This window comes from Pseudomonas sp. TE3911 (assembly GCF_054062775.1).
The window spans coordinates 4,061,589-4,118,071 of sequence record NZ_JBSSFP010000001.1; the positions used below are offsets into that span (position 1 = coordinate 4,061,589).

The 56,483-nt window shown below is 60.7% G+C and carries 52 protein-coding genes and 1 pseudogene (2 of these 53 cut by a window edge); 23 read left to right on the forward strand and 30 right to left on the reverse strand.

The features are described 5' to 3' along the window. Window positions 1-1,472: the 3' portion of a [protein-PII] uridylyltransferase gene (locus ACVWXD_RS18425; protein ID WP_032891658.1), read on the forward strand. It extends 1,231 nt beyond the left edge of the window; 1,472 of the gene's 2,703 nt are visible here — the last part of the coding sequence; its start codon lies off the left edge, out of view; the stop codon is at window positions 1,470-1,472. 154 nt (window positions 1,473-1,626) lie between these two features. After that, the gene (gene dapC, locus ACVWXD_RS18430) at window positions 1,627-2,826 is read left to right on the forward strand and encodes a succinyldiaminopimelate transaminase (RefSeq protein ID WP_099601271.1); all 1,200 of its coding nucleotides are present in this window, start codon (window positions 1,627-1,629) and stop codon (window positions 2,824-2,826) included. A 9-nt stretch (window positions 2,827-2,835) separates the two neighbouring features. Here the strand turns inward: dapC and ACVWXD_RS18435 are convergent, their stop codons facing one another. Next, window positions 2,836-4,479 (reverse strand): Na+/H+ antiporter, encoded by a 1,644-nt coding sequence (locus ACVWXD_RS18435; RefSeq protein ID WP_457371241.1) that lies wholly within the window; start codon window positions 4,477-4,479, stop codon window positions 2,836-2,838. A 225-nt stretch (window positions 4,480-4,704) separates the two neighbouring features. On the opposite strand from ACVWXD_RS18435, the gene ACVWXD_RS18440 reads away from it, so the two are divergent. The 4 genes from ACVWXD_RS18440 (at window position 4,705) to ACVWXD_RS18455 (ending at window position 7,814) form a co-directional block, all read left to right on the forward strand. After that, a complete protein-coding gene (locus tag ACVWXD_RS18440) occupies window positions 4,705-5,067 on the forward strand; it encodes an ArsC family reductase (RefSeq protein ID WP_032891665.1) in 363 nt (120 codons plus the stop codon). Window positions 5,068-5,099: 32 nt separating this feature from the next. After that, window positions 5,100-6,134: a 2,3,4,5-tetrahydropyridine-2,6-dicarboxylate N-succinyltransferase gene (dapD, locus tag ACVWXD_RS18445; RefSeq protein WP_032891666.1), complete on the forward strand. Its 1,035-nt coding sequence runs from the start codon at window positions 5,100-5,102 to the stop codon at window positions 6,132-6,134. A 64-nt stretch (window positions 6,135-6,198) separates the two neighbouring features. After that, entirely contained in the window at window positions 6,199-7,404 is a 1,206-nt protein-coding gene (locus ACVWXD_RS18450) for an aminotransferase class V-fold PLP-dependent enzyme (RefSeq protein WP_457371242.1), read from the forward strand. After that, window positions 7,401-7,814: a SufE family protein gene (locus tag ACVWXD_RS18455; RefSeq protein ID WP_260366668.1), complete on the forward strand. Its 414-nt coding sequence runs from the start codon at window positions 7,401-7,403 to the stop codon at window positions 7,812-7,814. Before ACVWXD_RS18450 ends, ACVWXD_RS18455 begins: the two co-directional genes overlap by 4 nt. Window positions 7,815-7,930: 116 nt before the next feature. Here ACVWXD_RS18455 and tcdA read toward each other — a convergent pair whose 3' ends face one another. Continuing rightward, window positions 7,931-8,740 (reverse strand): tRNA cyclic N6-threonylcarbamoyladenosine(37) synthase TcdA, encoded by an 810-nt coding sequence (gene tcdA, locus ACVWXD_RS18460; RefSeq protein ID WP_065877359.1) that lies wholly within the window; start codon window positions 8,738-8,740, stop codon window positions 7,931-7,933. Window positions 8,741-8,957: 217 nt separating this feature from the next. Here tcdA and ACVWXD_RS18465 point away from each other — a divergent pair, with 217 nt between their 5' ends. The 4 genes from ACVWXD_RS18465 to ACVWXD_RS18480 all read left to right on the forward strand — a co-directional run bounded on the left by ACVWXD_RS18465 (window position 8,958) and on the right by ACVWXD_RS18480 (window position 14,052). Next, window positions 8,958-11,549, forward strand: coding sequence for a glycosyltransferase (locus ACVWXD_RS18465; protein WP_032891673.1), 2,592 nt, complete (start codon window positions 8,958-8,960; stop codon window positions 11,547-11,549). Between the two features lie 111 nt (window positions 11,550-11,660). Next, entirely contained in the window at window positions 11,661-12,812 is a 1,152-nt protein-coding gene (gene dapE / locus ACVWXD_RS18470) for a succinyl-diaminopimelate desuccinylase (protein WP_032891675.1), read from the forward strand. Next, the gene (locus ACVWXD_RS18475) at window positions 12,812-13,621 is read left to right on the forward strand and encodes a putative RNA methyltransferase (RefSeq protein WP_032891677.1); all 810 of its coding nucleotides are present in this window, start codon (window positions 12,812-12,814) and stop codon (window positions 13,619-13,621) included. Before dapE ends, ACVWXD_RS18475 begins: the two co-directional genes overlap by 1 nt. Before the next feature lie 53 nt (window positions 13,622-13,674). Next, window positions 13,675-14,052, forward strand: coding sequence for a hypothetical protein (locus tag ACVWXD_RS18480; protein WP_032891679.1), 378 nt, complete (start codon window positions 13,675-13,677; stop codon window positions 14,050-14,052). A 147-nt stretch (window positions 14,053-14,199) separates the two neighbouring features. Here the strand turns inward: ACVWXD_RS18480 and ACVWXD_RS18485 are convergent, their stop codons facing one another. Continuing rightward, a complete protein-coding gene (locus ACVWXD_RS18485) occupies window positions 14,200-14,409 on the reverse strand; it encodes a cold-shock protein (protein WP_032891681.1) in 210 nt (69 codons plus the stop codon). 184 nt (window positions 14,410-14,593) lie between these two features. On the opposite strand from ACVWXD_RS18485, the gene plsB reads away from it, so the two are divergent. The 3 genes from plsB to ACVWXD_RS18500 are packed head-to-tail and all read left to right on the forward strand — an operon-like array spanning window position 14,594 to window position 18,268. Further along, on the forward strand, window positions 14,594-17,098 hold the full coding sequence (plsB, locus tag ACVWXD_RS18490; RefSeq protein WP_032891682.1) for a glycerol-3-phosphate 1-O-acyltransferase PlsB: 2,505 nt from the start codon (window positions 14,594-14,596) through the stop codon (window positions 17,096-17,098). 51 nt (window positions 17,099-17,149) lie between these two features. Beyond that, window positions 17,150-17,551, forward strand: a complete 402-nt coding sequence (locus tag ACVWXD_RS18495; RefSeq protein ID WP_032891684.1) for a YbaY family lipoprotein — start codon at window positions 17,150-17,152, stop codon at window positions 17,549-17,551. A 27-nt stretch (window positions 17,552-17,578) separates the two neighbouring features. Then, window positions 17,579-18,268 carry a DUF4197 domain-containing protein gene (locus ACVWXD_RS18500; protein WP_032891686.1) on the forward strand — a complete coding sequence of 230 codons (690 nt, stop codon included), beginning with the start codon at window positions 17,579-17,581 and terminating at the stop codon, window positions 18,266-18,268. Window positions 18,269-18,305: 37 nt separating this feature from the next. Here ACVWXD_RS18500 and ACVWXD_RS18505 read toward each other — a convergent pair whose 3' ends face one another. The 3 genes from ACVWXD_RS18505 to ACVWXD_RS18515 are packed head-to-tail and all read right to left on the reverse strand — an operon-like array spanning window position 18,306 to window position 23,074. After that, window positions 18,306-18,899 carry a LysE family translocator gene (locus ACVWXD_RS18505; protein WP_099601265.1) on the reverse strand — a complete coding sequence of 198 codons (594 nt, stop codon included), beginning with the start codon at window positions 18,897-18,899 and terminating at the stop codon, window positions 18,306-18,308. Between the two features lie 2 nt (window positions 18,900-18,901). Next, entirely contained in the window at window positions 18,902-21,967 is a 3,066-nt protein-coding gene (locus ACVWXD_RS18510) for an efflux RND transporter permease subunit (RefSeq protein WP_122755686.1), read from the reverse strand. Between the two features lie 6 nt (window positions 21,968-21,973). After that, window positions 21,974-23,074 (reverse strand): efflux RND transporter periplasmic adaptor subunit, encoded by a 1,101-nt coding sequence (locus ACVWXD_RS18515; RefSeq protein WP_457371243.1) that lies wholly within the window; start codon window positions 23,072-23,074, stop codon window positions 21,974-21,976. Between the two features lie 93 nt (window positions 23,075-23,167). On the opposite strand from ACVWXD_RS18515, the gene ACVWXD_RS18520 reads away from it, so the two are divergent. After that, the gene (locus ACVWXD_RS18520) at window positions 23,168-23,803 is read left to right on the forward strand and encodes a TetR/AcrR family transcriptional regulator (RefSeq protein ID WP_032891696.1); all 636 of its coding nucleotides are present in this window, start codon (window positions 23,168-23,170) and stop codon (window positions 23,801-23,803) included. 3 nt (window positions 23,804-23,806) lie between these two features. Here ACVWXD_RS18520 and ACVWXD_RS18525 read toward each other — a convergent pair whose 3' ends face one another. Then, on the reverse strand, window positions 23,807-24,589 hold the full coding sequence (locus ACVWXD_RS18525) for a class I SAM-dependent methyltransferase (RefSeq protein WP_095183995.1): 783 nt from the start codon (window positions 24,587-24,589) through the stop codon (window positions 23,807-23,809). A gap of 96 nt (window positions 24,590-24,685) precedes the next feature. On the opposite strand from ACVWXD_RS18525, the gene ACVWXD_RS18530 reads away from it, so the two are divergent. Continuing rightward, on the forward strand, window positions 24,686-25,306 hold the full coding sequence (locus tag ACVWXD_RS18530; RefSeq protein ID WP_122680270.1) for an energy transducer TonB: 621 nt from the start codon (window positions 24,686-24,688) through the stop codon (window positions 25,304-25,306). A gap of 3 nt (window positions 25,307-25,309) precedes the next feature. On the opposite strand, the gene ACVWXD_RS18535 is transcribed toward ACVWXD_RS18530, so the two are convergent. The 7 genes from ACVWXD_RS18535 to ppc all read right to left on the reverse strand — a co-directional run bounded on the left by ACVWXD_RS18535 (window position 25,310) and on the right by ppc (window position 32,526). Next, window positions 25,310-26,008 (reverse strand): extensin-like domain-containing protein, encoded by a 699-nt coding sequence (locus ACVWXD_RS18535; RefSeq protein ID WP_181642738.1) that lies wholly within the window; start codon window positions 26,006-26,008, stop codon window positions 25,310-25,312. Between the two features lie 3 nt (window positions 26,009-26,011). Beyond that, entirely contained in the window at window positions 26,012-26,839 is an 828-nt protein-coding gene (locus ACVWXD_RS18540) for an isocitrate lyase/PEP mutase family protein (RefSeq protein ID WP_032891704.1), read from the reverse strand. A 27-nt stretch (window positions 26,840-26,866) separates the two neighbouring features. Then, entirely contained in the window at window positions 26,867-27,727 is an 861-nt protein-coding gene (locus ACVWXD_RS18545) for a DUF72 domain-containing protein (protein ID WP_095183992.1), read from the reverse strand. After that, window positions 27,727-28,017 (reverse strand): hypothetical protein, encoded by a 291-nt coding sequence (locus ACVWXD_RS18550; RefSeq protein WP_095183991.1) that lies wholly within the window; start codon window positions 28,015-28,017, stop codon window positions 27,727-27,729. Before ACVWXD_RS18550 ends, ACVWXD_RS18545 begins: the two co-directional genes overlap by 1 nt. A 160-nt stretch (window positions 28,018-28,177) precedes the next feature. Continuing rightward, window positions 28,178-28,864: a tRNA (adenosine(37)-N6)-threonylcarbamoyltransferase complex dimerization subunit type 1 TsaB gene (gene tsaB, locus ACVWXD_RS18555; RefSeq protein ID WP_032891708.1), complete on the reverse strand. Its 687-nt coding sequence runs from the start codon at window positions 28,862-28,864 to the stop codon at window positions 28,178-28,180. A 90-nt stretch (window positions 28,865-28,954) separates the two neighbouring features. Beyond that, entirely contained in the window at window positions 28,955-29,602 is a 648-nt protein-coding gene (adk, locus tag ACVWXD_RS18560) for an adenylate kinase (RefSeq protein ID WP_003172225.1), read from the reverse strand. Window positions 29,603-29,898: 296 nt separating this feature from the next. Next, the gene (gene ppc / locus ACVWXD_RS18565) at window positions 29,899-32,526 is read right to left on the reverse strand and encodes a phosphoenolpyruvate carboxylase (RefSeq protein WP_032891709.1); all 2,628 of its coding nucleotides are present in this window, start codon (window positions 32,524-32,526) and stop codon (window positions 29,899-29,901) included. A gap of 183 nt (window positions 32,527-32,709) precedes the next feature. Here ppc and ACVWXD_RS18570 point away from each other — a divergent pair, with 183 nt between their 5' ends. From ACVWXD_RS18570 to ACVWXD_RS18580, 3 genes are all read left to right on the forward strand, one after another. Then, on the forward strand, window positions 32,710-33,054 hold the full coding sequence (locus tag ACVWXD_RS18570) for a hypothetical protein (RefSeq protein WP_032891710.1): 345 nt from the start codon (window positions 32,710-32,712) through the stop codon (window positions 33,052-33,054). A gap of 273 nt (window positions 33,055-33,327) precedes the next feature. Continuing rightward, a complete protein-coding gene (locus tag ACVWXD_RS18575; protein ID WP_032891711.1) occupies window positions 33,328-33,753 on the forward strand; it encodes a DUF4398 domain-containing protein in 426 nt (141 codons plus the stop codon). Window positions 33,754-33,808: 55 nt separating this feature from the next. After that, complete coding sequence (locus ACVWXD_RS18580) at window positions 33,809-34,594, forward strand: OmpA family protein (RefSeq protein ID WP_032891712.1); 786 nt, start codon at window positions 33,809-33,811, stop codon at window positions 34,592-34,594. A 29-nt stretch (window positions 34,595-34,623) separates the two neighbouring features. Here ACVWXD_RS18580 and ACVWXD_RS18585 read toward each other — a convergent pair whose 3' ends face one another. The 16 genes and pseudogenes from ACVWXD_RS18585 to ACVWXD_RS18660 all read right to left on the reverse strand — a co-directional run bounded on the left by ACVWXD_RS18585 (window position 34,624) and on the right by ACVWXD_RS18660 (window position 51,154). Further along, on the reverse strand, window positions 34,624-34,830 hold the full coding sequence (locus tag ACVWXD_RS18585) for a hypothetical protein (RefSeq protein WP_032891713.1): 207 nt from the start codon (window positions 34,828-34,830) through the stop codon (window positions 34,624-34,626). Between the two features lie 142 nt (window positions 34,831-34,972). Beyond that, a complete protein-coding gene (locus ACVWXD_RS18590) occupies window positions 34,973-35,299 on the reverse strand; it encodes a hypothetical protein (RefSeq protein ID WP_003172217.1) in 327 nt (108 codons plus the stop codon). 14 nt (window positions 35,300-35,313) lie between these two features. Next, window positions 35,314-36,201 (reverse strand): alpha/beta hydrolase, encoded by an 888-nt coding sequence (locus tag ACVWXD_RS18595; RefSeq protein WP_095183989.1) that lies wholly within the window; start codon window positions 36,199-36,201, stop codon window positions 35,314-35,316. A 95-nt stretch (window positions 36,202-36,296) separates the two neighbouring features. Continuing rightward, on the reverse strand, window positions 36,297-37,574 hold the full coding sequence (locus ACVWXD_RS18600) for a flavohemoglobin expression-modulating QEGLA motif protein (RefSeq protein ID WP_032891715.1): 1,278 nt from the start codon (window positions 37,572-37,574) through the stop codon (window positions 36,297-36,299). Window positions 37,575-37,596: 22 nt separating this feature from the next. After that, the gene (locus ACVWXD_RS18605) at window positions 37,597-38,145 is read right to left on the reverse strand and encodes a hypothetical protein (protein WP_099601258.1); all 549 of its coding nucleotides are present in this window, start codon (window positions 38,143-38,145) and stop codon (window positions 37,597-37,599) included. A 16-nt stretch (window positions 38,146-38,161) separates the two neighbouring features. Next, a complete protein-coding gene (locus ACVWXD_RS18610; protein ID WP_032891717.1) occupies window positions 38,162-38,878 on the reverse strand; it encodes a TetR/AcrR family transcriptional regulator in 717 nt (238 codons plus the stop codon). Window positions 38,879-38,984: 106 nt separating this feature from the next. Continuing rightward, the gene (gene lysS, locus ACVWXD_RS18615; protein ID WP_032891718.1) at window positions 38,985-40,487 is read right to left on the reverse strand and encodes a lysine--tRNA ligase; all 1,503 of its coding nucleotides are present in this window, start codon (window positions 40,485-40,487) and stop codon (window positions 38,985-38,987) included. 79 nt (window positions 40,488-40,566) lie between these two features. After that, window positions 40,567-41,662, reverse strand: a protein-coding gene (gene prfB / locus ACVWXD_RS18620) for a peptide chain release factor 2 (protein WP_099601257.1) whose coding sequence is annotated in 2 segments (ribosomal slippage) — window positions 40,567-41,589 and window positions 41,591-41,662 — 1,095 coding nt in all. Because the reading frame shifts where the segments join, the coding sequence is not laid out codon by codon here. Between the two features lie 206 nt (window positions 41,663-41,868). Beyond that, window positions 41,869-42,870, reverse strand: a complete 1,002-nt coding sequence (locus tag ACVWXD_RS18625; protein ID WP_032891719.1) for a diguanylate cyclase — start codon at window positions 42,868-42,870, stop codon at window positions 41,869-41,871. Between the two features lie 51 nt (window positions 42,871-42,921). Next, window positions 42,922-43,932, reverse strand: coding sequence for a chemotaxis response regulator protein-glutamate methylesterase (gene cheB, locus ACVWXD_RS18630; RefSeq protein WP_181642742.1), 1,011 nt, complete (start codon window positions 43,930-43,932; stop codon window positions 42,922-42,924). Continuing rightward, window positions 43,929-46,211: a hybrid sensor histidine kinase/response regulator gene (locus ACVWXD_RS18635; protein ID WP_122680275.1), complete on the reverse strand. Its 2,283-nt coding sequence runs from the start codon at window positions 46,209-46,211 to the stop codon at window positions 43,929-43,931. Before ACVWXD_RS18635 ends, cheB begins: the two co-directional genes overlap by 4 nt. Next, window positions 46,208-46,910, reverse strand: a pseudogene (locus tag ACVWXD_RS18640) (chemotaxis protein CheW). Before ACVWXD_RS18640 ends, ACVWXD_RS18635 begins: the two are co-directional and overlap by 4 nt. Continuing rightward, a complete protein-coding gene (locus tag ACVWXD_RS18645; protein ID WP_032891723.1) occupies window positions 46,907-48,163 on the reverse strand; it encodes a CheR family methyltransferase in 1,257 nt (418 codons plus the stop codon). Before ACVWXD_RS18645 ends, ACVWXD_RS18640 begins: the two are co-directional and overlap by 4 nt. Next, complete coding sequence (locus tag ACVWXD_RS18650) at window positions 48,160-48,672, reverse strand: chemotaxis protein CheW (RefSeq protein WP_032891724.1); 513 nt, start codon at window positions 48,670-48,672, stop codon at window positions 48,160-48,162. Before ACVWXD_RS18650 ends, ACVWXD_RS18645 begins: the two co-directional genes overlap by 4 nt. Then, a complete protein-coding gene (locus ACVWXD_RS18655) occupies window positions 48,672-50,294 on the reverse strand; it encodes a methyl-accepting chemotaxis protein (RefSeq protein WP_032891725.1) in 1,623 nt (540 codons plus the stop codon). The genes ACVWXD_RS18650 and ACVWXD_RS18655 overlap by 1 nt, the downstream gene beginning before the upstream one ends. Window positions 50,295-50,443: 149 nt before the next feature. Next, window positions 50,444-51,154, reverse strand: a complete 711-nt coding sequence (locus ACVWXD_RS18660) for a DUF533 domain-containing protein (RefSeq protein WP_122680277.1) — start codon at window positions 51,152-51,154, stop codon at window positions 50,444-50,446. Between the two features lie 168 nt (window positions 51,155-51,322). Between ACVWXD_RS18660 and ACVWXD_RS18665 the strand changes: the two genes are divergently transcribed. From ACVWXD_RS18665 to ACVWXD_RS18685, 5 genes are all read left to right on the forward strand, one after another. Continuing rightward, window positions 51,323-52,234, forward strand: a complete 912-nt coding sequence (locus ACVWXD_RS18665) for a LysR family transcriptional regulator (protein ID WP_032891728.1) — start codon at window positions 51,323-51,325, stop codon at window positions 52,232-52,234. Between the two features lie 132 nt (window positions 52,235-52,366). Further along, a complete protein-coding gene (locus ACVWXD_RS18670) occupies window positions 52,367-53,824 on the forward strand; it encodes a gamma-aminobutyraldehyde dehydrogenase (RefSeq protein WP_339480972.1) in 1,458 nt (485 codons plus the stop codon). Window positions 53,825-53,895: 71 nt separating this feature from the next. Next, complete coding sequence (ydcS, locus tag ACVWXD_RS18675) at window positions 53,896-55,047, forward strand: putative ABC transporter substrate-binding protein YdcS (RefSeq protein ID WP_095183982.1); 1,152 nt, start codon at window positions 53,896-53,898, stop codon at window positions 55,045-55,047. A 200-nt stretch (window positions 55,048-55,247) separates the two neighbouring features. Continuing rightward, a complete protein-coding gene (locus ACVWXD_RS18680; RefSeq protein WP_095183981.1) occupies window positions 55,248-56,282 on the forward strand; it encodes an ABC transporter ATP-binding protein in 1,035 nt (344 codons plus the stop codon). Between the two features lies 1 nt (window position 56,283). Next, window positions 56,284-56,483, forward strand: partial view of an ABC transporter permease gene (locus ACVWXD_RS18685; RefSeq protein WP_032891733.1) — the start only. 730 nt of this gene lie beyond the right edge of the window; only the first 200 of its 930 coding nucleotides appear in the window; its start codon is at window positions 56,284-56,286; the stop codon falls past the right edge of the window.

A 56,483-nucleotide genomic window follows, 5' to 3' on the forward strand; every position in this document is an offset into this window, starting at 1 on the left:
CCAGCCTGTTTATCGAGCTGTTCAAGTGCAAGATCGGTATCCACCGCAACCTGCGCCGCATGAACCGCTACGGCATCCTGGGGCGCTACCTGCCGGAGTTCGGCTTTATCGTCGGGCAGATGCAGCACGACCTGTTCCACATTTATACAGTGGATGCGCACACCCTTAATCTGATCAAGCACCTGCGTAAGTTGCAGTACACCCAGGTGTCAGAGAAATTCCCGCTGGCCAGTAAGCTTATGGCCAAGCTGCCCAAGCCGGAGCTGATCTACCTGGCCGGCCTGTACCACGACATCGGCAAGGGCCGGCATGGCGACCACTCGGAAGTCGGCGCGGTCGACGCCGCAGCCTTCTGTCAGCGCCACCAGTTGCCGCAATGGGATAGCCGCCTGATCGTCTGGCTGGTGCAGAACCACCTCGTGATGTCGACCACCGCACAGCGCAAGGACTTGTCCGACCCGCAGGTGATCCACGATTTCGCGCAAGCTATCGGCGATGAAACCCGCCTCGACTACCTCTACGTGTTGACCGTTTCCGACATCAACGCCACCAACCCGACACTGTGGAACTCGTGGCGCGCCAGTCTGTTGCGCCAACTGTACACAGAGACCAAGCGCGCCCTGCGCCGAGGTCTGGAAAACCCGGTTGACCGCGAGGAGCAGATCCGCCGCACCCAAAGCGCGGCCCTGGATATCCTGGTGCGCGGCGGCAACGATCCGGATGACGTCGAGCAACTGTGGTCGCAACTGGGTGACGATTACTTCTTGCGCCACACCGCCGGCGATGTGGCCTGGCACACTGACGCGATCCTGCAGCAGCCCGCCGATGGCGGCCCGCTGGTGCTGATCAAGGAAACCACCCAGCGCGAATTCGAAGGCGGCACGCAGATCTTCATCTACGCGCCCGACCAGCACGACTTCTTTGCCGTGACGGTAGCGGCCATGGACCAGCTCAATCTGAACATCCACGATGCCCGGGTGATCACTTCCAGCAGCCAGTTCACCCTCGACACCTACATCGTGCTCGATACCGAAGGCGAGTCCATCGGCGACAACCCGACGCGGGTGAAAAAGATCCGCGAAGGCCTCACCGAAGCCCTGCGTAACCCGGACGACTATCCAACGATCATCCAGCGCCGGGTGCCGCGCCAACTGAAGCACTTTGCCTTTGCGCCCCAGGTGACCATCTCCAACGATGCGCAGCGCCCAGTGACGGTGCTGGAACTCAGCGCACCGGATCGCCCAGGCCTGCTGGCACGGATCGGCGGGATTTTCCTGGAGTTCGACCTGTCATTACAAAATGCCAAGATTGCGACCCTGGGCGAGCGCGTGGAAGACGTGTTCTTTATTACCGACGCCGACAACCAGCCGCTGTCCGACCCGGAACTGTGCCGCCGTTTGCAGGAGGCTATCGTCCAGCAGTTGAGCGTGACCCAAGAGCCCGGTGTAGAGCTGACGCGCCTGACGTTTTGAACGGGGCTTATATGGGAGAGGGCTTACCCCCAAAAGCAGCGGATCAGAAACCTATTAGCTGACTGACACACCTTAATCGGGAGCAAGCCCCCTCCCACAGTTGGACCTGCAGCGCCCGACAGACCGCATTACCAATGAATTGAACGAGAGTCTCATGAACAACGCCCTGAACCAGTTGCAGCCCTACCCGTTCGAGAAATTGCGCGCCCTGCTGGGCAGCGTCACACCCAACCCGGACAAGCGCCCGATTGCCCTGTCCATTGGTGAACCCAAGCACAAATCGCCCACGTTCGTGGCCGAGGCACTGAGCAGCAACCTTGATCAGATGGCGGTGTACCCCACCACCCTGGGCATCCCGGCACTGCGAGAGGCTATTGGCGCCTGGTGTGAACGTCGCTTCAACGTGCCCAAGGGATGGCTTGACCCAGCGCGCAATATCCTGCCGGTCAACGGCACCCGCGAAGCACTGTTCGCCTTCACTCAGACCGTAGTCAACCGTGGCGACGATGCACTGGTGGTCAGCCCGAACCCCTTCTACCAGATCTACGAAGGCGCCGCGTTCCTTGCCGGTGCCAAGCCGCACTACCTGCCATGCCTGGATGAGAACGGCTTCAACCCGGACTTCGACGCCGTGACACCAGACATCTGGAAACGCTGCCAGATCCTGTTCCTGTGCTCCCCCGGCAACCCGACCGGCGCACTGATCCCGGTTGAGACCCTGAAAAAACTGATCGCCCTGGCCGACGAACATGACTTCGTCATCGCCGCCGACGAGTGCTACAGCGAGCTGTACTTTGACGAACAAACCCCGCCGCCGGGTTTGTTGAGCGCCTGTGTTGAATTGGGTCGCCAGGATTTCAAGCGCTGCGTGGTATTCCACAGCTTGTCCAAACGCTCCAACTTGCCGGGTCTGCGCTCTGGTTTCGTGGCCGGTGATGCCGAGATCCTCAAGGCCTTCCTGCTGTACCGCACCTACCACGGCTGCGCGATGCCGGTGCAAACCCAACTGGCGAGCATTGCCGCCTGGCAGGACGAAGCGCACGTACTGGCCAACCGTGACCTGTATCGCGAGAAATTCGAAGCCGTGCTGACCATCCTCAAGCCGGTGCTGGATGTACAAAGTCCCGACGGTGGCTTCTACCTGTGGCCAAATGTGAATGGCGACGATGCCGCGTTCTGCCGCGACCTGTTCGTTGAAGAACACGTCACCGTGGTCCCAGGTTCGTACCTGTCGCGGGAAGTGGATGGCGTCAACCCTGGGGCTGGCCGCGTACGCCTGGCGCTGGTCGCACCGCTGGCCGAGTGCGTGGAAGCGGCTGAACGGATTCGGGATTTCATTCAGCGTCGTCGGTAAGCAATCGGGTCATTTCACCTGGCCCAGATTCGCCTCACTCATATCCAGCTCTCCCAACACCTCCCTCAAGACGTCATCACCAATCTGGTGATGACGGCTCAAGCTGTACAACTCCAAACGTTGCGCGCGCAGGGCCTTGAGCCGCAGTTTTCGCTCAAGCAGGTCCATGTGCCTCGCCAGCGCCTGGGCCTCGGCGGAGTCATTGAACACCTCCAACTGATGACGATATTCCGACATCAGCCGCGCCTTGAGCTCCGTAGCCAGCGCCGCCTGTGCGGCGTCGGAGGTTTCCGACTCTACGGGCTCCTCCGCCTCCAGTGCGTGAATCGCTGCCACGGCGGTCTTTTTCCACGCCTCCCGCACTTCCTTATGACGCTTCTCATCGGGGCTCTTTTCGATACCGCGCAGCAACAGTGGCAAGGCAATGCAGGCGGCGACCAGTGAAAGCAGGATCACCCCGGCCGCGATAAAGATCAGCAAATCACGCTCAGGAAAATCTTTGCCTGGCGCCAACAGCAAAGGCACCGACATCACACCCGCCAGGGTCACCGCACCGCGCACACCGCCGACCGTCAAGAGCCAACAGGATCGGGCGGTTGGCACCAACGTCAGATCACTTTTCCCTCGCAGGCGCCGCAATAACCCCGACAGCCTCCAGATGCTCTGCACCCAGATAAAACGCAGCACCACCAGCACCAGGAAAATCGCAATCACATCCAGGCAGCGGTAAAACAGGGTCGGCCATAGCGTGGCTTCATGGCTCACCACGGCTTTGATGATGTCCGGCAGTTGCAATCCCAGCAGCAGGAAAATCAAGCCATTGAAGGCAAACTCCAGCAACGACCAGACGCTGCGGTTAAGCAGCCTTGTGCTGGTCTGGCGTGGCAGCAGGTCCAGCCAGCTTTGCATCATGCCCGCCGCCACTGCCGACAAAATCCCTGAGGCGCCCAACCGTTCAGCCAATACATAAGCGGCAAACGGCAACAGCAACATAAACACCACATGAGTCGCCGGATCGTCCCAGCCCCGCGCAATCATCCATGCGCGCAGGCGGCCGACCAGCCAACTCAACGCCACACCGATCGCCAGGCCACCGACGGCCACCAACACGAAGGTCAAGCTCGCATCGGCCAGGGAGAACACGCCGGTCAGTGCCGCTGCCAAGGCAAACTTGAAGGTCACAAGGCCCGACGCATCATTCATCAAGGCTTCGCCCTGGAGCATATGCATCAATGGCGTGGGCAAACGATTCTGGGAAATGGCCGACACTGCCACCGCATCCGTCGGCGACAATACGGCCGCCAGGGCGAAGGCCACCGGTAACGGGATCGTAGGCAAAATCCAGTGAATGAAGTATCCGGCGCCGACTACCGTGAACAGCACAAGGCCCACGGCCAGCGTCAGAATCGGGCCCCGCAGACGCCACAATTCGCGTTTGGGCATGCGCCAACCGTCGGAAAACAACAAAGGTGGCAAGAACACGAACAGGAACAGTTCAGGGTCCAGCGCCACATGCAGACCCAGCGTTGGCCAGGCCAACAAGGCTCCGGCGGCAATCTGCACCAGCGGCAACGGCAGAGGAATGACACGTCCGACCAGACGCGAAACGCTGACCAGCATCAGCAGGATAAGAACGGTGTAGGCGGTTTGCATAACGCGGGTTTCCCGGACGATCGACTTGCAACGACACACATCAGGCAACAACTGGCAGTTGAAGTGCCATATTACCCAGCTATGTTACGCGGCTATGCCACGCACTGGCTTTTGCACATAAGTCGCACAAAGCCGTGGGTCCTGCTGACGAGCGGCACCCAAACCCGCTGGTCGTGGCATAATCCCGGACCTTTCGTTTTGAGCATCCTAAAAGGGGGCAATTCCTTGACCGCTTCAAGCAAAACGTTGCACCTTTTCGGCATCAAAGCCTGCGACACCATGAAAAAAGCGCGCACCTGGCTCGATGAGCATGCTGTGAGCTATGAGTTCCACGACTACAAAACGGTCGGTATCGACCGCGAACACTTGACCCAATGGTGCAACGAGCACGGTTGGCAGGTGGTTTTGAACCGTGCGGGCACCACCTTTCGCAAACTCGAAGACGAACGCAAAGCCGATCTCGATCAGTCGAAAGCCATTGAATTGATGCTCGCGCAACCTTCGATGATCAAGCGCCCGGTGCTTGATCTCGGTGACAGAACCCTGATTGGCTTCAAGCCAGAAAGTTATTCGGCGGCCCTCAAGTAGGCCAGCCCTTCCATTTTTGTAGAGGTAATAGCATGTCCCATTCCCTGTTCAGCCTGGGCTTCGGCGTCGGCACTCAGAACCGCCAAGGTGCTTGGCTGGAAGTTTTTTACGCACAACCGCTGCTCAACCCATCGGCTGAAATCGTCGCGGCCATCGCGCCGATCCTCGGTTACTCCGAGGGTAACCAGGCGATCACCTTCACCGTGACCCAGGCCCTGCAACTGGCCGACGCGCTCAAAGGCGTCGACGCCACACAAGCCGCCCTGCTGAGCCGCCTGGCAGAAAGCCACACGCCTCTGGTCGCCACCCTGCTGGCCGAAGACGCCGCGCTGACCTCCACGCCTGAGGCCTACCTCAAGCTGCACCTGCTGTCCCACCGCCTGGTCAAGCCTCACGGCCTGAGCCTGGCTGGCGTGTTCCCGCAACTGCCGAACGTGGCCTGGACCAGCCAGGGCGCGATCGACATCAGCGAACTGGCCGAACGCCAGCTGGAAGCACGCCTGCGTGGCGAGTTACTGGAAGTGTTCTCGGTAGACAAGTTCCCGAAAATGACCGACTACGTCGTCCCGGCCGGCGTGCGTATTGCTGACGCGGCACGTATCCGCCTGGGCGCCTACGTAGGCGAAGGCACAACGGTGATGCACGAAGGTTTCGTCAACTTCAACGCTGGCACTGAAGGCCCGGGCATGATCGAAGGTCGTGTATCGGCGGGCGTATTCGTTGGCAAGGGCTCGGACCTGGGCGGCGGCTGCTCCACCATGGGCACCCTGTCGGGCGGCGGCAACATCGTGATCAAGGTCGGCGAAGGCTGCCTGATCGGCGCCAATGCCGGTATCGGTATCCCGCTGGGCGACCGCAACACCGTGGAATCGGGTCTGTACGTCACCGCCGGGACCAAGGTTGCGCTGCTGGATGAGCAGAACCAACTGGTCAAAGTGGTCAAGGCGCGCGAGCTGGCCGGCCAACCGGACCTGCTGTTCCGCCGTAACTCCGAGACCGGTGCAGTGGAGTGCAAAACCCACAAATCGGCCATCGAACTGAACGAAGCGCTGCACGCTCACAACTAAGCAGCCACTCGATGCCACTAGCGGGCCCCGACCCTGGGGCTCGCTTATACGAGTTTTGAACACCATGCTAGTGCCCTCCCCCTGGCGCGCCGACTTTCCGGCCATCGCCGCCCTGCAACGGCAAGGCCAGACCTATCTGGACAACGCCGCCACTACACAAAAACCCCAAGCTCTGTTGGATGCCATCAGCCATTACTACGCCAATGGCGCAGCCAATGTGCACCGGGCCCAGCATTTGCCGGGGGCCCATGCGACACAGGCCTTCGAGGACAGTCGCAGCAAGGTGGCGCAGTGGTTGAATGCAGGTGACACCGGGCACATCGTGTTTACCCACGGCGCGACCTCTGCGCTGAACCTCCTGGCCTACGGCCTCGAACACTTATTCAATGCGGGCGATGAGCTTGTCATCAGCGCCCTGGAACACCACGCCAACCTGCTGCCCTGGCAGCAACTGGCCAAACGTCGCGCGCTCACACTGGTGGTATTGCCACTCGGTGATGACGGCGTGATCGACCTGCAAGCCGCCGCCGAGTTGATCGGTCCGCGCACGCGCCTGCTTGCGGTGAGTCAGCTGTCCAACGTGCTTGGTGCCTGGCAACCGCTGCAAGCCTTACTGGATTTGGCCAAGCCACACGGTGCCCTAACCGTGGTCGACGGCGCCCAGGGCATCGTCCACGGTCGTCAAGACGTGCAAGCGCTGGGATGCGACTTCTACGTTTTCTCCAGCCACAAGCTCTACGGCCCGGACGGTGTCGGCGTGCTCTTTGGCCGCAACGAGGCTCTGCATCACCTGCGCCACTGGCAGTTTGGCGGTGAGATGGTGCAACAGGCGGATTACCACAGCGCCAGCTTCCGTCCAGCACCACTGGGGTTCGAGGCAGGTACTCCGCCGATAGCCAGCGTGATTGGCTTGGGGGCAAGCCTGGATTATCTGAGCTCGCTGGATCAGCAAGCAGTAACCGCCCACGAGGCGGCCCTGCATGACTACCTGTTACGCGGCCTGAAGGCGCGCAATGGCGTGCGTGTGCTGGGTTCGCCGCAGGTGGCGCTGGTCAGCTTTGTGGTCGAGGGCGTGCATAACGCCGACGTTGCGCACCTGCTGACCGAGCAGGGCATTGCTGTACGCGCAGGCCATCATTGCGCGATGCCGCTGCTCAAGGCGATGCAGCTGTCGGGGGCGATCCGCGTTTCCCTGGCGCTGTATAACGACTCCGACGACCTCGAGCGCTTTTTTGAAGCGCTGGACCAGGCGCTGGATATGTTGCGATGAGCTTGCCGATGGATGCGGTGGCTGCGCTGGAAGCCTTCCAAGCCGTAGGAAGTTGGGAGCAACGTGCTCGCTTGCTGATGCAGTGGGGTGAGCGTGTGCCGCCTTTAGCGGATGATGAAAAGGTCGACGCCAACCTGGTACAGGGCTGCGAAAGCCTGGTGTGGTTGGTGGGGCACTTAGACCAAGGTCATTGGCAATTTGCCGCGAGCAGCGATGCGCGGATGATCCGTGGTTTGGTGGCATTGCTGCTGGCGCGGGTCAATGGGTTGTCGGCGGACGAGTTGCAGGCAGTCGACTTGCCTGACTGGTTCAATCAACTCGGGCTTTCCCGCCAACTGTCGCCGTCGCGCAGCAATGGCTTGAATGCAGTCCTGCAGCGTATGCGAACGCTAAGCCATACACAGGACTAAATGTGGGAGGGGGCTTGCCCCCGATAGCGGTGGATCAGTCAGCTTATTCAGTGGCTGACACTCTGCAACCGGGGGCAAGCCCCCTCCCACCTTTGAACTGTGTAAAGTTCTGAGATTCAGGCGGGTTTGACACGCTCGGAAGGCCTACGCACCCCTGCCACAATCTTGTCCACCGCCTTGGTCGCCGCCACCATGCCAAAGGTCGCCGTCACCATCATCACCGCGCCAAACCCGCCCGCGCAGTCCAGCTTCACCCCATCCCCCACAAAACTTTTTTGCAGACAAATGCTGCCGTCCGGCTTGGGATAACGCAGTTGCTCGGTGGAAAACACGCACGGCACGCTGTAATGACGGGTCACGGTGCGAGAGAAGCCGTAGTCACGACGCAAGGTGGAGCGCACCTTTGAGGCCAAGGGATCGTTGAAGGTGCGGTTAAGGTCGCACACCTGGATCAGCGTCGGATCAATCTGCCCACCGGCGCCGCCGGTGGTGATGATTTGGATCTTGCGGCGTTTGCACCACGCAATCAGCGCGGCCTTGGCGTTGACGGCGTCGATACAGTCGATCACGCAATCGATGTTCGGCGTTATGTATTCGGCCATGGTGTCGCGGGTCACGAAATCCGCCACCGCGTGCACAGTGCAATCCGGGTTGATACCGCGCAGGCGCTCGGCCATCACCTCGACCTTGGGCTTGCCCACAGTGCTGTCCAGGGCGTGCAACTGCCGGTTGCTGTTGCTGACGCAGACATCGTCCAGGTCAAACAGCGAAATCTCGCCGACCCCACAACGGGCCATGGCTTCCGCCGCCCAAGAGCCCACACCGCCGACGCCGACGATCGCCACATGGGCCGCCTTCAAGCGTTCCAGGCCTTCAATGCCATACAAGCGGGCGACGCCTGCAAACCGCGGATCTTCTGTACTCATGACCATTACCCCAAAAACCGGCGCGCATTATGGACTACCGAGCGACAAGTACGAAGCAACAAGCTACAAGTAAAGAACTTAGATGGCCTTTCGCTGACTAACGTCCGGCTTTTCTCTGTCTGCTGTACGCTCGGGGAAAGGCCGGTGTAGGATGCGCGCCGTTCGGTGCAGGCCGACACCTCTTTTCGTTCCACACCCTTTGGAACCCGACATAACCATGGCATCGCGTAAATTTGGACTCAACCTGGTGATCGTGCTGGCAATTGCAGCGCTATTCACCGGCTTCTGGGCGCTGGTCAACCGCCCGGTCACTGCTCCCAACTGGCCTGAGCAAATCTCCGGTTTTTCCTACTCGCCGTTCCAGCAAGGCCAGTTCCCGCAGAAAGACCAATACCCCACTGACGAACAGATGCGTCAGGACCTTGCGATCATGAGCAAGCTGACGGACAACATCCGCACCTACTCGGTCGACGGCACACTGGGGGATATCCCCAAGCTGGCGGAAGAGTTCGGCTTGCGCGTCACCCTGGGGATCTGGATCAGCCCAGACCTGGAGCGCAACGAACGCGAGATCCAGCGCGCCATTGAGATCGCCAACAGCTCGCGCAGTGTCGTGCGCGTGGTGGTCGGCAACGAAGCCTTGTTCCGCGAAGAAATCACCCCCGAGGCACTGATCGTGCTGCTGGACCGGGTGCGCGCCGCGGTGAAGGTACCGGTGACCACCTCCGAGCAATGGCACATCTGGGAAAAGAACCCGCAACTGGCCAAGCACGTCGACCTGATCGCCGCGCACATTTTGCCGTTCTGGGAATACATTCCGATGGACAAGGCCGGCCAATACGTACTCGATCGCGCCAGGGACCTGAAGAAATTGTTCCCGAAAAAGCCACTGCTGCTATCGGAAGTTGGCTGGCCGAGCAACGGCCGCATGCGCGGTGGCAACGAAACGTCCCCGGCAGACCAGGCGGTGTACTTGCGCACACTGGTGAACAAGCTCAATCGCCAGGGCTACAACTACTTTGTGATCGAGGCCTTCGACCAGCCGTGGAAAGTCAGCGATGAAGGCTCGGCCGGCGCCTACTGGGGCGTTTACAACGCCGCGCGCCAGCAAAAATTCAACTTTGAAGGTCCTATTGTCGCCATCCCGCAATGGCGCGTACTGGCCATCGGCTCGGTGGTGCTTGCCCTGCTGTCCCTGACGCTGCTGATGATCGACGGCTCGGCCCTGCGCCAGCGTGGCCGGACGTTCCTGACCTTTATCGCATTCCTTTGCGGCTCGGTACTGGTGTGGATCGGCTACGACTACAGCCAGCAATACAGCACTTGGTTCAGTGTCACCGTGGGTATCCTCCTGGCACTCGGCGCCCTCGGCGTATTTATTGTGTTGCTGACCGAGGCCCACGAACTGGCGGAAGCAGTCTGGACTCACAAGCGTCGCCGTGAATTCCTGCCGGTCGAAGGGGATTCGGACTACCGCCCGAAAGTGTCGATCCACGTGCCGTGCTACAACGAGCCGCCGGAGATGGTCAAACAGACCCTCGACGCCCTGGCCGCGCTGGATTACCCGGACTACGAAGTCCTGATTATCGACAACAACACCAAAGACCCGGCTGTTTGGGAACCGGTGCGCGACTACTGCGAAACCCTCGGCCCGCGCTTCAAGTTCTTCCACGTCGCGCCCCTGGCCGGTTTCAAGGGCGGCGCGCTGAACTACTTAATCCCGCACACTGCCAAGGATGCTGAAGTGATTGCGGTGATCGACTCGGACTACTGCGTGTCGCCGAACTGGCTCAAGCACATGGTGCCGCACTTCGCTGACCCGAAAATCGCTGTGGTGCAGTCGCCGCAGGACTACCGCGACCAGAACGAAAGTACCTTCAAGAAGCTCTGCTACGCAGAATACAAAGGCTTCTTCCACATCGGCATGGTTACCCGTAACGACCGCGACGCGATCATCCAGCACGGCACCATGACCATGACCCGTCGCTCGGTGCTCGAAGAACTCGGCTGGGCCGACTGGTGCATCTGCGAAGACGCTGAACTGGGCTTGCGGGTGTTCGAGAAAGGCCTATCGGCGGCGTATTACCACGACAGCTACGGCAAGGGCCTGATGCCCGATACCTTTATCGACTTCAAGAAACAGCGTTTCCGCTGGGCCTATGGCGCGATCCAGATCATCAAGCGTCATACCGCCAGCCTGCTGCGCGGCAAGGACACGGAGCTGACCCGTGGCCAGCGCTACCACTTCCTCGCGGGCTGGTTGCCGTGGGTGGCGGACGGTATGAACATCTTCTTCACCGTCGGCGCGTTGTTGTGGTCGGCGGCGATGATCATCGTGCCGACGCGGGTCGATCCGCCGCTGCTGATTTTCGCGATCCCGCCGTTGGCGTTGTTCGTGTTCAAGGTGGGCAAGATCATCTTCCTGTACCGCCGTGCCGTGGGCGTGAACCTCAAGGATGCGTTCTGCGCCGCGCTGGCTGGCCTGGCGCTGTCCCACACCATCGCCAAGGCGGTGCTGTATGGCTTCTTCACCACCAGTATTCCGTTCTTTCGTACGCCGAAAAACGCGGATAACCACGGCTTCTGGGTCGCGATTTCCGAAGCCCGCGAAGAAATGTTCATCATGCTGCTGCTGTGGGGTGCTGCGCTGGGGATCTACTTGGTGCAAGGCCTGCCAAGCAATGACATACGTTTCTGGGTGGTAATGCTGCTGGTGCAATCGCTGCCGTATGTGGCGGCGTTGATTATGGCGTTCCTGTCGTCGCTGCCAAAACCGGCAGCCGCGTCTGAGCCAGCGCCGGCCGCGTAAAAACTTGCGCAATGCACTAAACGGCGGCCTCTGGTCGCCGTTTTGCTATAAGATAACGGCCGTTTTGTCCGCCCGCCCTGCTCTTCCAAACATGCTTTCCGGAGTTTTCCCATGACGGCCCATGCCGACCTTTCGCCGACCCTTCAACTTGCCATCGACCTGATCCGTCGCCCCTCGGTCACACCGATCGACGCCGATTGCCAGAAGCTGATGATGCAGCGCCTGGGCGACGCTGGTTTTGCGCTGGAGCCGATGCGCATCGAAGACGTGGACAACTTTTGGGCTACCCACGGTAAGCACGAAGGTCCGGTGCTGTGCTTCGCCGGTCACACTGACGTAGTGCCGACCGGCCCGGTACAGGCCTGGCAGAACGACCCGTTTGACGCGCTGATCGACGAAAACGGCATGCTCTGCGGGCGTGGCGCAGCCGACATGAAAGGCAGCCTCGCCGCGATGCTGGTGGCTTCGGAACGTTTTGTAGCCGACTACCCGGACCATAAGGGCTCGGTTGCCTTCCTGATTACCAGCGATGAAGAAGGCCCGGCGCACCACGGCACCAAAGCCGTGATCGAGCGCCTGGCCGCGCGCAAAGAGCGCCTGGACTGGTGCATCGTCGGCGAACCGTCGAGCACCACCCTGGTAGGTGATGTGGTCAAGAACGGCCGTCGCGGCTCCCTCGGCGCTACGCTGACCGTACGCGGCGTACAGGGCCACGTGGCCTACCCGCACCTGGCGAAGAACCCGATCCACCTGGCCGCACCGGCCCTGGCGGAATTGGCCGCCGAGCATTGGGACAACGGCAACACCTTTTTCCCGCCGACCAGCTTCCAGATCTCCAACCTCAATTCCGGCACTGGCGCCACCAACGTGATCCCCGGTGACCTGACGGCGGTGTTCAACTTCCGTTTCTCCACCGAATCCACCGTCGAAGGCCTGCAGCAACGCGTAGCAGCCATCCTCGACAAACATGGCCTGGACTGGCATGTGGAATGGGCGCTGTCGGGCCTGCCGTTCCTCACCGAACCAGGCGCTTTGCTCGACGCCGTGTCTGCCAGCATCAAGGCGATCACTGGTCGCGAGACCCTGGCGTCCACCAGCGGCGGTACGTCGGATGGCCGCTTCATCGCCACCCTCGGCACCCAAGTGGTCGAGCTGGGCCCGGTCAACGCGACGATCCATCAGGTCAACGAGCGCATCCTCGCCAGCGACCTCGATGTACTGACCGAAATTTATTACCAGACCCTGATCAAGTTGCTCGCCTGATGCTCGCTTGTCCCATTTGCAGCGCCCCGCTCAACGCGGTCGAAAACGGCGTAGCCTGCCCGGCGGGGCACCGGTTCGACCGGGCTCGTCAGGGTTACCTGAACCTGTTGCCGGTGCAGCACAAGAACAGCCGCGATCCGGGCGACAACCTGGCCATGGTCGAAGCACGCCGTGACTTCCTCAACGCCGGGCATTACGCCCCGGTGGCCAAGCGCCTCGCCGAACTGGCGGCTGAACGCGCACCGCAGCGCTGGGTCGACATCGGCTGTGGTGAGGGTTACTACACCGCGCAGATCGCCGATGCCTTGCCCCACGCCGACGGCTATGCCCTGGATATTTCCAAGGAAGCGGTCAAGCGTGCGTGCAAGCGCAACCCGAAGCTGACCTGGTTGATCGCCAGCATGGCACGTGTGCCGTTGGCCGATGCCAGCTGCCAGTTCCTCGCCAGCGTGTTCAGCCCGTTGGACTGGCAGGAAGCCAAACGCCTGCTCAGCCCCGGCGGCGGCCTGATGAAAGTCGGTCCTACGAGTGGCCACCTGATGGAGCTGCGCGAGCGTCTGTACGATGAAGTGCGCGAGTACACCGACGACAAACACCTGGCTCTGGTGCCAGACGGCATGAGCCTGGCGCACAGTGAAACCCTGGAGTTCACCCTGAGCCTGGCCGACCCCAAAGACCGCGCCAACCTGCTGGCCATGACACCCCACGGCTGGCGCGCCAGCGCCGAGCGCCGTGCCGAAGTGATCGAGGCTGCCGAGCCGTTGCTGGTCACCGTGTCGATGCGTTACGACTATTTCGTGCTTCAATAACCGACTTTAAGTATCCGCGAATGGATTTTCGAATCCCGCAACGAGGAATATCCATGCGCCAACCCGATATCGAGATTTACCTGAAGGACGCCGACGTCGACTACAAGGCCATCGCCGCCTGGCTGGGCGCCGCCCTGGGCCCGTGCACCGACTGGGTCCAGCGTGGCCAGACCTACAAGTGCAAGGCCGGTGACGTGCCGGTCACCTGGCTGCCCAAGGCTGTAGGCAAATGGAACAGCCTGTACCTGGAAAGTGACCAAACCCCGTGGGACGACGACATCGCCTGCGCCCGCGCCGCGTTTGCTGCACTGAACGTTGAAGTGCGCTGCGCGCCGGGGACGTGGGTCGAGGAAGAAGGTGAGGAAAGTGCCGACACCTGGATTCGCATCAGCGCAGACGGTGAAGAGCAGATCACCTGGAAAACTGCCTGAGCCTGAGCGGTAAACCACAATCAACATGTGGGAGGGGGCTTGCCCCCGATAGCGGTGTATCAGCCAATGTGTTCAGTGACTGACACTCTGCAATCGGGGGCAAGCCCCCTCCCACATGGGTTCTGCGGTGTGTAACAAAAACCCGTATTACAAACCGACCACATCCTCCGCCTGCAAGCCCTTCTCGCCGGTCACCACGGCGTATTCCACCTGCTGGCCCTCGGCCAGGGAACGGTGGCCATCACCGCGAATAGCGCGGTAGTGCACGAACACATCCTTGCCATCTTCACGCTGAATAAAGCCATAGCCCTTTGCATCGTTGAACCACTTCACATTACCGGTTTCGCGCGTTGCCATCTGTCTTACTCCCACGTACGTTTTTTTATTGTTGAGTCAGTCGCGTTGAACTGCCGAGTATAAGACAGGCTCAAAAACGATCAACTCAAGTTTACATCGCTGCTTTTTTGCCGATTTTCGGCGAATACGGCACACTACGCGCCCGAGCGCCTGCTCGGTTTTTTCCACTTGAAGCAGCTCGCCTATGACCCGCTCCCCGTTCCGCCGTCTGGTGTTTGGCACCTTGCGCCGACTGTTGTACCTCTGGGTTCGCTCGGAAACGATCAACCAGTCGTCCCTTACCCTCAACCTGGACCGCAGCCGGCCGGTGTTCTACGTCCTGCAATCGCCCTCCCTCACCGAATTGGCGGTGGTCGATGCCGAGTGCACCAAGGCCGGCCTGCCGCGCCCGGTGCTGCCAGTATCGGTTGGCCCGTTGATGGAGCCGGCGGCGTTCTTCTACCTCACGCCTGAACCGGACTGGCTCGGCCGTCAGGACAAGCGCGGCGCGCCGCCCACCCTGACTCGCCTGGTCAACACCCTGAGCGAACACGCCGAAGAGAATGCACAAATCATTCCGGTCAGTGTGTTCTGGGGCCAAACCCCGGCGAGCGAGTCCAGCCCGTGGAAACTGCTGTTTGCCGACAGTTGGGCCGTCACCGGCCGTCTACGCCGTCTGTTGAGCATCCTGATTCTTGGTCGCAAGACCCGTGTGCAATTCTCCGCGCCCATCAACCTGCGTGAATTGATCGAGCACAATAAAGGGCACGAACGCACTGTGCGCATGGCCCAGCGCATCCTGCGTGTGCACTTTCGTAACCTGAAGACAGCCGTAATCGGCCCCGACCTGTCTCACCGCCGCAACCTGGTCAAAGGCCTGGTGAATATGCCGCTGGTGCGTCAGGCGATCCTGGATGAAGCCGAACGGGAAAAAATCAGCCCCGAAAAAGCCAAGGCCCAGGCCCTGCGCTATGGCAACGAAATCGCCTCGGACTACACCTACACCGCGATCCGCTTCCTCGAAGTGGTGCTGAGTTGGTTCTGGAACAAAATCTACGACGGCATCAAGGTCAATAACATCGAGGGCGTGCAAAAGGTTGCCCAAGGCTACGAGGTGATTTACGTGCCTTGCCACCGCAGCCATATCGACTACCTGCTGCTGTCCTACCTGCTGTTCAAGAATGGCCTGACCCCGCCGCATATCGCCGCGGGCATCAACCTGAACATGCCGGTGATCGGCAGTTTGCTGCGCCGTGGCGGGGCGTTTTTCATGCGCCGCACCTTCAAGGGCAACCCGCTGTACACCTCGGTGTTCAACGAATACCTGCACACCCTGTTCACCAAGGGTTTCCCGGTTGAGTACTTCGTCGAAGGCGGACGCTCGCGTACCGGGCGCATGCTGCAACCGAAGACCGGGATGCTGGCGATCACGCTGCGAAGTTTCCTGCGCTCCTCGCGTATGCCAATTGTGTTTGTGCCGGTGTATATCGGCTATGAACGCGTGCTGGAAGGCCGGACCTACCTCGGAGAACTACGCGGCGCGAGCAAGAAGAAGGAGTCGATTTTCGACATTTTCAAAGTGGTCGGCGCGCTCAAGCAGCGCTTTGGCCAGGTCGCGGTCAACTTCGGCGAGCCGATCAAGCTGGCGGAATTCCTCGACAGCGAACAACCCGACTGGCGCACACAGGAACTGTCCCCGAACTACAAGCCGGCGTGGCTCAACGAAACCACCAACCGCCTCAGCGAGCGGGTGGCCCGCCACTTGAACGAAGCGGCGGCGGTGAACCCGGTGAACCTAGTGGCCCTGGCGCTGCTGTCCACCACACGCCTGGCGTTGGACGAACAGGCCATGGCCCGCCAATTGGACCTGTACCTCGCGCTGCTGCGCCGCGTGCCTTACTCACCCCACACCACTCTGCCCGAGGGGGATGGCCTGGCGCTGATCAAGCACGTCAAGGACATGGACCTGCTGTCAGAACAGAGCGACGCCCTCGGCAAGATTGTCTACCTGGACGAGCAGCACGCCGTCCTGATGACCTACTACCGCAACAACGTGCTGCACATCTTTGCCCTGCCGGCGCTGCTGGCGAGTTTTTTCCAGAGCAGTTCGCGGATGAGCCGCGAACAAATTCTGCGCTACACCCACGCGCTGTACCCATACCTGCAATCGGAGCTGTTTATCCGCTGGTCGCTGGAGGAGTTGGACACTGTCGTCGACCAGTGGCTGGAAGCCTTTGTCGAACAAGGTCTGCTGCGCTTCGAAAACAACGTGTACTTGCGCCCGGCGCCAAGCTCGCGGCAATTCGTACTGCTGACGCTGCTGTCCAAGAGCATCGCCCAGACCCTGCAACGCTTCTACATGGCAATCTCGCTGCTGCTCAACAGCGGCCAGAACACCATCAGCGCCGAAGAGCTGGAGGACCTGTGCACGATCATGGCCCAGCGCCTGTCGATCCTGCACGGCCTCAATGCCCCGGAGTTCTTCGACAAGAGCCTTTTCCGACACTTCATCCAGACACTGCTGGAACAAGATGTGCTGCGTCGCGATGAGGCCGGCAAACTGAGTTATCACGATCTGCTCGGCGAACTGGCAGAAGGCGCGGCCAAACGGGTGTTGCCGGCTGAGATTCGCCTGTCGATTCGCCAGGTGGCCCTGCATCGTGTTGATGGCGCAGCCGAACAACCGGATGAGCCTGAAGAAACCCGCTAGATTGAATAAGGCGCCAGCGGGAAGCTGGCGTCGCTGACAAGGAGCCGCACCATGAAAAAGATCATCCTCCTGAGCCTGACCGCCCTGCTGGGAGCTTGCCAATCCATGACCCCTGCCCCCAAGGCCAGCCTCGATGGCGAAGTGTTTTACCTGCAACGCATCGCCCTGCCGCCAACAGCAACCTTGAGTGTCAGCCTGCAGGACGTGTCCCTTATGGACGCCCCGGCCGTGATCCTTGCGGAACAGAAAGGCCCGATCAAAGGCCAGGTACCGCTGCCGTTTCACCTGAATTACGACCCGGCACAGATTAAACCGGGCCACAGTTATTCGGTGAGTGCTCGCATCGAACAGGATGGCAAGCTACTGTTTATCACTACCGAACGTCACGCCGTGCAGCTCAACGGCCAGGATCCGCAGCCGCTGCGCCTGCGGGTTGATGCGGTCGCACACTGATATTTTCCAGATCATAAGGAAGCGCAAATGCTCCGTAACTCCCTTCGCCTCACTGCTCTGTGTGCCGGCCTGCTGCTCGGCGCCAACGCCATGGCCCTGGACCTGAGTAGCCTGTCCCAAGGCGACGCCAGCGGCGGCCTTAAGGATGCCCTGACCCAAGGCGCACAGATCGCAGTGAAACAACTGGGCAAACCCGGCGGTTTCAGCGACAACCCTGAAGTGAAGATCGGCCTGCCGGGCAAACTGGGCAAAGTTGCCGAGAAGTTGAAAATGTTCGGCATGGGCGACCAGGTTACGCAACTGGAAACCAGCATGAACAAAGCGGCTGAAACCGCTGTGACCCAGGCACAGCCGATCCTGGTCAACGCCGTGAAAAACATGAGCGTGACCGACGCTAAAGGCATTCTCAGCGGCGGCCAGGATTCGGCCACCCAATACCTGAACAAAAGCTCGCGCGATGCAATCCGCGCCAAGTTCCTGCCGATCGTCAAGGCCGCTACGGATAAGGTCGGCGTGGCCCAGCAGTACAACGCCCTGGCGGGCAAAGCGGCAGCCTTTGGTGCGGTGGATGCCAAGAGCGCCAACGTCGAAAACTACGTGACCGAACAGGCGCTGGATGGTTTGTTCAAGATGATTGCGCAGCAGGAAGAGACGATTCGCAAGAACCCGGCCGCTGCAGCGACGAGTTTGGCGAAGAAGGTGTTTGGAGCACTATAAGCTGCGCGAGGATCGCTCCCTGCAACGGGGAGCGATTCTAGTGAAAAACTGAATCGGCCAGTCGGCCCATCATCAAGGTTGCGAAGCAGCCAATGGCAATCGACGTGATTCGATTGATCTTCAAGGGCGTGAGCCAACTCTTCTGCATCCCTTCGAAGCGACTCCCCAACAACACCCAAGCGGCCCCTACCGGCACAACCACCAACGCCAATAACCCCATGAACTCGGCATAACCTTGCGCGGCGGTGAACGTATTGGACGGAGCGATAAAGGAAACGATCAGCAAGCCCTTGGGATTCATGACCGTCAACAAAAAGAAGTACAACCCGGTGAAGCGATCTTTGCCAGGGCTGATCTCGCTGTTCTTGCGCTGCCACAATTTGCACGACACATACAGCAGGTAGCACGCCGCCGCCAGTTGCGTCGCCTTCAACGCCCACGGTGAAAACGCCGCGAGATAGAGAAGCGCCACACCCCATGCCGACACTTGCAGCAAATACGCCAGGCACTCGATTAGCACGAGCTTGCAGGATGCCCGAAACCCGAACAACACACCTGCGCGAAACAGCAGGGTGTTGGTAGGGCCAGGGGCAAGCAGTAGCAATATCAGGGCTGAAACAGTGGCCAACATGGTTACGCGACGTCCTTCCTCACTTTGAACCACGCAGCATACAGTGCCGGCAGGAACAATAGCGTCAACGCCGTCGCCACAATCAGCCCGCCCATGATCGCCACCGCCATCGGTCCGAAGAACACACTGCGAGACAGCGGGATCATCGCCAATACCGCCGCGAGTGCCGTCAGCACAATCGGGCGGAAGCGTCGGACGGTGGCTTCGATAATCGCCTGCCACGGCGCCAGGCCAGCCTTGATGTCTTGCTCGATCTGGTCCACCAAGATCACCGAGTTGCGCATGATCATGCCCGACAAGGCGATGGTCCCTAACATGGCTACGAAGCCAAAGGGCTGACGAAACACCAGCAGGAACAGCGTGACGCCGATCAAACCCAGCGGCGCCGTGAGAAACACCATTGCCGTGCGTGAGAAGCTGCGCAGTTGCAGCATCAGCAAGGTCAGCACCACCACAATAAACAGCGGCACGCCGGCCTTCACCGAGTTCTGCCCGCGGGCGGAGTCCTCGACGGTACCGCCGACGTCCAGCAGGTAGCCATCCGGCAGTTCGGCCCGCACGCCTTCGAGGGTCGGCAGGATCTGCTGCACCAGCGTCGCCGGTTGTTCCTTGCCATAGATGTCGGCGCGCACGGTGACCGTCGGCAGGCGATTACGGTGCCAGATGATGCCTTCCTCGAATCCGTATTCGAGGGTGGCGATCTGCGACAGGGCCACGCTTTTGCCGTTGTCGGTCGGCACCGCCAGGCTAGGCAGCAGCGACAGTTCGGTGCGTTCGTGGACCGTGCCGCGCAGGAGGATCTCGATCAATTCGTTGTCCTCCCGGTATTGGCTGACGCTTGAGCCGGTGAGTGAACTCTGCAGGAATTTCGACAGGTTGGCAGTGCTCACACCAAGGGCGCGGGCGCGGTCCTGGTCGATGTTCAGGTAGACAATTTTGCTCGGCTCTTCCCAGTCCAAGTGAACGTTGACCACGTGGGTATTTTCGCGAACCTTGGCGGCAACTTTCCGTGCAAGGGCGCGAACTTCCTCGATGTGTTCGCCGGTCACGCGAAACTGCACCGGATAACCCACGGGTGGGCCGTTTTCCAGGCGGGTGACGCGCGAACGCAGGTCGGGAAATTGTTCGTTGAGGGTTGCGATCAGCCAGGTGCGCAAGCTTTCGCGCTCTTCGATGGTTTTGGCCAGCACCACAAATTGCGCAAAGCTCGCGGCGGGCAGTTGCTGGTCCAACGGCAAGTAGAAACGCGGCGAACCGGTGCCGACGTAAGCCACGTAGTTCTCGATGCCGGCATGGTCCTTGAGCAAGGCTTCCAGGCGTTTGACCTGATCGGCAGTGTTGCTCAGGGACGCGCCTTCGGCCAGTTTCAGGTCGACCATCAGCTCCTGGCGCCCCGAGGCCGGAAAGAACTGCTGCGGCACAAAGCGAAATAGCGCCACTGAGCCGATAAACAGCAGCAGTGTCAGTACGATCACGGTTTTACGTCGAGTGACGCACCACTCCACCAAACGCCTTACGCGCTGGTAGAACGGCGTTCCGTAGGGATCCGGGCCCTCAGCGCCATGTTTAGCTGCGTGAATCTTCGCCAGGTCCGGCAGGAGCTTTTCCCCCAGGTATGGCACGAACACCACCGCGGCGACCCACGAGGCCAGCAACGCGATGGTCACCACCTGGAAAATCGAACGGGTGTATTCGCCGGTGCTCGATTGCGCAGTGGCAATCGGCAGGAAACCTGCCGCCGTAATCAGCGTGCCGGTGAGCATCGGGAAGGCGGTGCTGGTCCAGGCGAAACTGGCGGCCTTGAGCCGGTCGTAGCCCTGCTCCATTTTGATTGCCATCATTTCCACGGCGATGATCGCGTCATCCACCAGCAAACCGAGGGCGAGTACCAGTGCGCCGAGGGAAATCTTGTGCAGGCCAATGCCGAGGTAATACATGGTGGCGAAGGTCATCGCCAGCACCAACGGAATCGCCAGGGCCACCACCATGCCGGTGCGTACGCCGAGGGAGAAGAAGCTCACCAGCAATACGATCGCCAATGCCTCGGCCAATACCTGCACGAATTCCCCGACACTGGTTTTCACCGCTGCCGGTTGATCCGACACCTTGCGCAACTCCATGCCTGCCGGAAGGTTCTTCTGCAAACGTGCGAATTCGTCTTCTAGCGCCTTGCCCAATATCAGGATATCGCCGCCGTCGCGCATGGCCACGGCCAGGCCGATTGCATCGGCGCCCATGTAACGCATGCGCGGTGCCGGCGGATCGTTGAAGCCACGGTGAATGTCAGCTACATCGCCGATACGAAAGGTCCGGTCGCCCACTCGAATCGGAAAGTCACGGATCTCCTCCACTGTCTTGAAGTTGCCCGACACACGCAGTTGCACGCGCTCGCTCGGGGTTTCAAAGAAGCCGGCCGTGGACACCGCGTTCTGTTCCTGCAACGCCTGCTGCACCGCTGCCAATGGCAGGCCGAGGGTGGCGAGCTTGAGGTTGGACAGCTCGATCCAGATTTTCTCATCCTGTAGGCCGAGCAACTCCACCTTGCCCACATCCGCTACCCGTTGCAGCTGAATCTGGATGCGGTCGGCGTAATCCTTGAGCACGGCATAGTCGAAACCGTTGCCGGTCAGCGCATAGATATTGCCGAAGGTGGTGCCGAATTCGTCATTGAAAAACGGGCCCTGGATATCCGGCGGCAAGGTCTGGCGGATGTCGCTAATCTTCTTGCGCACCTGGTACCACAGCTCAGGAATCTGCGCCGAGTGCATGGAGTCGCGGGCAATAAAGGTAACCGTGGACTCGCCAGGGCGCGAGAACGAGACAATGCGCTCGTACTCGCCGGTTTCCATCAGTTTCTTCTCGATGCGCTCGGTGACTTGACGCGAGACTTCCTGGGCCGTAGCACCGGGCCAGTTGGTCTTGATCACCATGGCTTTGAAGGTGAATGGCGGGTCTTCACTTTGTCCCAGCTTGGTGTAGGACAAGGTGCCAACCACGGCCAGTAGGATCATCAGGAACAGTACGATCTGGCGATTACGCAACGCCCATTCGGAAAGATTGAAACCCATCGGGGACTACTCCTTGGCCGCCAGATTCACGACACGGTTGGAGCGATCCACCGGGCGCACTTGCTGGCCCTCGTGGAGCACATGCACGCCCGCGGCGACCACCCAATCGGTGGGCTTCAAGCCTTCCAGCACCGGAACGGTTTTTTCGCCGAAGGCGCCAATGCGCACCGGTACGCGCTTGAGGGTATTGTCCGTTTCCACACGCCAGACGTAAGACGCGCCATTCTCCGCGCTGAGGGCAGACAGCGGCACCGACAGCGGAACGACACCCTCGGTCTGTATGAATACGCGAGCGCTTTGGCCCAATTCCGCCGGGACTTTACCGCCGGTAAACGCCACTCGGGCGGCAAAGGTGCGCGATTTTGGATCGGCTGCGGGAGACAGTTCACGGATGCGTCCCGTAAAACGCTGGTCCGGCTGGCTCCACAACTCCACGGCTACCGGCTGACCGATCTTGAAGCGACCAAAGCCTTGTTCGGGCAGGCTAATGAGCACTTCGCGCTCGCCATCGGTGGCCAGGGTGAACACGGTTTGGCCAGCCGACACCACTTGGCCGACCTCCACGGCGCGCTTAGCGACGACTCCATCCTGCGGGGCACGGAGCACGGCGTAACCGGCTTGGTTGCTGGCCACGTCGAATTCGGCCTTGATCTGCTTGAGGCGCGCTTCGCCGGATCGGTAGAGGTTTTCGGAATTGTCGTACTGAGAACGGCTGACCATCTGACGGTCCATCAGGGTCTTATAGCGATCGCGTTCGGCGCGGACCAGGCTCAGGTTAGCTTGGGCAGCGGCGACTTGGGCGCGGGTAGCCTCCAATTGCAGGCGCACGTCCTGGGGGTCGAGTTCCGCCAACGGTTGGTTGGCCTTGACGCGCTCACCCTCTTCAACCAGGCGTTTGCTGACTTTGCCACCGATGCGAAAGGCCAGGTCCGGCTCATAGCGAGCCCGCACTTCTCCGGGGTAGCTGTCCATCGACTGTGCCGACGGTTGCGGTTGCACCACCATGGCAGGGCGGACGTTAATCTGGGCCGGTTCTTCATGGCCGCAGGCGGCCAACATTAAGACCAGGCTGACAGGCAACGCAAAGGGCAGGAAAGTGCTGCGCATGCTGAAGGACCTTTCGCAAATGAAGCTAGGAATAATTATACTGGCCAGTATGTTATTAATACCAAACTCACCAGTCCAGTATTAAAGGTGAAAATGTCCGACAATCGCGTTAACACCAATAGCCCCGGGCGTCCCAAGGACATGGCAAAACGCCAGGCAATTCTTCAGGCAGCGAAAACTCTGTTTTTGGGGAATGGTTATGCCAGCACCAGCATGGATGCCGTAGCCCTTGAGGCAGGCGTGTCGAAACTGACCGTCTACAGCCACTTCACCGACAAAGAGACCTTGTTCACCGCCGCCGTGGTGGCGACGTGCGAAGAGCAGCTACCGGTGATGTACTTCGAGCTGCCTGAGGGCATGCCAGTCGAGACGGTGTTGCTGAATATCGCGCGCGGTTTTCATCGGCTGATCAACAGCGAGGAGTCGGTGAACCTGCATCGTTTGATGATGACCACCGGCAATCAGGACGTGAAACTCTCACAGATCTTTTTCGAAGCCGGGCCCATGCGCATGCTCCAGGGCATGGAGCGCCTGCTCAGCAAGATCGACCAGAGCGGTGCCCTGAGCATCGACAAACCTTTCACGGCGGCCGAGCACTTCTTCTGCCTGCTCAAGGGCACGGCAAATTTCTGCCTGCTGTATGGCTGCGGCGGGCATCTGAGTGAACACGCCGCCGAAGCCCATGTGCAGGAGGTAGTAGGGTTGTTTATGCGGGCGTACAGGCCTTGAACATCAGGCTTTGAGCGCTTTTTTGGGATAGATGTCATACCGGCTGGACTTGCCGTCCAGCGCATGGCTCGGCTTTGGTCCCTCGATGCACGGCGCCTTGCGGGGGCGCTTGACCACCACGCGATGGCTGGCCAGGGCCAGGGCGGCGGCCAACAAGGCTGGCGCATCCGGATCATCACCCACCAGCGGCCGAAACAGGCGCATTTCCTTCTTCACCAAGGCGGTTTTCTCACGGTGAGGGAACATTGGGTCGAGGTAGATCACCTGGGGCGGCTCGCCTTCCCAGTTCAGCATCACGTCGATGGAGTTGCCCTTGAGCAGCTTCATGCGCGCCACGATTGGCGCCACTTCAAAGTCATCTGCACCACGCGCCAGGCCGTCTTCGAGCAAAGCGCCGATCAACGGCTGGCGCTCGATCAGGCTCATCTCACAGCCCAGGCTGGCCAGCACAAACGCGTCCTTGCCCAGGCCTGCCGTGGCGTCCAGCACCCGAGGGCGCACGCCTTGGGCGATGCCTACGGCTTTAGCGATCATCTGCCCGCTGCCGCCACCATAGAGTCGACGATGAGCTGCACCTCCCTCAACAAAGTCCACCCGCACCGGGCCCGGCGCGTCAGGACCTAGCTGTTGCAGCTGTAGGCCATGCTCGCCAACTTGCAGGGAAAAGTCCGCGTCCGCGAGCTGTAAAGGCAAGCCAAGCAGAGATGCCCACTGCTCGGCGCGGTCCTTAAAACCTTCGCCCAAAGCCTCGACCTGGATGCGGCTGGCCGCTGGTTGTTCGCTCATGAATCACTACGCTCAAAAATATTAAGGATCGGCAAACAGCGGCCGATAAAAATAACAGTCAGGTATTTTGCCAGAGCTGAGCGTCGACCGAGAAAAATGTCAGACATTCTCCCCCTAACCATCGGTGTACTGCCGACCCATAACCACTACGGCCTGCGCAATACTCAAGCGCTGGCCGGGGTGAGTCATGTGTGGCAAGACTTCTTCGCCCGAGCGCTGGCCGAGCAGCTCGGCGATACGCCGGGCGCGCTGGCCGCCCAGGCGCCGGCGCCGGTGGACCCTGCGGTAGAACCCCACGAAGGCGCCGACCTGCTGTCGCAGATCCTCACGCAGCGTGAGTGCGACGTGAAGGACACTGAAATCGCTCCGCCTGAGCCACTTTTCCTGCCGATCGCCGAATTCGAAACCGAATTGCTGCCTCCGGCTGCAACTCCGTTCCCGGACGAAGAAATCGTCGCCCAGCAGCGCCAACAGAACTTCGAAAGCAGTTGGGTACGCCCCATCGTCCTCACCGCAGGCCAACCGCTGCCTGAGCCTAGCCCCGCGCCGCAACCTCGCCCTCTGCACCTGCCGATCGCGGAGTTCGAACTGGACTTGCTGCCGCCGCCCGCCACGCCGTACCCGATCGAAGAGCTGGTGGCCCAACAAAAGGCCTTGGACTTCGACTACCACTGGGCACGCCCACTGATCGCCAACAACCTGCGCCTGGCGGCCTGAGCCTTAGCGACACACCCACCAACGCCCCATGTCCAGATGGAAATGGTTGCGGTGCGCGGCGTTGTAATCCGGGCTCAACACCACGTTGAAATCATCACAGGCACCATCGCGCACCTGACGTAAAAACCGTGCGCTGGCGCCCTCCCCCGGCCAATCCTTGAGCACGCTGATACTGCGTCCATCCGCCAGCCGAAACCCGGCGATATCCAGGGCATTGGCCGAAGCATGCTGGCTGAGCCGCCCCTCGGCCCGACCATAGATATTGCGGCAGGCAAAGCTGCCCAGGTGATCGACCCGCGTGACCGCCTGGCCGAACACCGCCTGCGCCGCCGGTTGCAGGCTGTGGCGCTCAAACAGTGCGAACGCCACCGCCAACGGGCAACTGGCGAGAAAGCTGCTGCTTAATGCCACTTCTGCGCCCTGCACGCGCAAGGTATTGCGCAAAGGGCAGGCGGCGTCTGCGGGCGTGTCCGCCTGATGACTGACACGCAGACCGGACGTTTTCAGCACCTCATCGCACAACGCCGGATCCTCCTGCAGGCGACCCAGTTTGTAGCGGGTCAACAGGTTCGGACTGGCACGCACGTCCAGCGGTGCCCACGGGTTCCACTCAGCGGGCAGCGGCACCCAGCCTCGCCATACGCCCACGGCAACAGCACCGCCGAGCAGCAGCAACGCGCCCAATATTTTGAAAAAACGCACCGCTTAGCCCTTGAAGAACTGATTGGCCGTGCTGAAGGGCATCGAGCGTTCAGTAAAGCTGAACGTGCCCAGTTCATAGACTTCCTGGGCCGCCCGGTAGAATTCACCATAAGCCGCCAGCGCCATGGCCGATCCCACGCTGATGCGCTTCACTCCCATCGCGCTCAATTGCGCCACGCTGAGTTTCAGCCCACCGGACATCAATACATTCACAGGCTTTGGCGCCACGGCCTTGACCACCGCCAACACCTCATCGGCGCTGCGCAAGGCCGGCGCATACAGCACGTCGGCACCCGCTTCGGCGTAGGCCTGCAGACGGCGAATGGTGTCAGGTAAATCCAGGCGACCATGCAGGAGGTTTTCCGCACGGGCCGTCAGGGTGAAGGGGAATGGCAGACTGCGAGCGGCGGCGACGGCGGCTTCCACACGTTCCACTGAGAGGTCAAAGGGGTAGATCGGGTCGGCGCTGATACCTGTGGCATCTTCGATGGAGCCGCCGACAATGCCGCTGGCAGCAGCGCGCAGGATGGTTTGGGCACAGCCTTCGGGGGTATCACTGAAGCCGTTTTCCAGGTCGGCTGCCACCGGCAGTGCGGTGGCCTTGGCGATCATGGCGGCATTGAGCAAGGTGTCTTCCAGGGACAACGCCCCTTCCGCATCCGGGCGCCCCAGGCTGAACGCGTAACCCGCACTGGTCGTGGCGAGAGCTTCAAAGCCGAGGCTGGCGAGCATTACTGCGGAGCCTGCGTCCCAAGGATTGGGCATCACGAAGGCGCGGTCGCGCTCATGCAAGGCCTTGAAGGTTTCGGCGCGTCGGGTTTGGGCATCCATGACTGAATCCTGGCGAAAAAAGGAGCCTTAGAGTAACCCCAGTTGTTCGACTTCGGGTTGCCGATCCAATGTCGGCAACGCGGGCAGGCCAGGCAGACGCGCCATCAGCTGGGCGTGGAAGCGCAGTGCCAGTTGCGCGGCGAGCCGGTTATCCGAGGTGTGCAGGAACACATAGGGCGTGCGGCCCTCTTCGATCCATCCGGCAATTTTCTCCACCCATGGGATCAGGAACGGGTCGTTAGCCTCAAGCTCGGGATGGCCAATAAATCGCACTTGGGGAAACTGGGTCAGCGCGGCCGGGCGTGTGGGCACCTTGGGCTTTTTTGATTGGGCATGCAGCACCGCTGCCGATGTGGACGTGCAACTGAACAATGCGCGCGGGTCGAGGCAGATACGTTCGACGCCACGGTCGCGCAGCAGACGGTTGAGCATGCGCTCGGCATCGCCCTTGGCGAAGAACTCCGGGTGGCGCACTTCCACTGCCAGCGGGCGCTCCAGGCCATCAATAAAACCGGCCAGTTCCGCCAGGCGCTGCGGCGAGAAACTCGCCGACAGTTGCAGCCACAACGGCGAAACCCGCTCACCGAGCGGGCTCATCAAACTGACAAAGCTTTCTGCCGCTGGCAATTGCTCACGCAAGTCGCCGCCATGGCTGATATCACCTGGAAACTTGGCTGTGAAACGAAAATCGTCGGGCATGATGTCGGCCCAGCGCTGCACGGTCGCCGCCGAAGGGCGGGCGTAGAACGTGGTATTGCCTTCAACCGCATTAAAGACTTGGGAATAGAGGGCAAGGTAGTCGCTGGAGCGTGCATCGGCGGGATACAGGTACTCGCGCCAGGCGTTTTCGCTCCAGGACGGGCAACCGAGGTAGTAAGGCAGGCGCATCAGATGTGGATGTCGAGGCCCAACACTTCCATATCCCATTCGACAAAGCCGGCGGTGGTCAGGTAGCTGGCCAGGGCAGTGGCAACGCTTTTGCTCATCGAGCGCGGGAAAACCATGTCTTGTTGACGGGCGGGAAGACCGCTGATTCGTGCTTGAGCGTTGGACTGCGCATCGGGCTGGACTTCGATGAAGTCCGGTGAGTCTTCGACGGACTCGTCTACCGTGACGTTCGCCTTACGTGGCTTACGTTTGATTGGGTAGGACTGTGAGGAAAAGCCGTCTATACGCATCGATGCGAACTCGGTATCGGTGATGGCATTTTAGTGGCGCAATCCGTAGCGCGCAAATGCTCTGGTGATAACTAGAACACATAATTTGAAAAAGGTTTAAAACCCGTGGCAAATTCTGACGATTGGCGACTTTTGCCTCACATTGCCATCATTTTTGGCGTCAAATAATCCCGCGTTCGGCTTTGGTTTGAGCCACTTTATCGCGTAGATAAACCGGCGCAGCCTGATCCGCAGGAATCGCCTCGCCACGCTCAAACGCGAAGCGCGCCAGGGTCAGCAGATCTTCCGCGTGAGGCAACATGGCGGCGTCCTGGCCAACCCGTTGAACGCCGATACGCTCGCCGTAGCCCCAGCCAGTGCCAGCACCAAACCAGTCGCCGCTAGCATCGTCCGGCAATACGGACGATTCCGGTGACTGCACAGCTTCCACGCCCACCAGACGCATCTCGCCAGCGGTTTCGCGGTAGCACCCCCAATAGACCTCATCCATCCGCGCATCAATGGCAGCTGCGACTTGCGAAGCGCCATGCTCACGCAATGCGCGTTGGGCCAGCACCGCAAGGTTGGAGACCGGTAATACCGGGCGCTCCAGGGCAAATGCCAGGCCCTGGACTACGCCAATGGCGATCCGCACACCGGTAAACGCCCCCGGACCACGGCCAAAAGCGATGGCATCGACAGCAGCCAGGGTGGTGCCCGCCTCTTCCAGCAGTTGCTTGATCATCGGCAACAGCTTCTGCGCGTGCAGGCGCGGGATCACCTCGTAGTGGCTCGTAACGATGCCATCGTGCAGCAAGGCAACGGAGCAAGCTTCAGTCGCGGTGTCCAGGGCCAGCAGGGTGCTCATCGGTGTGGGTGTCCAAATCGAAAAAAAGTGCGCCAGTATAAACAACAACGGCCCGCAAGCGGGCCGTTGTTGAGCGAGCCGATCGTAGGATCAGCTCAGTGCTTGCAGCACCTTGGCAGTGATGGCTTCTACCGAGCCAACGCCAGGGATGTGGCTGTACTTCGGCTTGCCCTGGGCAGCGGACAGCTTCTGGTAGAAATCTACCAATGGCTTGGTCTGCGAGTGGTAGACCGACAGGCGATGACGCACGGTTTCTTCAGTGTCGTCTTTACGCTGCACCAGGTCTTCACCGGTGACATCGTCCTTGCCTTCAACCTTCGGCGGGTTGTAGACGACGTGGTACACGCGGCCCGAGCCCTCGTGAACGCGACGACCGGCAATGCGCTGGACGATTTCTTCGTCTTCAACGGCGATCTCGACCACAGCATCCAGCTCAACGCCGGCCTTCACCAGGGCTTCAGCCTGGGGAATGGTGCGTGGGAAGCCGTCGAACAGGAAACCGTTCTTGCAGTCTTCCTGGCTGATGCGTTCCTTGACCAGGTTGATGATCAGGTCATCGGAGACCAGGCCGCCGCTGTCCATCACGCTCTTGGCGATCAGGCCCAGCTCGGTGCCAGCCTTGACGGCCGCACGCAGCATGTCGCCGGTGGAGATTTGTGGAATGCCGAATTTTTCAGTGATGAACTTTGCCTGAGTACCTTTACCGGCCCCGGGAGCTCCCAGCAGAATGACGCGCATCGATGTGCTCCTCAATTTTTTATATAGAGATGACGCTCGGATTCACCGCGTGGGGGCAAATCTCGTAGAAGTATGGCTCGTAAAAATAGGATTCCGGCCGCCCAAACGGCCAAAGGCTGATCAAGATACACAGCAGGCCTTAACCACACAAGCCGCCAAAAGTCGCAGGAACCGCGCCCGGCATGCGCCATAGGTAGGGTGTGCCTGAGTGCAACCCGACGCTATAAACGCCGACCGCCCTTTTCCGGACGGTCGTCGTGGTTTATCTGCAAGCCCTTGAGAACACGCAAAAAACCTCAGCCGGTGTTGCGCAACCCGGCGGCAATACCGGCCACGGACACCAGCAGCGCCTGTTCCAGAGGGCTGTCCTGCGCCGCTTCCTGCTGGCGCGAACGTGCCAGCAACTCAGCCTGCAACAAGTGCAAGGGATCAAGGTAGGTGTTGCGCAGGCGAATGAACTCCAGGGTGTCAGGGCTGTGGGCCAGCAGTTGCGACTGGCCAGTCAGGCCAAGCACCACGTCACACGCCTGCGACAATAGGTCGCGTAAGTGCACACCCAATGGCAACAGATCCGGCTGCACCAGGCGCTCGTCATAGAGACGCGCGATATCGGCATCCGCCTTGGCCAGGACCATTTCCAGCATATCGATACGGGTACGGAAGAACGGCCACTGCTCACGCATCTGCCCCAGCAGTTCACCTTCGCCGCGTTCTAACGCCTTGCTCAACGCCGCTTCCCAGCCCAGCCAGGCAGGCAGCATCAGCCGAGTCTGTGTCCACCCGAAGATCCACGGGATGGCGCGCAGACTTTCTATACCACCAGCACGGCGCTTGGCTGGACGACTGCCCAACGGCAAACGGCCGAGCTCCTGCTCGGGGGTGGACTGGCGAAAATATTCAACGAACTGCGGATTTTCCCGCACCACCGCACGGTAGGCGCTGACACCATCGGCGGCCAATTCGTCCATCAAGTGGCGCCAGGCTGGCTCGGGTGGAGGCGGTGGCAGCAGCGTCGCTTCCAAAACGGCGGCCAGGTAAAGATTGAGGTTCTGCTCGGCGATATCCGGCAGGCCGAACTTGAAGCGGATCATCTCGCCCTGCTCAGTGGTACGGAAACGCCCTGCCACCGAGCCCGGCGGCTGCGACAGGATCGCGGCGTGTGCCGGGCCGCCGCCACGGCCGACGGTGCCACCGCGACCATGGAACAACAGCAGTTCCACCTGTTGCTCGCGGCAGATATCCACCAACCGTTCCTGCGCGCGGTATTGCGCCCACGCAGCAGCGGTGGTGCCGGCGTCCTTGGCTGAGTCGGAGTAGCCGATCATCACTTCCTGCGGGCCCTGCAAACGCGCACGGTAGCCCGGCAGCAGCAACAGCTGTTCGATCACGGGACCGGCGTTATCCAGGTCGGCCAGGGTTTCGAACAGCGGCACCACGCGCATCGGCCGTTGTACGCCCGACTCTTTAAGCAGCAATTGCACGGCGAGCACATCCGACGCGGCGCCGGCCATGGAGATGACATAAGAACCCAACGAGGCAGCCGGCGCGGCAGCCACTTCCTTACAGGTGTTGAGTACTTCGGCTGTGTCCGCCGACGGTTTGAAATAGCCCGGCAGCAGCGGTCGCCGGTTGGCCAATTCCTTCATCAGGAAGCTGATGCGTGCGTCTTCGTCCCACTCGTCGTAACGACCGAGGCCCAGGTAATCGGTGATTTCGGTCATGGCCGCCGAATGGCGACTGGAATCCTGGCGCACATCCAGCCGCACCAGAAACAGGCCAAAGGTCACAGCACGGCGTAAGCAATCAAGCAACGGACCGTCGGCGATCACACCCATACCGCACTCATGCAGCGACTGGTAGCACAGCTCCAGCGGTTCCAGCAGGTCGCGGTTGTTCTGCAACACCTCGGCCGGTGCCGGCGTGCTGCTGCTCAATGCGGTGTGCGCCCATTGGCGTGTGGCTCGCAGACGTTCGCGCAGTTGCTTGAGCACGGCGCGGTAGGGCTCGACGCTGTCGCCAACCTTGGCCTGCAACGCCGGGCTGGCCTTTTGCATCGACAGTTCGGACGCCAAGTGGTCGATATCGCGCAGGTATAAGTCAGCGGCCATCCACCGTGCGAGCAGCAACACTTCACGGGTGACCGGCGCGGTCACATTCGGGTTGCCGTCGCGGTCGCCGCCCATCCACGACGCAAAACGAATCGGCGCGGCTTCCAAAGGCAGACGCAGGCCAGTGGCGGCATGCAGGGCCTGGTCAGCCTTGCGCAAATAATTGGGGATGGCGTGCCACAGCGAATGCTCAATCACCGCAAAGCCCCATTTGGCTTCGTCCACCGGAGTGGGTCGGGTGCGGCGGATTTCTTCGGTGTGCCAGGCTTCGGCGATCAACCGTTGCAGGCGTTGGCGGATCTGTTCGCGCTCAGCCGTGGTGAGGTCGCGGTGATCTTGCAGCGCCAGTTGCGCGGCGATGGCATCGTATTTCTGGATCAGGGTGCGGCGCGCCACTTCGGTGGGGTGGGCGGTGAGGACCAACTCGATCTCCAGGCGCCCCAACTGGCGGGCCAGGGATTCATTGCTATGGCCTTCGCTTTGCAAACGCGCCAGCAATTCAGGCAACACACGGGATTCGAACGGTGCCGGCTGCGACTCGTCACGCCGGTGAATCAACTGGTACTGCTCGGCGATATTGGCGAGGTTCAAGAACTGGTTGAACGCCCGGGCCACGGGCAGCAGCTCGTCCTCCTGCAACTGGTTGAGGCTGGTGCTCAGCTCATCACCGGCACCCCGGCGGTCAGCCTTGGCGCCTTTGCGGATCTGCTCGATCTTGTCGAGAAAATCATCGCCATACTGCTCTCGAATGGTGTTGCCCAGCAGTTCACCCAGCAGGTGAACATCCTCACGCAAGCGTGCATCGATATCACTCATCAGCCAATCTCCAGCCAGAAATCCGGGACGCGCAGGCCTGCCAGAGTGCCGTCAGCATCGTTTTATGACAAGACTTTAAACCTTGCGGCTTGCAGCTAGTCTCAACTGTGAGCCGCCGCATTATCCACGCGAGCGACTGGTCACTCATCACCGCCTGCCATCGCGGGCTTTATTGAGGTTGCCATGAAAATTCGAGAACTGGCCCAGCATTGGGAAGAGAACGCTAAGGGTCGTTTGACCAAGACCGAGTACGCCATCCATCTTGATGTAGAGGCCGCCGCACGGTTGGCGGCCATCGCCGAGATGTACCCCAAGCGCAGTACCGAAGAACTGCTCGGTGAGCTGATCGGCGCGGCCCTTGAAGAGCTGGAAGCCAGCTTCCCCTACATCAAAGGGCAACACGTCATCGCCACCGATGAAGAGGGCGATCCGCTTTATGAAGACGTCGGCCCTACGCCGCGTTTTCTCACGTTGTCGCGGCGCTATCTGCATGACTTGTCGACCAGCGTCGACGAATCCAAGCACTAACCCCCGTCTATCTACCCCTTGTATTCCGGGCCTCCAAGAGGCCCGGCGTACTTCTGCGCGCAGCAAAAGTTCCATTTTTTTACGCTGACCGTTCAGTCAGTTATTTTTTTAGGCAAATCGCCATCTTCTCTGAACTATTCAAAAAAGCCTCCGGTCACAGCCAGTAAGCCATCACTTGGAACAGCCGTTTGAATAGGTGCCCCGCGCTTAACCGCCAGGCCCACAACCGCTGACCACCTGCGATGGATTTTGAAGTTTTTCAGGAGTTATCCAATGGAGTTGAAGACGATGAAGACCAGCACTGCCAAATCCTCGTTTAACCACCTGCGCGGGCTTAAATTGGCCGCGCTGGCAATCGGCACCAGCTTCGTTCTGGCGGGCTGCGCCGGCAACCCTCCGACTGAGCAATACGCAGTAACCCAGTCCGCGGTGAACAGCGCTGTCAGCGCCGGCGGCACCGAGTACGCGGCCGTAGAAATGAAGTCGGCCCAGGACAAGCTCAAGCAAGCCGAAATCGCCATGCATGACAAGAACTACGACGAAGCCCGTCGCCTGTCCGAGCAAGCCGAGTGGGACGCTCGCGTTGCAGAGCGCAAAGCCCAGGCCGCCAAAGCCGACCAGGCTGTGAAGGACTCCCAGAAAGCTGTTCAGGAGCTGCGTCAGGAAGGCATGCGCCCGGCTGCTATCCAGCAGAAATAAGCTGCTGCCCCTGATTGCATTGCACCCGATATCGAATTGAAAGGACGACATGACTATGCGTAAACAATTGATGATCCCTGCCCTGCTGGCGATGAGCGTTGCACTGGCGGCTTGCTCCACCCCGCCAAACGCGAACCTGGAAAATGCACGGACCAACTTCTCGGCCCTGCAGGCCAACCCGAACGCCACCAAAGTAGCGGCTCTGGAAACCAAGGACGCTCAGGACTGGCTGGACAAGGCTGACAAAGCCTATCGCGACAAGGAAGACCAGAAGAAAGTCGACCAACTGGCCTACCTGACCAATCAGCGCGTTGAAGTGGCTAAAGACACCATCGCGCTGCGCGAGTCCGAGGCCAAGCTGAAAAATGCTGGTGACGAACGCGCCCGCGCCCTGCTCGACGCTCGTGACGCTCAGATCAAGCAACTGCAAGACAGCCTGAACGCTAAGCAAACCGATCGCGGCACCCTGGTGACCTTTGGTGACGTGCTGTTTGCTACCAACAAGGCCGATCTGAAATCCAGCGGCCTGGTAAACATCAACAAGCTGGCGCAGTTCCTCCAGGAAAACCCGGATCGCCAAGTGATCATTGAGGGTTACACCGACAGCACCGGCGCCGACGCCTACAACCAGAGCCTCTCGGAGCGCCGTGCCGCTTCGGTTCAGGTTGCGCTGATCAAGATGGGCGTTGATCCACGCCGCATCGTGACCACCGGCTACGGCAAGGAATACCCGGTTGCCGATAATGGCAGCGTGTCGGGCCGTGCCATGAACCGTCGTGTTGAAGTGACCATCTCTAACGATAACCAACCAGTGAAGCCACGCTCTTCCGTCGCTAACTGATTGATTAACGCTGGATAAGAAAACCCACCTTACGGTGGGTTTTTTTTGGGCTCATCGAACTGGACCGTTCGATGCGTATCCTCAGCGGGCAGCTCTATCTTCGCGCCATAAGTATTGTGTGACAGCTTGTCCATCATTTGCTGGAGTTCATGGTCCTGAGCATCCAGCCGTTGCAACGACTCATGCCCCCTCGCCATGTCCAGCATGTTGCGTATTGCAGCAATAGTGATCGCCACGTTTTCGGCCCCGATCTGTGTAAGTCATACCGCATTCAGTGGTTGCTGGCGCGATACGGTTCCAGATATTTCAGTTAAGTACGGGGGCTGCAGCTGCACGATCTACGGGGGCGAGTCGTAAATCGTGAGGTTTTAAGAGGGCTTACTGCTGCAGTTGTGGCGTTTCCTGCCCCATACAACGTACTGCCTGTTTCTTGTTGTTTACCAGCACGCCACTGAGGCCTTTCTGCTCGGTGTCGAACATCACCAGCACGCCATCGACGCACTGCGCCACCTGGGCCGCCGGGGTCAAAGAAATTTTGTAGTCCTCGCCAGGCACGGTTTTGAGCATGGTGAAGTCACTGAGCAACAACGCATCTTCCGGCTTGGCGAAGTGCAGGTAGCCGTAGTACCACAGGCAGCCGACGGTGCCGATGATGGTGCCGATGCCGGTGAGAATCAGCGGGATCATGTTGCGTTCTTCGCTCATTGCGGGCTCTCTGATCAGTCAACTTTAGGAATGGGGTAGTTCGGAATTTCGCCCAGGCGGCGTAGGCCGTTGAAGTGCTGCGGGTCATCCAGGTAGCGCAGCATCACGGTTTGCCAGGTCTTGTCGGCAAAGGTCTGCACATGACCGCCCCGGGTCAATTGCAACACCCTGGGCGGTGGCGCCGCCTGGTACAGACGGATGCCATTGGAAAGCGGCACGATCGGGTCATCCAGGCTGTGGAACAGCAGTTTCGGCACGCCGGTCAGCCGAGGCATGGCGTTGATCGCACTGTCGGCGTCGGGGACCAGCCAGGACAAGGGCACTTGAAACGGCCATGTTAGCCAGGAGGTGCTGAGGGCGAATTGTCCTACGTCACGATAACTGGCTGGCACACCATCCAGTACCAGCGCCTTAAGCCTGGCCTGACGCTCCGGATGCTCTGCCAGGTAATGCACGGCCAGCGCACCGCCAAGGCTCTGGCCGAGAACAATCAGCGGCTGGCCCTGGGTTTCGGGGGCTTTGTCGATCCAACTGAACGCTGCATCCACATCCTGATAGATCGCCGGCAAGGACGGTTTGCCTTCGGACAACCCGTATCCGCGATAGTCCACCAGCAGCACCTGATAGCCCTGCTCCGGCAACCACCAACTGCCACCCAGGTGCCAGGCCAGATTGCCGCCGTTGCCGTGCAAGTGCAGCACCGTGCCTTTGACGGGCACGCCAGCCTTGGCCGGCAGCCACCACGCGTGCAGCTTCACGCCGTCGGCGGTGGTGAGGGTGACGTCGCGGTATTGCAAGTGCGCTTTTTCGGGCGTGAACGGCAGGCCGGGTTCGGGGTAGAACAGCAGGGAGCTGCAACCGTTCAATGTGAGTAGCAGGCATAGAATGCCGAGGATTCTCATCCGTTGAAGCCTCGTGATTAAGATGAAATTGACCGTCTGTTGAAGATTCAATGTGGGAGGTGATTTGCGCCCTCCCACATTTAGACCCGATTTCTTCAGAGGATATTGGAGTAATCCGCCTCGATCCGATCCAGGCTCAAGTGGTTGAGGAAGTTGGAGAAGCACATCCACGCCGCCAATGCGTTCATGTCGCGGAACTGTTCAGGCAGGTACTTGGGCGGCACCACCAGGCCTTCGTCCACCAGTTGGCGCAGGGTACGCATGTCTTCCAGAGTGGTCTTGCCGCAGAACAGCAAAGGCACCTGTTCCAGCTTGCCTTTGCGCACGGCCAACTGGATGTAGTTGTAGACCATGATGAAGCCCTTGAGGTAGGACAAATCCTTGGTAAACGGCAGTCCATTGGGCACCGAGCCACGGAATACGCGACTGGCGTTGCCATAGCTTTCAGCGATTTCAAAGCCTTGCTCGCGGAAGAATTCGAACACCTGCAGGAAATCGGCGCCCTCCTCCACCATGTGAATAGCGCGCGTGCGGTTGGTGAGCTTGCGCAGGCGACTCGGGTAGGAGGCGAAGGTGATGATCTCCATCAGAATCGCCAAGCCCTCCTGGGTCACCGTGGAAGACGGCGGGCCTTTGGACAGGAAAGTGCAGATCGGCTGGTTCTGGCCGTTGAGGGTAGTGCCGACGTGCACCAGGCCTTCATGGACTTCCAGGGCGCGCACGTCGCGATTGTTGAACATCGCATCGGCGCGGATCTTGATGTAGTCGGCCCCCGCCGCTGCATCCGCAACGATGCCGTCGGACTCGAACACGCGAATGGTTTCTTCCGCCTCGCCGAACACCTTGTTCAGGCGGGTTTGCAGCAGGGCGACGGCGTCCTTGGCGGTGAGGGTCTTGGCTTCGTCCTTGAGGTCGCCACGGCCGTCGATGTTATTCAGGTAGTCGGAGAGCATCAGGCCCAGGTCGGCCAGGGTTGGGTCGCCGGCGTGGAACGCATCGGAGGCGGCGCCGTACAGCTCTTGGGAAATCAGGCCGAAGTCCTCGGTGCCGCGCGCTTCGAGCATCCGCACCACCATGCGGTACTCGCGGCACATGCGACGCATGATCTGCCCCACCGGGCTGAACTGGCCGAGGCGACGGGTGATGTCACGCTCGATATTCTGGAATTCCAGCTTCACCGCACTGGAGTCAAACGACAGCGGCCGGTTCAGGTAATAGTCGCGGTCTACGGCAGGCATTGCCTTGCCCTTGGCCTTGAGGAATCCCTGGCGAATAGTGTCGTCCCATTTGACGGCGTCGAGGACGCGAATCGGTGTCTGTGCCAGCACAATGCGATCGGACAAGGTGCGTATCGTCTGCTGGTAATCGTCCACCGGGTGCTTCCTTCTTTAAACGTTATTTGCCCGCACGCTGATAGCGCGCGGCTTCAACGAACACATCGGCATTGGCCGGGTCATCCAGGTAGGCGAATACCCGGTCCATGGGGCTGTCCACCAACACCCCGTCGCCTTCGACGGTTTCTACGGTGCCTCCATCCAATGCCTGTTGGCCGATGGCTTGGCGGATCTGCTCCAGATCCAGGTTGTAGACCACCAATTCGTGCTTTTCGTCGAATTCGAAGCCGGCCAGGATAAAATTCCCACCGAACTTTGTAGGCAACGGCGCCGACAGGTACCACCGATTGCCATGGCGCGACACAGTAAACAGGTACTCATCGCGCTGGCCCGGCGCCGCTTTAGGGTAGCTCACGGCTTTGTAGCGGTGCTCACCGGCGCGAGTGATGTGTAAGCTGAGCGGCTCACCCCAGGCATTCTTGCTGGACCAGTGGCCCAGCAACTCATTCGGCGCCGCTTCACGGCTTGCCAGCGGCTCCTTGAAGGTCACCAAACAACCGCTGAGCAGCAGGAACGACAAGGCGATTAGCGCGATACGCCAGGTTTTCATCAGACACCCTCCGGTGTCAGACCGAGGCCAACACCAAATGCATGTAACGCTTGAGGATCTCAAGCATCTCTTCACCGGTCAGAGGCTCTGCGCCGCCCAACAGGCCCTGATATTCCATCCGACTGATAATCGCCGTCAACACCTTGGCGTCTTGCTGCGGCTCGCGGGAGCCCAACACTTGGAAAAACTGCCCGGTGCCCTGCAATAAAATCTGCTGATGGGAGCGCACCAGTTCGGCCAGGCGCGGGTTCAATAGCGCTTCCTGACGAAACGCCTGTTCGGCCATGAGGTGTTCGCGACGGTTGGTCAGTTGGCGCAGCACATAGTCGGCGGTCAGTCGCGCGATGTCATCGGCCAATTGCGAACGTGACTCCGGACTGCCATCGCCGTAGGCAACCATCTCGCGCAACAGGCCTTCGTTACGTACCCACAGCTTGCCCATGAAGGCAGCGCTGCGTTCGACGTACTGAGCGAAGGTGTCGGTCAGCAGGTCATCGATGTCTTTGAAGTAGTAGGTGGTCGCCGACAACGGCACGCCCGCTTCGGCCGCCACCGCCCGGTGGCGCACGGCTCGTACGCCCTCACGCACCACAATACGCATGGCCGCATCGAGAATGTCTTGCCGCCGTTGCTCGCTGCCCCGACGACTGGCCTTACGGCCCTGGTACTGGACGCTTTCAGCCACGGCAGCGGCAATGCCGGCGGCGCCTTCTTGTGCGATTACGCGGTTCACGACACACATCCTTGAATAGATCAAAACCTGGCGCTGTTTGCTTGACGCTTAAAAACGCCCCATAAAAAAGCCGCCTTATAAAAGGCGGCTTCGGATTTCGCTAGGGTTACGCTTGCGGCCGCATGTGCGGGAACAAGATCACATCGCGGATCGACGGCGAGTTGGTCAACAACATCACCAGTCGGTCGATGCCGATACCTTCACCGGCGGTTGGCGGCATACCGTATTCCAGGGCGCGTACGAAGTCTGCGTCGTAGTGCATGGCTTCGTCGTCACCGGCGTCCTTATCGGCCACCTGAGCCATGAAGCGCTCGGCCTGGTCTTCCGCGTCATTCAACTCGGAGTAGGCGTTGGCGATTTCGCGGCCACCAATGAACAGCTCGAAACGGTCAGTGACGTTCGGGTTGTCATCGTTGCGACGGGCCAGCGGCGAGACTTCGAACGGGTACTGGGTAATGAAGTGCGGCTGTTCCAGCTTGTGCTCGACCAGCTCTTCGAAAATCATCACCTGCAATTTGCCCAGGCCTTCGAAGCCCAGCACCTTGGCGCCGGCTTTCTTGGCGATGGCGCGGGCTTTGTCGATGTCGTTGAGGTCGTCAGCGGTCAGCTCGGGGTTGTACTTGAGGATCGAGTCGAACACCGACAGGCGCACGAACGGCTCGCCGAAGTGGAACACCTTGTCGCCGTACGGCACGTCGGTGCTGCCCAGGACCAGCTGTGCCAGTTCGCGGAACAGTTCTTCGGTCAGGTCCATGTTGTCTTCGTAGTCGGCGTAGGCCTGGTAGAACTCCAACATGGTGAATTCTGGGTTGTGACGGGTCGAGACACCTTCGTTACGGAAGTTGCGGTTGATCTCGAAGACCTTTTCAAAACCACCCACCACCAGACGCTTCAGGTACAGCTCCGGCGCGATACGCAGGAACATTTCCAGGTCCAGGGCGTTGTGGTGGGTTTCGAATGGCTTGGCTGCGGCACCACCGGGGATGGTTTGCAGCATCGGGGTTTCGACTTCGAGGAAGTCACGCGCCATCAGGAAGCTGCGGATGTGGGCGATGACTTGCGAACGCACGCGGAAGGTCTGGCGCACGTCTTCGTTGACGATCAGGTCAACGTAGCGCTGGCGGTAGCGCTGCTCGGTGTCGGTCAGGCCGTGGTGCTTGTCCGGTAGCGGGCGCAGGGACTTGGTCAGCAGGCGCACGCTGGTCATCTCGACGTACAGGTCGCCCTTGCCGGAACGGGCCAGGGTGCCTTCGGCGGCAATGATGTCGCCCATGTCCCAGGTTTTCACCGAGGCCAGGGTTTCTTCAGGCAAGGTCTTGCGGTTGACGTAGACCTGGATGCGACCGGTCATGTCCTGGATCACCATGAACGAGCCACGGTTGAGCATGATGCGACCTGCCACTTTGACCGGGATCGCAGCCTCTGCCAGCTCTTCCTTGGTCTTGTCCGCGTACTGTTTCTGCAAGGCATCGCAGTAGTTTTCGCGGCGGAAGTCATTGGGGAAGGCATTGCCCTTCGCGCGCTCGGCAGCAAGCTTTTCCTTGCGCAGGGCGATCAGGGAGTTTTCTTCCTGTTGCAGGGCTTGCGGGTCGAGTTGTTGGTCGCTCATGTCTTTAAAATTTCCATCAGGTTCGTTGTCCCCGGCCTGCGGCCGGGGATCGCCGGCAAGCCGGCTCCTACAATCTTTATTACAAGCCGGACTTCAGGCTGGCTTCCAGGTATTCGTCGATATCGCCGTCGAGCACCTTGTCGCAGTCGCTGCGTTCGATGTTAGTGCGCAGATCCTTGATCCGCGACGCATCGAGCACATACGAACGGATCTGGTGACCCCAGCCGATATCCGACTTGGTGTCTTCCAGCGCCTGGGAAGCGGCGTTGCGCTTCTGCATTTCCTGCTCGTACAACTTGGCCCGCAGCATTTTCATGGCGGTGTCCTTGTTGGCGTGCTGGGAACGTTCGTTCTGGCAGCTGACCACGGTGTTGGTCGGTACGTGAGTAATACGTACGGCCGAGTCGGTGGTGTTTACGTGCTGACCACCGGCACCGGAGGAACGGTAGGTGTCGATACGCAGGTCGGCCGGGTTGATCTCGATTTCCACCTTGTCGTCGATCTCTGGCGAGACGAACACCGCAGAGAACGAAGTGTGGCGACGGTTGCCGGAGTCGAACGGGCTCTTGCGCACCAGGCGGTGCACGCCGATTTCGGTACGCAGCCAACCAAAGGCGTATTCACCCTTGATGTGCACGGTCGCGCCCTTGATGCCAGCCACTTCACCGGCCGACAGCTCCATGATGGTAGCGTCGAAGCCGCGTTTGTCGGCCCAGCGCAGGTACATGCGCAGCAGGATGTTCGCCCAGTCCTGGGCTTCGGTGCCGCCGGAACCGGCCTGGATGTCCAGGTAGGCGTTGTTCGGGTCCATTTCATGGCTGAACATGCGGCGGAATTCGAGCTTAGCGAGGTTTTCCTCTAGACGGGCCAGCTCGGCGATGACATCGCCCACTGCGCCTTCGTCGTTTTCTTCGACGGCCATGTCCAGCAGGTCACGGCAATCGGCCAGACCGGTGTTCAGTTCGTCGAGGGTGTCGACGATCTGCGCCAGCGCAGCGCGCTCGCGGCCCAACTCTTGGGCGTATTCAGGTTTGTTCCAGACACTCGGATCTTCAAGCTCACGATTGACTTCGGTCAGACGCTCATGCTTTTGATCGTAGTCAAAGATACCCCCGAATAGTTTCGGAGCGCTCGGACAGGTCCTTGATGGTGTTCAGGATCGGGTTGATTTCCATGGCGGGCAGCACTCGTTGGCGAACTTTTGAAAGCCGGCGAGTATAACGGCAAACGGGGGGGAGCGGCAGCCCGCCTGGCGAAAAGGCAGACTACGCTGGGTTAAATGTGAGAGGGGGCCTGCTCCCGATGGCGGTGTATCAGGTGACTGACCCTCCGCTATCGGGGGCAAGCCCCCTCCCACATGTTGATCGGTTGCGGCCTCGATTCACTCGATGCCGACCTGATTACGCCCATTGTGCTTGGCCGTATACAAGCCCTTGTCCGCCGCCAATATCAGCTGCCGACAATCCGTACCCTGCTGCGGAGTGGTGGTCGACAGGCCGATGCTGATCGTCAGGCTGGAGCCTTCTGCCGGAGCGATATGCGGGATTTTCAACGCCGCGACGGCCATGCGCAGCTTTTCGGCCACCAGTCGCGCGCCTCCCGGTGAGGTGTTCGGCAGCACCAACGCAAACTCTTCACCACCGTAGCGCGCCGGCAGGTCCGAAGGGCGACTGCTGGCATCGCGGATGGTGGCGGCAACTTTGCGCAGGGCTTCGTCGCCTTCGACGTGACCGAAGCTGTCGTTATAGGTCTTGAAGAAGTCCACGTCGATCATCAGCAGCGACAGTTGGGTCTGGTCGCGCATGGCGCGGCGCCACTCCAGTTCCAGGTATTCGTCGAAGTGACGGCGGTTGGACAGCCCGGTAAGGCCATCGGAGTTCATCAGGCGTTGCAGCACCAGGTTGGTGTCCAGCAACTGTTGCTGGCTGACCCGCAGCGCGCGGTAAGCCGCATCGCGCTGCAGCAGCGTCATGTAGGAACGCGAGTGATAGCGGATGCGTGCCACCAGTTCGATGTTGTCCGGCAGCTTGACCAGGTAGTCGTTGGCCCCCGCCGAGAACGCCGCGCTCTTGATCAGCGGGTCTTCCTTGGTGGATAGCACGATGATCGGGATGTTCTGCGTGGCCGGATGATTGCGGTAATCGCGCACCAGAGTCAGGCCATCGAGGCCGGGCATCACCAAGTCCTGCAGGATCACCGTCGGCTTGATGCGGATAGCCTGGGCAATCGCCTGGTGCGGATCGGCGCAGAAGTGGAAATCGATGTTTTCTTCATGGGCCAGGCCGCGTCGGACCGCTTCGCCGATCATGGCCTGGTCGTCGACCAGCAACACCATGGCGGCATTTTCGTCGGTCTTGATGTCGTCGATCTGTAAATCATTCATCTTCAGTCACCTGAATTACTACCTGCAAGCCAGCATCGCGCAAGGTCATGTTCATTGTGCAAAGACCTCCAGTAATCGGGGCGCAATTCTGTCCAGAGGGCGAATTTCAACAGCGGCATCAATCGCCGCCGCCGCTTTGGGCATGCCATACACCGCCGAGCTCTGCTGATCCTGGGCGATGGTCAAATAACCTTGTTCACGCAATAACTTAAGGCCCTGCGCCCCGTCACGACCCATGCCGGTCAGCAGTACGCCGACGGCGTCACCATTCCAGTGGCTGGCCACGCTTTCGAAGAACACGTCGATCGAAGGCCGGTAAATCTCGTTCACCGGCTCTGCGGTATAGGCTAGCGTGCCGTTCTTCAATAGACGAATGTGGTGATTGGTACCGGCCAGCAAGACCACACCGCTTTGCGGCGGTTCGCCTTCGCGGGCCAGGCGCACCGGCAGCCCGGAAGCACTGCTGAGCCATTCGGCCATGCCGGCGGCAAAGACCTGGTCCACATGCTGCACCAGCACGATGGCGGCGGGAAAGTCACGGGGTAAACCCTTGAGCAGGATTTCCAGGGCAGCCGGGCCACCCGCTGAAGAGCCGATAGCCACCAAACTCTGGCGTTTGCCGGAGGTGCGCGCTGACGTGGTTTCGGTGCGCACGCGGCTGCCGCGCTGGCCGATCAGCCAGCCGATGTTGAGGATTTTGCGCAGCAGCGGTGCCGCCGCATCCTTTGGATTGCCTACGCCGAGTGCGGGCGTGTCTACCACATCCAGGGCGCCGTGGCCCATGGCTTCGAACACCCGGCTCATATTGGCCTGGCGGTCGACGGTCACCAACAGGATCGCGCACGGGGTCTCGGCCATGATCTGCCGCGTGGCCTCCACGCCGTCCATCACCGGCATGATCAGATCCATCAGGATCAGGTCAGGCGTCAACTCAGCGCAGCGCTGCACTGCCTCCAGACCATTGCCGGCCACCCACACCACCTCGTGCGAGGGCTCGAAACTCAAGGCGCGGCGCAAGGCCTCCACGGCCAGGGGCATGTCGTTGACGATCGCAACCCTCATGACCGCGCGCCCCCAATCAGCTCCACGACGGCGTCCAGCAACGCGTCGTCGTGGAAGCTGGCCTTGGCCAAGTAATAATCGGCGCCGGCATCCAACCCACGGCGACGGTCCTCTTCACGGTCTTTGTACGACACCACCATCACCGGCAACGATTGCAGGCGAGTATCACGGCGCAAGAGTGTGACCAATTCAATACCGTCCATGCGAGGCATATCAATGTCAGTGATCAGCAGGTCGAAGTCTTCGGAACGTAAGGCGTTCCAGCCGTCCATACCGTCGACCGCAACGGCCACTTCGTACCCGCGATTAAGCAGCAATTTACGTTGCAACTCACGCACGGTGAGCGAGTCATCCACGACCAGTACGCGTTTGCGCGGCGCCTCGGTGACCTGCTGGCTGCGCCGGGCGATGCGTTCCAGGCGCCCGGTGTTGAGCAGCTTGTCCACCGAACGCAGCATGTCTTCCACATCGACGATCAACACCACCGAGCCGTCATCCAGCAAGGCGCCGGCGGAAATATCCTGGACCTTGCCCAGGCGGTCATCCAGCGGCAACACCACCAGGGTTCGCTCGCCGATGAAACGTTCTACGGCGATACCGTACACCGCATCGCGCTCGCGGATCACCACCACCTTCAAGGTCTCGTCATTGGTCTGCCCCGGCGGGCGCTGTAACAGCTGGCTGGCGGCGACCAGGCCAACATGCCTGCCCTCGTGCCAGAAATGCTGGCGGCCTTCGAGTTGCACAATGTCGTCGGGGGCCAGGTCACACATACGTTCTATATGCGCCAGCGGGAACGCATAGGCTTCTTCGCCAACTTCCACCACCAGGCTGCGCACCACCGAAAGGGTCAGCGGCACCTCCAGGTGAAAACGACTGCCCTGCCCCGCCGTCTGCTCCAGCACCACCGCGCCGCGCAACTGGCGGACCATATGCTGCACCGCATCCAGTCCGACGCCGCGCCCGGACACCTCGGTAACCTTGTCGCGCAGGCTGAAACCCGGCAGGAACAGGAACGTCAGCAGTTCCTCTTCGCTCAGGTTCAGCACGGTCTCCAGGGTCGACAGATGCCGGTCGACAATGGTCCCGCGCAGGCGCTCCAGGTCAACGCCGTTGCCGTCGTCGCTCAGTTCCAGCACCAGTAGACCGGCCTGATGGGAGGCGCGCAGGCGGATCAAGCCTTCGGCGGGTTTGCCGGCCAGCAGGCGCTGGTCGGGCATTTCGATGCCGTGGTCGACGGCATTGCGCAATAGATGGGTGAGTGGCGCTTCGAGCTTTTCCAGCACGTCACGGTCGACCTGGGTCTTTTCGCCCTCGATCTCCAGGCGCACCTGCTTGCCGAGGCTACGGCCGAGGTCGCGCACCATACGCACCTGCCCGGCCAGCACATCGGCAAACGGACGCATGCGACAGGCCAGCGCAGTGTCGTAGAGCACCTGAGCGCGCTGCCCGGCCTGCCAGCCGAACTCATCCAGCTCGGCAGTTTTTTCCGCCAGTAAGGCCTGCGCCTCGCTCAGCAGGCGACGGGTATCAGCCAGGGCTTCCTGGGCTTCGAGGTTCAGATCCAGAGTCTTGAGATGACCGTCCAGTGTGTCCAGGGCGCGCACGCTATTGCTTTGAATACGTTTGAGGCGCTGCATGCTGGCCAGATAGGGCTTGAGCCGCTGGGTTTCCACCAGGGATTTGCTCGACAGATCCAGCAGACTGTTCAAGCGCTCGGCGGTCACGCGCAACACGCGCTCGCCGCCTTCGGTCATGCGCTTGCCCTGACGCGGCGGATCGCTGGCAACAGGGGGAGCGGGCTCGGGCTCCGGCGGCAATTCTTCGATGACCGGCGCGGGTGCAGGCTGGGACACGACAGGCGGTGGCGCAGCTTTGGCGGTGGGCTGCGACGGATCCAACAGGCGCTCCATCAACGCCACATAAGCGTCGATGTCCGCTGGCCCCACGGTGTTTCCCGGGGTGGCGATGCGCATCAGCAGGTCGGTGCCTTGCAGCAAGGCGTCAATGTGTTCGGGTTGCAGGTACAGGCGACTTTCCTGGGCGCTGACCAGGCAATCCTCCATGACGTGGGACACGCTGACACCCGCATCCACCCCCACGATCCGCGCCGCGCCCTTGAGCGAATGGGCCGCGCGCATGCAGGCTTCAAGCTGATCGGCCTGGGTCGGGTTACGCTCCAGGGCCAGCAGGCCCGCGCTCAGTACCTGGGTCTGTGCATCGGCTTCCAGGCTGAACAGTTCCAGCAGCGAGGCGTCGCGCATCTGGTCGGGGGTCATGTGAGGCTCCGGGTCACGGCGGACAACAATTGCGCCTCATCCAGCCAACGCAGGCTGCGGCCCTTCCATTGCAACACGCCCTGAGTAAAGCGTGCGCTGGCCTGGGAGCCAGGCGCCGACGCAGCGTTCAAGGTGCGCTCATCGATGGCATGGATGCCGTCCACTTCGTCCACCGGTACCACCACTTGGGCCATCCTGCGCGGCGATGATCAACATACGCGGCATGATCCGCCCGCCACTGGCGCCGTGACCGGTGTTGTCCAGGCCGAGCAGCTCCACCAGAGACAGGCACGCCACCAGCGCCCCCCGCACGTTCGCCACGCCGAGCAAAGCGCGGGAACGCTGGTGCGGCAGCGAGTGAATCGGTTGCAACGGAGCCACCTCCACCAGGCAGCGGGTGGCGATACCCAACCACTCTTCACCGAGACGGAACATCAGCAACGAGCGGGTGACGATCTCTTCGTCGACTTCAACTGCAGCGGCCGGACGATGGTCGTCCTGCTGCAGGGCGTAGCGATCCAGCAGGCGCGTGGCGGCCGCTGAGTACACCGCACAGTTGCGGCAGTGGATATGGTCCACCAGCAGCGGGCAGGACTTGTCGCCGTGGATACCGATCCGGTTCCAGCAGTCGTCGATGGCCTGGGTGTCGGCCATAGTCAGGTCCAGGCCGGCGGTGTCGAGCGCGTCGGGGCTACTCATCGTTTGGACTCACTGTCTGCTCGCTCGCTACGGGCGGCCCGCGCTTGCAAACGGCGCGCCCCCGCGCTGTCGCCCTGGGATTCGAGCAACGCGGCCAGGTGAATCAAGGCCTGCGGGTGCTGAGGTTCCAGGTACAAGGCTTTCCGATAAAACCCCTGAGCCTCCAGGGCGCTGCCGGCCACATCGCTGAGCAGCCCCAGCCAGTAGAACACTTGGGCGGCTGGCGGGTGGCTGTTCAAATACTGCTCGCAGGCGACACGGGCCTCGGCACTCTTGCCTTCGTTGGCCAAGGTGGCGATACGGCTGAGCAAGGTACCCGCGTCGGAAGGCGGCGGTGGCTTGATCGGCACCACCTGGGCGCTCGCGGTACTGAACGGCCTTGGCTTGACAGGGATGGGCGCCGCGCTGCGCTGAGGGCTCGGTATCGGCACGAATACCGGCGCCGGCAGGTTAGGTTCGGCGTGCCGACTGAAGGCGAAAGACTGCGGCACCCCGATCGAACGCATGCCATGCCGGCCCAGCAGGCTGCCCTCGGCCGGGCCGATAAACAGAACGCCGTCTACGTGGGTCAGGCCCTTGAGCACATCGAACACTTGCTTCTGCGTCGGCTGGTCGAAATAGATCAAAAGGTTGCGGCAAAACACGAAATCGTAGCTCGCCTCGTTCGCCAGCAGCGTCGGGTCCAGTAAGTTGCCGACTTGCAGACGCACTTGTTCGCGCACGCGGTCGGCGATGTGGAACCCGTCGCTGTGTTCAGTGAAGTGGCGATCGCGAAAGGCAATATCGCTACCGCGGAACGAGTTTTTGCCATACACCCCGCGCCGCGCACGCTCCACCGACAGCGGGCTGACGTCCAGGCCCAGCACCTTGAACTGATGCGGCGCCAGGCCGGCATCGAGCAGGGCCATGGCAATCGAATAGGGTTCTTCACCGGTGGAGCACGGCAGGCTGAGGATGCGCAGTGCGCGCATCTGCTTGATCTCGGCCAGGCGTGCAATCGCCAACCGAGCCAGGGTCGCAAAGGATTCGGGGTAACGGAAAAACCACGTCTCGGGAACGATCACCGCTTCGATCAGTGCTTGCTGCTCGTCGTGGGAGCTTTGCAGGCGCTGCCAGTATTCGCCTGGCGTCTGCGCCTGCACGGCCTGGCTGCGCTGGCGCACGGCGCGCTCGATAATCGCCTCGCCGACCGACGCGACGTCCAGGCCGATACGTTCCTTGAGGAAGGCAAAGAAGCGCGGGTCGTTGCTCATACGCTCAGCTCGGCAGAAAACAACAGGGCGCGCACGTCATCGGTGAGCACGTCATTCACGCCGATCCATTGCATCAGGCCCAACGCATCCTCACGCACCGGCCCCAAATAGCGCGCCTGGGGGTTCTCCAGGCCATAGGGCTGAAATTCCGCAGGATCGCAACGCAGGGTATCGGTGGCCTGCTCAAGGATCAGCCCCAACCGGCGAGACTCGACCCAGGGTTGCGGCTGGTAATTGACCAACACCAACCGCGTGCTGGTACGCGCCTGGGCCGCCGTACCGAAGGTCAGCGCACTCAGGTCGATGACCGGCACCAACGCTCCGCGATGAGCAAAGATACCCGCCACCCAAGAGGGCGCATGGGCAATGGGTTTGAGCGGCAGGCGCGGCAGCACCTCAGCCACTTCGGTGGCCTTAAGGGCATAACGTTCACTGCCGATGTGAAACACCAGGAACAACGCCTTTTTCGCTGCCGGGACGGCGCCGCGTTTAGCCGCGAGGTCGCTCATCAGACTTTGAAACGCGACACGCCGCTGCGCAGACCCACCGCAACCTGGCTCAGTTCATCAATGGCAAAGCTGGCTTGGCGCAGGGATTCGACGGTCTGGCTGCTGGCATCACCCAACTGCACCAGCGCGTGGTTGATCTGCTCGGCGCCGGTGGCCTGGGCCTGCATGCCCTCGTTGACCATCAACACCCGCGGCGCCAGGGCCTGTACCTGATGGATGATCTGCGACAGTTGCTCGCCCACTTGCTGCACTTCGAACATGCCGCGGCGCACTTCTTCGGAGAACTTGTCCATGCCCATCACTCCTGCGGAAACCGCCGACTGAATCTCACGCACCATCTGCTCGATGTCGTAAGTGGCCACGGCGGTCTGATCGGCGAGACGACGCACTTCGGTGGCGACCACGGCAAACCCGCGGCCGTATTCACCGGCTTTTTCCGCTTCGATGGCGGCGTTCAGGGACAACAGGTTGGTCTGGTCGGCGACTTTGACGATGGTCACCACCACCTGGTTGATGTTGCCGGCCTTCTCATTGAGGATCGCCAGCTTGGCATTCACCAAGTCGGCGGCCCCCATCACCGAGTGCATCGTCTCTTCCATGCGCGCCAAACCCTGCTGGCCGGAACCGGCGGCCACCGAAGCCTGGTCGGCAGCGGTGGAGACTTCGGTCATGGTGCGCACCAGATCCTTGGAAGTGGCGGCGATTTCCCGCGAAGTGGCGCCGATCTCGGTGGTGGTCGCGGCAGTTTCGGTGGCGGTGGCCTGCTGCTGCTTGGAGGTCGCCGCAATCTCCGTCACTGAGGTGGTGACCTGAACCGAAGAGCGTTGCGCCTGGGAAACCAGAGCGGTGAGCTCGGTCATCATGTCGTTGAAGCCGGTTTCTACCGCGTTGAATTCGTCCTTGCGCTCCAGATTCAGGCGCTTGCTCAGGTCGCCAGTGCGCATGGTGTCGAGGATTTCGACGATGCGCTGCATCGGCGCCATGATCGCGCGCATCAGCAGCAGGCCGCACAGGCCGGCGGCGAGGATGGCGATGATCAGCGACACGCCCATGCTGATCTTGGCCGACAGAACGGCATCGTCAATCGCCGCGGTGGCGCGATCAGAGACGTTTTTGTTCTCCGTAATAATGTCATTGAGCTTCATGCGACCTTCGATCCAGATCGGCGTCAGTTGCTCTTCAAGCAACTCGCGTGCAGCGGGCAAGTCGTTGTTCTGGACGCGGTCCAGCAACTGCTCAAGGACCTTGTTGTAATTGATGTGTGCGGCTTTGAAGTTATCGAACTCCATGCGATCAGCCTGGCTGCGCACGGTTTTTTCGTAATTGGCCATCTGTTGCTCAATACGCGCTTCGAAGGCCTTGTAGTCGGCCTTGTCGGTATTGGTGAAGGTTTTATCCTCACGCAGACCAATGATGTCGATGGTCTGAAGGTAACTGTCGACCCACGCGCTGCGGATCATAGAACTGAGATAAACCCCCGGTACCGCATCGTCGCGGACGGCTTCCTGACTGGTTTCGATCTTCAGCAACCGTGAGTAGGAGACCACAACCATTAACAGCATGATGGCGATAATGACCGCAAAACTTGCCAGGATGCGTTGGCGCAAGGTCCAGTTCTTCACAGTAATTCCTCGAAGGGCCATTCAAATGGAGGGGAGTATAGCTGAGCAGAAGGCCTCATTAATCAATGGGTTTTGATGCAGCGCTCATGGAATGCAAAAACACCCTGGGGCATTCAGCCAGCCAGGGTGCTTTATCTATACAGAGATGCTCAGAGGGTAGCTTGACGCACCTGCTTTTCCAGCTCCAGCTTCAAGCCAGGCTCCAGTTTCAGTTGGCGGGCCAATTCGTCCAGATAGGCCTTTTCCATGAAGTTTTCTTCGTCGACCAGCATCACGCTGGCGATATACATTTCGGCAGCCATTTCCGGGGTGCTTGCCGCGCGGGCGACATCGGCCGGGTCCAGAGGTTTGTTCAGCTCGGCGTGCAGCCAGCTTTGCAGCTCGCGGTCGTTATCCAGCTTGGTGAACTCCCCCTCGATCAGCTCTCGCTCGCGCTCATCCACATGGCCGTCGGCCTTGGCTGCGGCAACCAGCGCCTTGAGAATGCCTTGGCTGTGCTGCTCGACTTGGGCCGGTGGCAGGCGGTCGATGGTCTGCGGCTCGCCCTTGGGCGCATTGGCTTGATTGGCCTGCCAGTTGCCGTAGGCCTTGTAGGCAATGACGCCCAATGCGGCCAGCCCGCCGTAGGTCAGGGCTTTGCCGCCGAATTTGCGCGCCTTCTTGTTGCCCATCAACAAGCCCATGGCACCGGCTGCCAGGGCGCCGCCACCGGCACCGCCAAGCAGGCTGCCCAACCCTCCGCCGCCAAGCAGTCCGCCCAAGGCGCCTTTGTCGTCCTGCTTGCGTTGGCCGCCAGCCTTGCTTTGCAGCATGTCCTGGCCGGACTTGAGCAACTGATCGAGCAATCCACGGGTATTCATTCGTAGCCTCCAGACACTTGGGTTCATAGGACCAATAGGCCCCCAGCGTAAAACTAAGTGCCAAAAAGCCCCGATCTAGAGTGCTTCCAGATGTAACGTCACTGCCGTTCGCTAAAACCGATATACACTCGGACAAATCTATAAAAACACCCCACTGGTAATTCCAGCATGATGACCTTGCGTCAAATCCGGCACTTTATCGCCGTGGCCGAGACCGGCTCGATCTCCGCCGCCGCGCAGACCGCGTTTATTTCCCAGTCGACCCTGACCCTGGCGATCCAGCAATTGGAGCAGGAAATCGGGGTAAACCTGTTCAACCGCCACGCCAAGGGCATGACCCTCACCCACCAGGGCCACCAGTTCCTGCGCCAGGCGCACTTGATCCTCGCCACCGTCGACAACGCCAAGCGCAGCCTGCAACAAAGCACCGACCAAGTGGCCGGGCAATTGATCATCGGCGTGACCAGCCTGGTGGCCGGCTACTACCTCGCCGACCTGCTCACCCGCTTCCAGCGCGCCTACCCCAATGTGGAAATCCGCGTGATGGAGGACGAACGCCCCTATATCGAGCATTTGCTGGTGAGCGGCGAAATCGACGTCGGCGTGCTGATCCTCTCCAACCTCGAAGACCGCCACGCCCTTCAGACAGAAGTCCTGACCCACTCGCCCCATCGCCTGTGGCTGCCGGCGCAGCACCCGCTGCTGGAGCACGACAGCATCAACCTGGCCGATGTCGCGCGCGAGCCGTTGATTCAGCTGAATGTTGATGAAATGGGCCAAAACGCCCAGCGCCTTTGGACCAGCGCAGGCCTGCAACCCCGCGTCACGCTGCGTACAGCATCGACGGAGGCAGTGCGTAGCCTGGTGGCGGCAGGATTAGGCGTGTCGATTCAGCCAGACATGACCTACCGCCCATGGTCCCTGGAGGGCGACATCATCGAGGCACGGCCGATCGCCGACCTCAGCCAGACCCTCGATGTGGGCCTGGCGTGGCGCCGAGGCACCGCGCGTCCCGCGCTGGTAGACCCGTTCCTCACCGTGGCCCGGGAACAGCCGCACCCACGCAAGCCATCTATTTAATCGAATGCTGCATTCAGTATTTAGTATTTGTTGACCTCGCGCCTGACCACTACTCTCAGTTCATCCATAAGAGAAGGTCCGGCGCCTTGTAAGAGAACGCCCATGACCACACAAGAAAAGAGATCGCGAAAAATGTCCGGCGCGCCCACCCCGCTGCTTACTGCGTTGCTGATCGACGGCGAACTGGTCCAGGGCCAGGGATTCGCCGAGCCGATCATCAACCCGGCCACCGGTGAAGTGCTTACCCAAATTGCTGAAGCCAGCACCGAGCAGGTCGAATCAGCCATCCTCGCGGCCCACCGCGCATTTGCCAGCTGGTCGCGGACCACGCCGCAACAGCGTTCAAACATTCTTCTGGGCATCGCTGATGCCATCGAAAAACAAGCCGATTACCTGGCCCGCCTGGAATCCCTGAACTGCGGCAAGCCGTTGCACCTGGCACGTCAGGATGACTTGAGCGCCACCGTCGACGTGTTCCGCTTCTTCGCCGGGGCCGTGCGCTGCCAGACAGGGCAACTGAGCGGCGAATACCTGCCGGGCTACACCAGCATGGTGCGGCGCGATCCAATTGGCGTCGTCGCCTCCATCGCACCGTGGAACTACCCGTTGATGATGGCCGCCTGGAAGATCGCCCCGGCGCTGGCTGCCGGTAATACCTTGGTGTTCAAGCCGTCGGAACATACGCCGCTGTCGATCCTCGCGCTCGCCCCTGTGCTGAAGGATTTGTTACCACGCGGGGTCATCAACATTCTCTGTGGCGGCGGTGAAGGTGTGGGCAGTCATCTGGTCAGCCACCCGAAAGTGCGCATGGTTTCCCTGACCGGCGATATCGTCACCGGGCAGAAAATCCTGCAAGCCGCGTCCAAGACGCTCAAACGCACGCACCTGGAACTGGGCGGCAAAGCGCCGGTAATCGTGTGTAACGATGCCGACCTGCAAGCCGTGGTCGAGGGTGTGCGCGCCTACGGTTACTACAACGCCGGTCAGGACTGCACCGCCGCATGCCGCATCTACGCCCAGGCGGGGATTCACGACAAATTGGTCGCCGACCTCGGTGCGGCGGTCAGCAGCCTGCGCTTTGCCGGCAAGCGTGATGCCGACAATGAACTCGGCCCGCTGATCAGTACGCGCCAGCGCGACCGCGTGGCCAGTTTTGTCGAGCGTGCCCTCGGCCAGCCGCATATCGAGCGGGTCACGGGCGCCGCCGTGCATTCCGGCGCGGGCTTCTATTACCAGCCAACCTTGCTCGCCGGCTGTAAACAGAGCGATGAAATTGTGCAGCGCGAAGTGTTTGGTCCAGTGGTAACCGTGACCCGCTTCGATGAGCTGGAACAGGCGGTGGACTGGGCCAATGACTCCGAATACGGCCTGGCCTCCTCTGTGTGGACCCAGAATCTGGACAAGGCCATGCAGGTAGCCGCACGCCTGCAATACGGCTGCACTTGGATCAACAGCCATTTCATGCTGGTCAGCGAAATGCCCCACGGCGGCTTGAAGCGCTCGGGGTATGGGAAAGATCTGTCCAGTGATTCGCTACAGGACTACAGCGTGGTGCGCCACATCATGGCCCGCCACGGCCAACATCTTTAAAACAACAACTAAGCTTTTGCGTCACCGGTTGCACAACTGCCCCGACCATAATTAAAGAAGAGGGAACCCCCATGTCCGCGCACAAGACCGCACTGCTCAGTGCCTTGACCACCGCGCTGCTGGCCAGCGTCAGCATTCAGGCCGCCGAACCGCTCAAGGCGATTGGCGCTGGCGAAGGCCAGCTGGATATCGTCGCCTGGCCCGGCTATATCGAACGTGGCGAAAGCGACAAGGCCTACGACTGGGTCACTGGTTTCGAGAAGGAAACCGGCTGCAAGGTCAATGTGAAAACCGCCGCCACTTCTGACGAAATGGTCAGCCTGATGGCCAAGGGCGGGTATGACCTGGTCACCGCGTCGGGCGATGCGTCGCTGCGGTTGATCGTCGGCAAGCGTGTGCAGCCGATCAACACCTCGCTGATCCCAAACTGGAAAAACATCGACCCACGCCTTAAAGACGCGCCGTGGTACGTGGTCGGCCAGCAGACCTACGGCACCCCGTACCAATGGGGCCCGAATGTGCTGATGTACAACACCAACGTGTTCAAGACCGCGCCCACCAGCTGGGATGTGCTGTTCAACGCCCAGAACCTGCCGGACGGCAAGCCGAACAAAGGCCGCGTGCAGGCCTATGACGGCCCGATCTACATCGCCGATGCAGCGCTGTATCTCAAATCGACTCAGCCGGAACTGGGCATCCAGAGCCCATACGAACTGACCGAAACCCAGTACAAAGCCGTGCTCGATCTGTTGCGCGCCCAGCAACCGTTGATCCACCGCTACTGGCACGACACCACCGTGCAAATGAGTGACTTCAAGAACGAAGGCGTGGTGGCCTCCAGCGCCTGGCCGTATCAGGTCAACGGGCTGGTCAATGAAAAGCAGCCAATTGCCTCGACCATTCCGAAAGAAGGCGCCACCGGCTGGGCCGACACCACCATGTTGCACAGCGAGGCCAAGCACCCGAACTGCGCCTACAAGTGGATGGACTGGTCGCTGCAGCCGAAGGTCCAGGGCGATGTCGCCGCCTGGTTCGGTTCGCTGCCAGCGGTGCCTGCGGCTTGTAAGGAAAGCGAACTGCTCGGCGCCGAGGGTTGCAAGACCAACGGGTTCGACCAGTTCGACAAGATCGCCTTCTGGAAAACCCCACAGGCTGAGGGCGGCAAGTTCGTACCGTACAGCCGCTGGACCCAGGATTACATCGCGATCATGGGCGGCAGGTAAGGCCTTCCAAACGACCTAGGTCCCCTGTGGGAGGGGGCTTGCTCACGATAGCGGTACATCAGACAAACCTGTGTTGCCTGACACACCGTCATCGGGAGCAAGCCTCCTCCCACATTGACCGCACTCAATAGATGTTTTGTTTTTTCAGAAGTCCAGGCCGGGCCGCTGCGACGACCCGCGCCTTTTTGGAGCACCGCACCATGACGCTTGCAGTCCAATTCACCCACGTTTCCCGTCAGTTCGGCGAAGTGAAAGCCGTCGACCGGGTTTCCATCGATATCCAGGACGGCGAGTTCTTTTCCATGCTCGGCCCTTCCGGCTCGGGCAAGACCACTTGCCTGCGCCTGATCGCCGGTTTCGAGCAACCGAGCGCTGGCTCGATCCGCATTCATGGCGAGGAAGCCGCCGGCTTGCCGCCGTATCAGCGTGACGTAAACACCGTGTTCCAGGATTACGCACTGTTCCCCCATATGAATGTGCGCGACAACGTGGCCTACGGTCTCAAGGTCAAAGGCGTGGGCAAGGCCGAACGCCTGAACCGCGCCGAAGAAGCCTTGGGCATGGTCGCCCTCGGTGGTTACGGCGACCGTAAGCCGGTGCAACTTTCAGGTGGTCAGCGCCAGCGTGTGGCACTGGCACGCGCACTGGTCAATCGCCCCCGCGTGTTGCTGCTCGATGAACCCTTGGGCGCCCTTGACCTCAAGCTGCGCGAACAGATGCAAAGCGAGCTGAAGAAGCTGCAACGCCAGTTGGGCATCACCTTTATTTTCGTGACCCACGATCAAACCGAAGCGTTGTCGATGTCCGACCGCGTGGCAGTGTTCAACAAAGGCCGCATCGAACAAGTCGACACCCCGCGCAACCTGTACATGAAACCGGCTACCTCATTCGTCGCCGAATTCGTCGGCACCTCCAACGTGATTCGCGGCGAACTGGCCCAGCGCCTCAGCGGCAGCGCGCAGCCATTTTCGATCCGCCCGGAACACGTGCGGTTTGCCGACGGCCCACTGGGTGCTGGCGAAGTGGAAGTCAGCGGCCTGCTGCATGACATCCAGTACCAGGGCAGCGCCACCCGCTATGAGCTGAAACTGGAAAACGGCCAGGCGCTGAACATCAGCCAGGCCAACAACCAGTGGCTGGATATCAGCAGCGGCCATCAGGTCGGCCAGTCCATTACCGCGCGCTGGGCGCGGGAAGCCATGACACCGCTGACCGACATTGCAGGCGAGGTGTGACATGAGCCTGGCCCTCTCCCAACCACCGATGCGCAGGTTTTCCAACCTGCTGTACCGCAAGCCCAACCTGTATCTGGCGATGCTGTTGATACCGCCGCTGATCTGGTTCGGCGCGATCTACCTCGGCTCGTTGCTGACCTTGCTGTGGCAAGGCTTCTACACCTTCGACGACTTCACCATGGCGGTCACGCCGGACCTGAC

Excerpts from the sequence above, each read along its gene's own strand:
- dapC (WP_099601271.1), top strand. The coding sequence starts at position 1,627 with ATGAACAACGCCCTGAACCAGTTGCAGCCCTACCCGTTCGAGAAATTG.
- ACVWXD_RS18435 (WP_457371241.1), bottom strand. The coding sequence starts at position 4,479 with ATGCAAACCGCCTACACCGTTCTTATCCTGCTGATGCTGGTCAGCGTT.
- dapD (WP_032891666.1), top strand. The coding sequence starts at position 5,100 with ATGTCCCATTCCCTGTTCAGCCTGGGCTTCGGCGTCGGCACTCAGAAC.
- ACVWXD_RS18450 (WP_457371242.1), top strand. The coding sequence starts at position 6,199 with ATGCTAGTGCCCTCCCCCTGGCGCGCCGACTTTCCGGCCATCGCCGCC.
- ACVWXD_RS18455 (WP_260366668.1), top strand. The coding sequence starts at position 7,401 with ATGAGCTTGCCGATGGATGCGGTGGCTGCGCTGGAAGCCTTCCAAGCC.
- tcdA (WP_065877359.1), bottom strand. The coding sequence starts at position 8,740 with ATGAGTACAGAAGATCCGCGGTTTGCAGGCGTCGCCCGCTTGTATGGC.
- ACVWXD_RS18465 (WP_032891673.1), top strand. The coding sequence starts at position 8,958 with ATGGCATCGCGTAAATTTGGACTCAACCTGGTGATCGTGCTGGCAATT.
- dapE (WP_032891675.1), top strand. The coding sequence starts at position 11,661 with ATGACGGCCCATGCCGACCTTTCGCCGACCCTTCAACTTGCCATCGAC.
- ACVWXD_RS18475 (WP_032891677.1), top strand. The coding sequence starts at position 12,812 with ATGCTCGCTTGTCCCATTTGCAGCGCCCCGCTCAACGCGGTCGAAAAC.
- ACVWXD_RS18480 (WP_032891679.1), top strand. The coding sequence starts at position 13,675 with ATGCGCCAACCCGATATCGAGATTTACCTGAAGGACGCCGACGTCGAC.
- ACVWXD_RS18485 (WP_032891681.1), bottom strand. The coding sequence starts at position 14,409 with ATGGCAACGCGCGAAACCGGTAATGTGAAGTGGTTCAACGATGCAAAG.
- plsB (WP_032891682.1), top strand. The coding sequence starts at position 14,594 with ATGACCCGCTCCCCGTTCCGCCGTCTGGTGTTTGGCACCTTGCGCCGA.
- ACVWXD_RS18495 (WP_032891684.1), top strand. The coding sequence starts at position 17,150 with ATGAAAAAGATCATCCTCCTGAGCCTGACCGCCCTGCTGGGAGCTTGC.
- ACVWXD_RS18500 (WP_032891686.1), top strand. The coding sequence starts at position 17,579 with ATGCTCCGTAACTCCCTTCGCCTCACTGCTCTGTGTGCCGGCCTGCTG.
- ACVWXD_RS18505 (WP_099601265.1), bottom strand. The coding sequence starts at position 18,899 with ATGTTGGCCACTGTTTCAGCCCTGATATTGCTACTGCTTGCCCCTGGC.
- ACVWXD_RS18510 (WP_122755686.1), bottom strand. The coding sequence starts at position 21,967 with ATGGGTTTCAATCTTTCCGAATGGGCGTTGCGTAATCGCCAGATCGTA.
- ACVWXD_RS18515 (WP_457371243.1), bottom strand. The coding sequence starts at position 23,074 with ATGCGCAGCACTTTCCTGCCCTTTGCGTTGCCTGTCAGCCTGGTCTTA.
- ACVWXD_RS18520 (WP_032891696.1), top strand. The coding sequence starts at position 23,168 with ATGTCCGACAATCGCGTTAACACCAATAGCCCCGGGCGTCCCAAGGAC.
- ACVWXD_RS18525 (WP_095183995.1), bottom strand. The coding sequence starts at position 24,589 with ATGAGCGAACAACCAGCGGCCAGCCGCATCCAGGTCGAGGCTTTGGGC.
- ACVWXD_RS18530 (WP_122680270.1), top strand. The coding sequence starts at position 24,686 with ATGTCAGACATTCTCCCCCTAACCATCGGTGTACTGCCGACCCATAAC.
- ACVWXD_RS18540 (WP_032891704.1), bottom strand. The coding sequence starts at position 26,839 with ATGGATGCCCAAACCCGACGCGCCGAAACCTTCAAGGCCTTGCATGAG.
- ACVWXD_RS18545 (WP_095183992.1), bottom strand. The coding sequence starts at position 27,727 with ATGCGCCTGCCTTACTACCTCGGTTGCCCGTCCTGGAGCGAAAACGCC.
- ACVWXD_RS18550 (WP_095183991.1), bottom strand. The coding sequence starts at position 28,017 with ATGCGTATAGACGGCTTTTCCTCACAGTCCTACCCAATCAAACGTAAG.
- tsaB (WP_032891708.1), bottom strand. The coding sequence starts at position 28,864 with ATGAGCACCCTGCTGGCCCTGGACACCGCGACTGAAGCTTGCTCCGTT.
- adk (WP_003172225.1), bottom strand. The coding sequence starts at position 29,602 with ATGCGCGTCATTCTGCTGGGAGCTCCCGGGGCCGGTAAAGGTACTCAG.
- ppc (WP_032891709.1), bottom strand. The coding sequence starts at position 32,526 with ATGAGTGATATCGATGCACGCTTGCGTGAGGATGTTCACCTGCTGGGT.
- ACVWXD_RS18570 (WP_032891710.1), top strand. The coding sequence starts at position 32,710 with ATGAAAATTCGAGAACTGGCCCAGCATTGGGAAGAGAACGCTAAGGGT.
- ACVWXD_RS18575 (WP_032891711.1), top strand. The coding sequence starts at position 33,328 with ATGGAGTTGAAGACGATGAAGACCAGCACTGCCAAATCCTCGTTTAAC.
- ACVWXD_RS18580 (WP_032891712.1), top strand. The coding sequence starts at position 33,809 with ATGCGTAAACAATTGATGATCCCTGCCCTGCTGGCGATGAGCGTTGCA.
- ACVWXD_RS18590 (WP_003172217.1), bottom strand. The coding sequence starts at position 35,299 with ATGAGCGAAGAACGCAACATGATCCCGCTGATTCTCACCGGCATCGGC.
- ACVWXD_RS18595 (WP_095183989.1), bottom strand. The coding sequence starts at position 36,201 with ATGAGAATCCTCGGCATTCTATGCCTGCTACTCACATTGAACGGTTGC.
- ACVWXD_RS18605 (WP_099601258.1), bottom strand. The coding sequence starts at position 38,145 with ATGAAAACCTGGCGTATCGCGCTAATCGCCTTGTCGTTCCTGCTGCTC.
- lysS (WP_032891718.1), bottom strand. The coding sequence starts at position 40,487 with ATGAGCGACCAACAACTCGACCCGCAAGCCCTGCAACAGGAAGAAAAC.
- ACVWXD_RS18625 (WP_032891719.1), bottom strand. The coding sequence starts at position 42,870 with ATGAATGATTTACAGATCGACGACATCAAGACCGACGAAAATGCCGCC.
- cheB (WP_181642742.1), bottom strand. The coding sequence starts at position 43,932 with ATGAGGGTTGCGATCGTCAACGACATGCCCCTGGCCGTGGAGGCCTTG.
- ACVWXD_RS18635 (WP_122680275.1), bottom strand. The coding sequence starts at position 46,211 with ATGACCCCCGACCAGATGCGCGACGCCTCGCTGCTGGAACTGTTCAGC.
- ACVWXD_RS18645 (WP_032891723.1), bottom strand. The coding sequence starts at position 48,163 with ATGAGCAACGACCCGCGCTTCTTTGCCTTCCTCAAGGAACGTATCGGC.
- ACVWXD_RS18650 (WP_032891724.1), bottom strand. The coding sequence starts at position 48,672 with ATGAGCGACCTCGCGGCTAAACGCGGCGCCGTCCCGGCAGCGAAAAAG.
- ACVWXD_RS18660 (WP_122680277.1), bottom strand. The coding sequence starts at position 51,154 with ATGAATACCCGTGGATTGCTCGATCAGTTGCTCAAGTCCGGCCAGGAC.
- ACVWXD_RS18665 (WP_032891728.1), top strand. The coding sequence starts at position 51,323 with ATGATGACCTTGCGTCAAATCCGGCACTTTATCGCCGTGGCCGAGACC.
- ACVWXD_RS18670 (WP_339480972.1), top strand. The coding sequence starts at position 52,367 with ATGTCCGGCGCGCCCACCCCGCTGCTTACTGCGTTGCTGATCGACGGC.
- ydcS (WP_095183982.1), top strand. The coding sequence starts at position 53,896 with ATGTCCGCGCACAAGACCGCACTGCTCAGTGCCTTGACCACCGCGCTG.
- ACVWXD_RS18680 (WP_095183981.1), top strand. The coding sequence starts at position 55,248 with ATGACGCTTGCAGTCCAATTCACCCACGTTTCCCGTCAGTTCGGCGAA.